Here is a 57,671-nt window from a genome sequence, read left to right as displayed (position 1 = left end):
AAGGCGTACATGAACGCCTGGATGAACGCTATGCCCACCAACGCACCCGGCCGCCGGCAAATGCCGCAATTCAACCTTACAGACCAGGAAATCGAAGATCTGGCATCGTTCCTCGAATGGACGTCCAAGATTGACGATAACGGCTGGCCACCCAACATCGAAGGTTAAGGAAAAAATATGAAATACGAGTCTCAGCGGGTCGCCATGCCCTACTTCATCTTTGCCTTAATTCTGTTTGCCGGCCAGATCGTTTTCGGTCTGATTCTGGGCCTGCAATACGTGGTGGGTGACTTTCTGTTCCCGGAAATCCCTTTCAACGTTGCACGCATGGTTCATACCAATCTGCTGATCGTCTGGCTGTTGTTCGGCTTTATGGGCGCAACCTATTATCTGGTACCGGAAGAAGCGCAAACCGAGCTATACAGCCCGCTGCTTGCGCGGATTCTGTTCTGGGTATTTGCCGTTGCCGGCACGCTGACCATTCTGGGTTACCTGTTTGTGGATTACGCCACTCTGGCGGACATCACCATGAACAAACTGTGGCCCACCATGGGCCGGGAGTTTCTGGAACAACCGACTATTACCAAAATGGGCTTGGCCCTGGTGTTCATCGGGTTTTTGTTCAATATTCTGATGACTGCCCTCAAAGGCCGCAAAACCGTGGTCAATATTATACTGATCACTGGGCTGATCGGCCTGACCGTGCTGTGGATGTTCTCCTTCTACAACCCCGAAAACCTGACCACCGACAAGTACTACTGGTGGTTCGTAATACACCTGTGGGTTGAAGGCGTGTGGGAACTGATCATGGGCGCCATCCTGGCCTTTGTGCTGATCAAAATCACTGGCGTAGACCGGGAAGTCATCGAGAAGTGGCTGTACGTCATCATTGCCATGGCGTTGATTACCGGCATCATCGGCACCGGTCACCACTTCTTCTGGATCGGGCCATCCGAATACTGGCTGTGGCTGGGCTCGGTGTTCGGCGCACTGGAACCGATTCCGTTCTTCATGATGGTGCTGTTTGCCTTCACTATGATCAACCGGCGCAAACGTAATCACCCCAATAAGGCCGCGACTCTGTGGGCTATGGGCACTGCTGTGATGGCTTTTCTGGGAGCAGGCGTGTGGGGCTTTCTGCATACGCTGGCACCGATAAACTACTACACCCACGGCAGTCAGATCACTGCGGCCCATGGCCATATGGCGTTCTACGGCGCCTATGTGATGATCGTGCTCACCATCATTTCCTACGCCATGCCAATCATGCGCGGCCGCCCTTACGGCAACAGCAACGAGGCCCAGGTGGTGGAAATGTGGGGGTTCTGGTTGATGACCATCTCCATGGTGTTCATCACCCTGTTCCTGACGGGTGCAGGCATCCTGCAAATCTGGCTGCAACGTATGCCAGAAAGCGGTGAAGCACTGTCGTTTATGGTCACCCAGGACAAGATCGCAGTGTTTTACTGGGCGCGCCTGATCGCTGGCTGCTTCTTTTCCGGCGGGTTGGTAGTGTACTTCTGCAGCTTCTTCATTAAGGGACAAGCGTCTTTTGACGACGAAGTTCGTGGCCCCGCACGTCAGGACGCGTAAGCCCGCCACCCTGAAACCCATAGGGTAAATCCATAGGGCCGGAACACGTTTCCGGCCCTGCTTATCCGGAACGCAATTGTGACCGTGCAGCACGCGAATCCCAAAGACACACTTCAGGACAAGCGGCTGATCACCCGTGCTGCTTTCTTCGGGTTGTTCCTGCTGGCACCGGTGCTGAATATCTTTCGCTATGACCTGACGGAGACCCGGTTTGTATTACTTGGTTTTCCGCTCTCGTTCAATCTGAATCTCGACTGGGTGGTGCAAAGTTCTCCTGTAGACGTCGCCAGCCAGATACTGCTGTGGTTCATTCTTCCCATTCTGGTGCTGGTTCCCCTTGTACTCTGGGTTGCCTGGAAGTGGGGACGAATATACTGCGGCTGGCTGTGCCCGCATTTCTCTGTAGTGGAAACAATCAACCAACTGATGACACGTATTACCGGCCGCCCGACACTCTGGGAAGCCCTTAAAAAAGGCCGCCGCGGCAAGGTCATACACTGGGCGGGCTTGTCACTAGTTTGCGGTCTGATTGGTTTTTCTTGGGCCCTCGCTCTGCTTTCTTACCTATTGCCACCCATTCCGTTATATACGGACTTGATCACTGGCAACCTGGCGTTTTACCCGAGCATTTTTCTCGCCGCAGCAACCACGGCTTTCACGCTGGACTTTCTGTTTGCCCGCCATCTTTTTTGCAAATACGGTTGCGTGTTCGGCGTCGTACAGAGTATTGCCTGGATGGCCCATGGCCGCGGGCAGCTAGTGACCTTTGACACCCGCCGCGCCGAGGCCTGCCGCGACTGCACAAAAGCCTGCGACGAGGCTTGCCCTATGCGCCTGCCTACTCGCAGCCATAAACGCGCAAAGTTTTCCTGCACCCAGTGCCTGCAATGCGTGAGCGCCTGCCGTGAGGTGCAAAAAAACAACCCAGAAGGCAGCCTGCTGCACTGGCAACCGGGCGAGCCCAGCCGGCAGACTGTTCTGATTCCCAGCCACCAGCTTGGCAGCAAACCCGCCAGACAGCGGGCTGAACAGCGTCTGAGATGAGAGAAACTTAAGATGGAAGAGTGGGTCGGCTACAAGTGGCACGAATACATTACCCGCCAGGCTCTGGGGGAATTCCCCGAGCACGCCGTGTATCTAAAAGACGAAGCTCGCAGCCTGGGCATTGTTTTCCGCGCCTTCGGCGGCGATCCGGCGCTAAGTCTGGTGACGGCAGAACCCAGGCACTTTCGCCTGCGCCGACGATTTTTGCACAAAATCGCCGGAACACACCGCAAATTTGAACTGGCCTGGCGGGATGAGCAAAATCTGCGCCTGCCGGAAAGAGTGGCTAAATTCCCTTCCAAACGCCTGAACCGGGAACTCTATATATGGCTGGCCGCACTCGCCGCTAACCCGGCTCCGGCTGATCGTGACTGGTTTACCGGCAATCAGGCGCTGGTTCAGGATGTGATCGCGCGTTGGCCGGGGCTGGAAGGTGTTTATCAACGCCTGGTAAAACAGGTTTTGCGCGGGCGCCCCGAACCAGAAAGCCTTTCGGCCGGGGAAGCCATCCGTGAACAGGCAATCCGCCAGGCGCTTATCCATCCGGGCAGTGTTCCTGCCCTGCCCGCTGCGGGAACCGATCCCTGGCCGGTCATTCTTTGGTTATACCCGGCTCTGGAACAGGAGAAAGCCAACGGACCGGTCACCGGCGATGAAGATACTCAATCCAGCCCCGGGGGGCGGACCAAAAAGAACAAGCGCCGCCAGGCAGAACGAGTGGACGCTTTTGATCGCGATCAGGGGCTGATGATTTTTCGTCTGGAAAGTCTGTTTTCCTGGACCGACTTCATTCCGGTTGACCGAGCCGGCGACGACACCAAGGAAGAAGATGCCGAGGCAGTTGCAGACGATATGGACATGATCTCTGTGTCCAATGACCGCAAGGAGACGTCGTCGTCTATCAAGTTTGACCTGGATCTGCCCTCGGAAGAACACGACGACCTGCGCCTTGGCCCGGGCATTCATTTGCCGGAGTGGGACTGGCGCAGCCAGAGCTACCGGGAAGCATTCTGCTGCGTGCAACCGATGCTGGCAAAAGATGCCGCGCCTGCGGAGCTTCCGGAAGCACTGCGCCGACCCGCCAAACTTCTGCAGCGCCAGTTCAGCGCGCTAAAACCCCTCAAACAGTGGCACAAACGTCAGCTGGACGGAGACGAGCTGGACCTGGACGCCTGCCTGGAAAGGGAGGTTCAGAACCGGCGCAGCCAGGGCGCAATCGATCAGAAGCTGTTCCGCCGCTGCCAACAAAGCCAGCGCGACCTTGCCTGCTTGGTGCTGGCGGATGTGTCGCTCTCAACCGAGACCTATATAAACAACCATCAGCGCGTCATCGACATTGCCCGGGACGGCTTGCAACTGCTCAGCGAAGCCTTACAGGCCAGCCGCGACCCCTTCGCGCTGTTTGCGTTTTCATCGCGACGGCGCGACCACGTGCGATTTCATCACCTGAAGGGTTTTGATGAAGCCTATACCAGCACCATTCGGGGCCGAATTCAGGCGCTGGAACCGGGCTTTTATACCCGCATGGGCGCCGCGATTCGTCAGGCTACCAAGCTTTTAGGGGCGCGCCACGAACAGCAGAAGGTCCTGTTGCTGCTGACCGATGGCAAGCCCAACGATTTGGATCTCTATGAAGGCCGCTACGGTGTAGAAGACACACGCATGGCGGTGCAGGAAGCCATCAAAGCTGGCCTGACACCGTTTTGCGTCACCATTGATGACGAGGCCAGCGAGTACCTGCCCTATGTCTTCGGCAGCAATAATTACGTGGTGATTCGCGACCCGGCACAGCTGCCGTTGCAGCTCCCCAAACTCTACCTGAACCTGACACAGTGATATGACAGGTCTGATTCTTGAGCCGGAGTTCGATCGCCATCAGCTTCCCGGCGACATCGCCGTGTGGATGTTCATTTTCGCCGAGCTGGCGGTATTTGGAGTCATGCTCATCGGTTTTGCCGTGGCCCGCAGCCTCGACCCAGCTACCTTCCACGCCGGCCGCGAGCTTTTGCACCCCTGGATCGGGCTGCTGAATACCTTCGCACTGATCAGCTCCAGCTATCTGGTCGCGACTGCGGTTCACCAATTTCGTGACAAGCTCTCCGGCGTGCAGTGGCGCCTGTGGCTTGCGGTTGCTGTCTCCTGCATTTACACCGTTGGCAAACTTTATGAATACGTGGATCTGTACAGCCAGGGCTATAACCTCGGCACAGATACCTTCTTCATGTTTTATTTCTTCCTGACCTTCTTCCACTTTATGCACGTGATACTGGGGCAGATTGTTTTGATGGTGCTTGCCGTAAAAATAGGCAACGGAGACTACGATGGCTCCGACATGAACGGCATCGAATCTGGCGCCTCCTATTGGCACATGGTGGATCTGGTATGGCTGGCACTGTTTCCGATGCTTTACGTACTGGCTTAGAGAGGGCTAATAATGCTGACGGTTTATTTTGCTTTGATGATTTGCACGGCCTTGCCGGTCATTGCGCTTAAAGCCGGTATAAGCCCTGAATTTCTGGCCTGGCTGGTTTTCGGGATGGTGATCGTGAAATCCTTGCTGCTGGTGGACCACTTCATGGAGATGAAAAAGGCACCGCGCGGATGGCGGTTGGCGGCCCAACTATGGGCGCCTATGGTGATTGTTGCAGTTGCCGGGTTTCATGCAATCACTTGAGTGATTTAACTCTCTCCAGCTCCTGAGTCAGAGCCACCGAGCCGGAAATAAAGGCCTCTTATCAGAGATGGCTTGCGCCAAAGAAACCATTCCCCAAAGCACAAAGCCAGTGTGCAACGCGATGGCCCACACCAGGGCAAAGGTCCCGAAATGCCCTACATCGGTGAAGAACGTCCAACTGATAGCAACGCCCGAACTGATCAAAGTGAAGCCGATTAGCGACATATAAAGAGCCGCTCGCGTGTGAGCACGGCGCAGTTCGTTAACCCCGGAACTTCCGACATACATCCAGAGCAAGATCACAAAACCGATAACCGGCATTGCCAATAAATTCAGCAGGTACCAGATAACCGGTACAACCGCTCCGCTAGCGGGTTTCGTCTGGGCGCCCGAATACTGCATATACCACCTCCATTAAAGAACTGACTGTTGCTTCGTCGTCTGAAAGCGGCTCAATCATGCCCGCGCGACAGGCGACCGCTGTTGGCAAACCGGCCCGTATCAGCAGAGCTGTGTGAATCAGCAACCGCGTGGATGCGGCTTCTTCCAGATCGTGGTCTTTTAGGTTACGCAGCGCTGTTGCCAGGCTAACCAGTTGCTTTGCCAGGTCGCGGTCACAACCGGATTCTTCCATCACGATGGCTTGTTCTATCTCCGCCGAAGGATAATCAAACCGCAGCGATACAAATCGTTGGCGGGTGCTTGGTTTCATGCCTTTCAACAGACTTTGATAACCCGGGTTATAGGACACAACCAGCATAAAACCCGGTGCTGCCGTCAGCAGCTCACCGGTGCGCTCAATCGGCAGCTCGCGGCGGTCGTCCGCCAGCGGGTGCAGTACAACCGTGGTGTCTTTGCGCGCTTCTACGACTTCATCCAAATAACAAATGCCGCCTTCACGAACGGCACGGGTCAGCGGGCCGTCCTGCCAGTAGGTGCCTTGCGGGCCAATCAGATGCCGCCCCACCAAGTCAGCTGCCGTCAGATCGTCGTGGCAGGCGACGGTATAAATCGGTCGGTTCAGTTGTTCGGCCATATAACGAACAAAGCGGGTTTTCCCGCAACCTGTTGGACCTTTGATCAGAACCGGCAGACCGTTATTCGCGGCGGCATGGAAGAGTTCAATTTCATTACCTACAGGGTGGTAAAACGTCATCTGCAGAAATCCTTAGTGACTGGCGCAATCTATAAAATTCATATTTAATACTGGTTTAAAAGCCCGCTCTTCACAACCTATTTTTGGTGATACCTAAGGTTAGGTAGGCTGTCTACTTGAATTAAAAACAACGACGATCAACAATCTACCCAGGAAAACAACGAATTCGCGCCAGCGCTTGCAACAAAGCCATTTCGAGTCGCACTTATGAACGGCGTCAAAGCCCTGCTGCCTTACGATTTTTCACCCCTGACCATCGCCAGTTATGCGCTAGTGTTGGCGCTTTATGGCGTGGCGCTTCTACGCATGCCCGATAGTGAGCGCCCGGGCCCCGGGCGCATTGTCACCTTCGTGGTCGGCGTGATGTTGTGTTACGCGGTGATGCAAACCGCTTTCGATTACTATTCCCAATACATGTTTTTTGTACATCGGGGTCAGCATCTGATTCTGCACCACCTGGGCCCGTTTCTGATCGCCCTGTCTAACCCGTTACCGGTAATGCGTTTCTGGGGCCGAAAAATCCCTCGCAGCACGCTGCCGTGGCTAGCGCCCGTGCGGCTGAGCTACCGCGTTTTACAACATCCGGTCGTAGCGCCAGTGTTGTTCGTGGGCCTGGTTTATTTCTGGCTGTCGCCCAGCATCCACTTCGACGCCATGCTAAGCCGCCAGCTGTACTGGGTCATGAACTGGAGCATGCTGTTAGATGGCCTGCTGTTCTGGTGGCTGATACTCGATCCCCGTTCCCCTTACATATCCAACGCTCTGGGCTACGGCAAACGAATGCTGCTGCTGGCGTTGGTGGCGGTTCCGCAAATGCTGCTAGGCGCCTGGATCGTGTTTTCACGGGGCATGGTGTACGACGTTTACGAGGTGTGCGGCCGCGCCTGGCCGCTGGCGCCAGAGACCGACCAGCTACTTGGCGGCTTGCTGACCTGGATTCCGCCGGCGATGATGAGCGTGCTGGGTATTCTGATTATTTTACGCCGGGCCATGTACGAAGATGGCCGTTACCCAAAACAGGCCACAGCGCTGACCCAACCATCAGGGCACATGAACACCTGAGAGAAACACTCGAGAGGAACATACCGTTATGCCGACTTTTATTTCAGGTACAAGAATCGCCGCTCTGATAGCGCTATTGCTCGCTACCTTCGCCCTGGTTGGCTGTGATCAGAGCGTCCGTGAATGGCACGGCAAAGACATCAGCAATTTAATGCCGCCTTTGGAATTCGAGCTTATAGACACCCAGGGCGAAGCAGTAAACGCCAGCGACTCTGAAGGCCAGGTGCGATTGGTGTTTTTTGGTTTCACCCATTGCCCGGACATTTGCCCCACCACGCTGGCAAGGCTATCCCAAGCCGTAGACAAGCTGCCGGAAAACGAGCGTGAACGGGTAACCATTATGTTTGTCAGCGTAGACCCGAACCGGGACACACCTGAACAGATTGCCGCCTACACCCAGTTCTACGGTGACCGGATTGCCGGCGTGACCGGCAGCGAGCCCCAGCTAAGGCAGCTGGTAAAGCGCTATCGCACCACCTTCGGTTACGACGAGCCGGATGAGAACAACAACTACAATGTGTCTCACAGCGCCGGTGTGTATGTGTTCGATACTCGTGGTAAGGCGCGGCTGTTGTTAAGGCCCGACCTGACCGTGGCGCAAATTCGTGATGACATTAGCGCGCTGGCCCAGGAGCGCCGATCCTGAAGCGGTTGTTAAAATCAACCCTGAAGCCGGGCCTGAAACAGATGATCAGCGGTTTTCTTCGGCCTCTTCATTGCCAGACGGTGTACTGCTGGCCCCGACGCTTTGGGCCACAGCTACAAACGGCATGACCAATACTGCGCAGGGCGCATTCACGGTAACGTATTCCACCGTAGCCCTGCGCAGCGGCCAGAGTCCCCCCGGGCCGCGGGACACCAATAGCAACAAATCGACCTCAGCCTGTGCCGCCAGCGCCACCAGCTTTTCCGAGGGTGTACCGCACATCACGTGTAAATGCGCAGCCTGGTTCATCGGCAGGTATTTGCGCGCCAGCAGGTTCAGTTTGTCCCGCACCACCTTCTCGCGGTCTTCCGGAGTATCGTCACTCACGTGAGGAAAAAATCCTGCCTCGCCCGGGCTGAACACGCTGGCCAGATGCAGCTCGCCGCCCTCAGCCAGCAAACGAACGCCTTCGGCCAACGTGCGCTTGGCTTCGTCGTCGTCTTCGGTGTCAATCGCCAACAATATTTTATGAAACATCGTGATGCTCCTGTTTAACGTCTTTGTTAGATGACACAGGCGCATAGGCACGGCCTTGCACCAGTTCATCAACCGAATAACCGCGGCTGTCTGCGCGCAACGCTCTGAACAGCGACACCGCCATAAAAATCAGCAAAATGCAGAACGGCAATCCCAGCGCCGTAATCACATTCTGCAACGCATCTAACCCCCCTGCCAGCAGTAGGCTTGCCGCCACCACGCCTTGGGCTGCAGCCCAGAATATGCGCTGGCGCACCAGCGATGGCTGATCGTCACGGCGGGTCAGCATGTCAATCACCAGCGACGCGGAATCTGACGAGGTGGTGAAAAAAATCACGATAATGATGATGCTCAGCGATGATGAAAACTGCGCAAAGGGCAAAGCTTGCAAAAAAGCAAAAATGGCGACGGCTGGGTTTTGCTCAACCTGCGCGGCCAACGCGACCTGGCCGTTCATCTCTACGTGGATGGCCGACAAACCAAACACCCCAAACCACACCAGGGTGAACACCGTGGGGGCGAGCAACACACCCGCAATAAATTCGCGGATGGTGCGGCCGCGGGAAATTCGCGCAATAAAGATGCCCACATAAGGCGCCCAGGAAATGGTCCAGGCCCAGTAAAACAGCGTCCAGTTGCGTTGCCAGTCGGTTTCGCTGAAGGTTTCGGTCCAGAACGCCAGCCATGGCAAAGCGTCTAAATAGTCACCTACGCTTTGCACCATGCCTTCGGCTATAAACACGGTTGGCCCCACCACCGCCACAAAAATCACCAGCGTGGCAGCTAGCACGATGTTCAGCTGCGACAGGCGACGTACGCCCTTATCCAGCCCCAAGGCCACCGACACCGCGGCAATACTGGCAATAACCGCAATTAACATCACCTGTACAGAACCGGATACCGGCACGCCCAGCAAATAATTCAAACCGCTGTTTAACTGCAACGTGCCCAGGCCTAACGACGTTGCTACCCCGAACAAAGTGCCCAGCACCGCAGTCACATCTACCGCCCAGCCCAAAGGCCCGTTTATTCGGTCACCTAAAACCGGATAGAACAGACTGCTGATGCGCATGGGTAAGTGATGGCGATAGGCAAAATAAGCGATGGCGAGGCCGGGCATGGCGAAAATCGTCCAGGTGTGAAGCCCGAAGTGGTACAAAGATAGGGCCATCGCATCGCGGGCGGCACGGTCACTGCCGGGGAGCACATCCGAAAATGGTGGGTTGGCAAAATGCGACACCGGCTCGGCCACGCCCCAGAACATTAAGATGGTGCCAATACCGGCGGCAAACAGCATGGTAAACCAGGTCAGGTTGGAGTAATCCGGCCGCGAGTCGTCTGCACCCAGGCGAATCGCGCCGAAGCGGCTAAACGCCAGACCCAGCAGAAACACCAGCAAAAAACTGACGGTGGCGATGTAAAACCAACCCAGATTGCGCGCAACCCAGGCCGTCAGACCGCCAAAAAAACCGGCTACTGCCTCATCAAAGGGAATAGCCAAAGCTACAAACAACACGGCAATACCTGCCGAGGTAAAAAACACCCCCGGAATGGTCTGCAATCCCAGCAGGCGCTGCAGCCGGTTTAGCACGATGTTTCTCCTTATGGCGTGTGCAAAGCTTTGCTAGCTACCATACCATGGACCAGTAGGTGAAAAGCTCCTGAGCTGCTTGTCCCTGAGGGCTCTTGACCTGTGTTGCCATCACCTCACGTCAATCGGTTTACCCACAACCGACAGAGCTTCTTTTTTATGCGCAATCACAATCAGGCGCACAGCCACAGTCATGGCCACAGCCACGCCGACCATTTCAACACTCACAATCGCGCCTTCGCCATAGCCGTTGCGCTGAATCTGGGGTTTGTGATTATCGAGGTGGTATTTGGCGCGCTGTCCGGGTCACTGGCCTTGTTGGCGGATGCCGGACACAACCTGAGTGACGTGCTGGGTTTGCTCATGGCCTGGATCGCCAGTTGGCTGGCCGGGCGTAAAACAACCGAACGCAACACCTATGGCTTGAAGAAAACCACCATTCTGGCGGCCCTGTTCAACGCCCTGTTTCTGATTGCTGCAGTGGGCGGTATAGCCTGGGAGGCCATACGCCGCTTTGGCGACCCGGCCGAAGTGGCTGGCATGACCGTCATCGTTGTGGCGGGCATTGGCGTGCTGATTAACGGTGTGACCATGCTGCTGTTTCTGAAGGGCCAGAAAGGCGACCTGAATATACGCGGCGCATTTCTGCACATGGCAGCAGATACCGTGGTATCTGTAGGCGTGGTGGTTGCGGGCGTGCTGATTATGGCGACCGGCGCAAACTGGATTGACCCGGTGGTCAGCCTGGTGATTGCCGCGGTGATCTTCATCGGCACCTGGCAACTGCTGAAGGATTCTATCAGCCTGGCCATAGACGCCGTTCCGCGGACTATAAACCCGGCCAACATTGCCGACGCGCTCAGCCGCTTACCCGGCGTGGAGTCTGTGCATCATTTGCATATATGGGCTTTAAGCACCACCGAAAACGCGCTGACCGTGCATCTGGTAAAACCCGACAGTCGCGACGATGACGATATTATCCAACAAGCCAACCGCATGTTGGCGCAGGATTTCAATATTGCTCACGTCACCATTCAATGGGAACGCAACCACAGCCGCTGCCCCAACAAGATTGATGACGATGTTGACGCCGGAGCCGGCACCTAAAACGCCAGCGCCACCATTAACGGAATGGTTATCAGGGCCACTACCGTAGACAACAGCACTGTACCGGCGGCCTGTTTTACCGATGTGTCCAGCATGGTGGCGATTACCACCGTATTGGCCGCAATCGGAGTGATGGAAATCAGGAAAATGGCTTTATGCACAGCATCTGAATAGATCCCCATATGGGTCGCATCCAGCCACCAGAAGGCACTGGCCAGCAACGGCCAGGATACAAACTTGCCGAAAAATGCCAGAGCAGTGAAACGCAGGTCGCCCGCCAGCCCACGAAAGCTGGATATGCTCATGCCGATGATCATCATGCCCAAAATACTGTAGGTGCCGCGCAAATTATCAAACAGCGGTTCGAACACCTGCGGGATTCCAACGTCCGACAGATTCAGCATTACCGCCAGCCCAAACGCATACACAGACGGCAACCGTGCCACCCGTTTGAGCGCGTCGGGCACGCTGTAACGGCCGCGGGCCGCCAGATAAAAGCCCACCGAGCTTTCGTACAGCGACGTGCCCAGCATGCACACAATATAGAGTGCCAGCCCGTCCTCGCCGAATAGCAGCAACGCCACCGGCACGCCAAAATAGCCGGCGTTGGGGCTGCCCACGCACAACGGCATAATCGCAGCGCTGCTATCGCCAATCCAGCGGCGGGCCAATGCCTGGTGGGTAATGCCCAGAAAACTGCAAAAACCGAACACCAGAAACGGCAACAAAATAATTTCGGTGGACAAGGGTGCCGCCATTACGCCGGAAAACACGATAGACGGCGTTACGATATACAACATGATGCCGGCAATGTGACGGCCACTGGCTTGTAAATAGCGCCCGGCCAGCCAACCCAGTACCACGGTGACGTAGAGCGGTGTCAATTTGAAGAAGAGCGCCAACGCCGCTGCCATGAAAACTCCATCCCGATTCTTGAAGCGGGCAAGTCTAGCACCGCATTCACCCCAAGACAGCTCGGAAAAGCTATACAGAGCTGAACTATTACCGGATTTTTGCGTATTTAAGACATCGTGATTAATACCAAACTGAAATTATCAAACGTTAACGATCAGAGTCATTTTAAATACACGTTTTCTGCTAGGCTGTTTGAGTAATTGCATAAATGAGGAGGAGGCAACGCCATGAACAGTATTTTTCTGCCGGATATGTCCTCACCGCCTTGCCTGTTGTCAGAGCAACATCCGGATATGGTTAAGATGCCGCACACGCCCCCCGAAACGATTTTGCTTAACAGCTTGAGCCGGGTTTTTGGTATCCGCCTGAGTGACAACAAGACGGCGCCAGAAAGCCTGCTTCTGAGTGATTTGGCCGGCTTATTCACCGTGCGCAGAATCGATGCTGAAACTGTGATGGAAAAACACGATCGCCCTTGGGCCAATGTTTATCTGATTCAGTATGGCGTGGTGCGTATGTTTCGCGAAACCGCAAGCGGTAAGGTAGCCATTCATCATTTTTTTTCGGAAGGCGATATTATTTGGCCGGTGTTCGGTCGCAGCCGCACCGTGCGAAATACCTTATGTCTGAACAGCAGTATTCCCGTCACCGCATGGGTGGCAGATTTCGCTGCATTCCGCTCGGAAGTGCAAAGCCACGGTGAGGGCCAATGGCCCAAATTTGCGCTGGCACTGACAGAAGAACTGGCCGAATTAGCCAGTATGCGCGAGTTTCGAAAACACACCATGCCCGCAAGCGAGCGCTATGCGCTGATGCAGGAAGAGTACCCGGAGCTCACAAAACGGGTGCCAGACAACCAGTTGGCTGCCTGGCTCGGGGTTGTACCCGCTACCTTCTCGCGCCTGAAAAGCGCGGCGTCAGGTCACCGTAAAAACAGCTAGAACACATCACCGCGGCTGGCTCAATCAGAAAGCCCACACCATAACCATCAACAACGCCCAAGCCAGAAATGACGCTGCCATCACCGTATAGGCAGCGGACATGGCTTCGACGTCTGTATCCGGGCTGTTGCTCAGTGCATTCAGCCCGTGGTAAATCAACGTGCACGACAATCCCATCGCGATAAATACCACCACCACGTTGAATGCCAAAGACGGCACCAGTAAAGCCAGCGAAGACAGCCAAAGGGGCACGGGCGCAATAGCTGCGACCAGATACGCGTCGGCGTAATTGATAGCCGTGTCTTTACCGGCGACGACAGAATGAATCAGCCAGCCCATTACGAAAAAGGTCAGCAGCTCGGCAAGAAACAGGATAGTGGTGATGAAGCGCCATTCTTTACCGGCAAAGCCGGCCATAAAATGTTCGTCGTAGTGGCTGCCGGCGTAATACAGCAGCACCGGTGGCAACAGGGATAAAGGCAGCACCAAGGCCCAGGCCAACAGTGGAATGGATAGCTGACGGCGCTGCAGTTCGTGCCAGGCGCCATTACTGTGGAAGGGTAATTGCAAAAGCATGGTCAGGTTCATGGCGAATCTCCGTGCGACAGCATCAAAGTATGATGCATCTGAGATCTATGTAGACCCGTAGACCGGCTGTCAGCAAGGCACTGAGATGACCTAGATCAAGTCGCCTACTCTGACACCCGTTTCTATAATTACCGATGAACCCTTAAACCACCTGCCGCACAGGCTTCCCGGAACGAAATGCTGCCGCATTTTCTGCCACCTGACCCACGATCCGCTGCCGCGCCTCCTGGCTACCCCAGGCAGTGTGTGGTGTCACAATCAGCCGTGGAATATCCTGCGCCAGTAACACGTTGCCATCCACCGGAGGCTCTTGGACCAGCACATCCGTTGCCGCTCCACCCAGGTGGCCCCGGCGCAGCGCAGCAGCCAAGGCCTGCTCGTCAATCAAACCGCCTCGGGCGGTGTTTACAATGAATGCGTGGGGCTTCATCTTCGCCAACTCCGCCTCGCCGATCAGGTGCCGGGTGTTTTCATTCAACGGGCAATGCAGCGTAATGGCATCGGCCTGCTGCAGTACCTCGTCCAAACTTAGCCGTCCTGCTTTTGGCAAACGACCCGGTAGATTGGCGGCAATCACCCGCATACCCAAAGCTTCGCCCAGGCGCGCTACCGCGCGGCCAATCTCACCGCTGCCCAGAACACCCAGGGTTTTTCCATCCAGCTCCACAATCGGAAAATCCAGAAAGCAGAAATGGCTAGACGTTTGCCAACGCCCCTCTCGAACCGCGCTCTGATAGTCCGGCAGACGTGTCGCCATCGCTAGCAGCAACATCAGCGTGTGCTGGGCAACGGTGGCGGTGCCATAGCCCTGGCAATTACACACCGTAACGCCGGCTTCTTCTGCGGCTTGCAAATCCACATTATTCAATCCCGTAGCCGCAACCAGAATCAGCTTCAGAGCCGGGCAAGCCTTCAACACATCGGCACTGAGAACCACTTTATTCACAATCGCCACTTGCGCGCCTTGCAGGCGCGGAATGATCTCGGCAGAAGATGTGTGCTCGTAGCAGTCTAGTTTTGAGAACACATTGCGCAACGGTTCCAGGTCAAGATCGTTCTGGTTCAAAGACGTGACATCAAGAAAAACAGCGTTAAATGCAGACATGGTTGAACACCTGAAAAGTTAGAGCGTGAATTATCGGCCGCGGAGCTTGGGGCTGCAACATTGCGCCTATCCTACTTACTAGTAGCAACCTGGCGGATATATCGACTACAACGGCTCAATTTTAGTAACCTTAGCACTTGCGACCAAACACTTTGTGGATGTTCTAATGCCAACCTTTCGCCCCCAGGCTTTCTGGCTGTTTTTCCCCGCCGCAGCGCTTCTGGCCGCTGCCGCGGTGCCGCTGTCGGTATGGGCGGTGCTAGGCGGCGGTGGCTGGCCTGCGGGGCTTCTGAATACCGGTCATGGCCACGAAATGATTTTTGGCTTTGCCCTGGCATTGATTGCCGGCTACACCTTGGGACGGCAATCGCCAGAGCGCCTGTATCTGTTATTTGCTTTGTGGCTGGCGGCAAGAATCAGCTGGTGGTTTATGCCAGGCACCCTGTTGGCCAATGCGCTCAGCCCGGCGTTTGCCCTGGCTTTGGCTGCCGTGGTGTTGCCGCGATTTCACGCCGCCAAAAAATGGCGCAACAAAATGGTAGGGCCACTTATCGGCATGCTGGCAATCATGGCGGTTGCATTCGGCCTGAGCCGCACCGCTATCTGGCAAAGTGAAGTCGCGGAGGTAGGCCCATTTCGCATCATGCACGCGGCGATTATTGGCCTGTTATTGCTGATGACGTTTATGGGCGGGCGCATATTGGCGCCTTCGGTGGCCAACACGCTGGATAAAAAAGGCGTCGCCTTGAGTGCTCGCCTGCAACCGCGGGTGGAAGGTACGTTAATTATTCTGTTGGCCGCAGCCTTACCTTTTTCCCTGATACCTCCGCTGCGGCACGCGGCCGGGGCCTTGTTGGTTGCAGCGGCCCTGATCACCGCCGTCAGACTCGCACGCTGGAAGCTCTGGCGCTGCCTGGAACGGCCCGATCTAATGGTGTTCGCAGTGGGTTACAGCTGGCTGGTGGTCGGCGGCCTACTCTCCGGTATTGCGCTATTGAGTGGGCGTCCGATGAGCGCCAGCCTACACCTGATTACCATTGGCGCGCTGGGTACACTGGCCGGCAGCGTAATGCTGAAGCTGGCCTGGCAGCGTGCTTGCCGCCAATTGCCGCCAGCGAACCGCACAGTACCATTAGCTATTGCTATCGCCGCAGCCACCTTACTGCGTTTTGTGGCTGGGACCGAACCCTTCAGTCATCCACAGATACTGTGGTGGTCGGCTGCGTTGTGGGCCGGCGTGTGGCTGCTGATGGTGTTTGAACTGCTGCGACTGGGCAAAATGGCCCGGCAACGATTGGCTACCTCTACTGCGTCAGCCTGACCCAGAAACTACCTAACGCTAGGTATTACTATTCCAAGTCTATGATTTATATATACAAAAAAATACACTCACAGGCGTAAAACGTCTTTTAAAAACTCCCTCCAGAGTACCGTTCCTCGTCCTTGATTTTTCTCAAGTCTGACTGCCCACCGCTCTCTGCACAATGGTGCCAAGTAGCCTGCTAGCGCTTTTGCGCGCCGGCAAGCCGGGTATCATAAGGAGCACAATTATGGGCAAACTCAACGGCGACATTGAACACTGGGATGTCGAAAACGAAACCTTCTGGGAACAGACTGGCAAGAGCGTTGCTTCGCGCAACCTGTGGATCTCTATCCCCAGCTTGCTGATGGGTTTTGCGGTATGGCTGATGTGGGGCATGATCACCACCCAGATGAAGAACCTGGGTTTCCCCTTTACCATCGACCAGCTCTTTACCCTGTCGGCCATTGCTGGCCTGGCCGGCGCGACGCTGCGCATCCCCGCCTCGTTCATGATCAAGATTGCGGGTGGCCGTAACACGGTATTTCTGACCACCGCACTGCTGATGATTCCGGCGGCCGGCACCGGGTTTGCCTTGATGGACCCGGATACGCCATTCATTGTGTTTCAGGCTCTGGCGCTGCTATCCGGTATTGGCGGCGGTAACTTCGCCTGCTCGATGAGCAACATCAGTACCTTCTACCCCAAAAGCAAGCAGGGCTACGGCCTGGGCATGAACGCCGGCCTGGGTAACTTTGGTGTAACCACCATGCAGGTGGTGATTCCGCTGGTAATGACCGTGGGCATTTTTGGCGCCCTGGCCGGTGACCCAATGGCGCTGCAGAACCCCAGCGGCACGCTGATTGGCCGCATTGAGGCCGGCACCGATACCTGGATTCAAAACGCCGGCTTTATCTGGCTGGTGTTTCTGGTTCCGCTGGCGTTTTTGGGCTGGTTTGGCATGAACAACCTGAAGGTGGTTACCCCAAACCCGGGCTCGCCTGTGTCTGCCTTTGGCAAAATTCTGGGCCTGTATGGCGTAGGTTTGGCCACCTCCGTGGCGGGCGTATGGGCGTTGAGCGTAATGAATATGTGGCTGGCACTGCCGCTGACCATTGTGCTGACCGTTGTGCTGCTGCGACTGATCCCGGGCGATATCAAGCCCAGCATCAAAAATCAATTCGCGATTTTCAGTAACAAGCACACATGGTCAATGACCGTTCTGTACATCCTGACTTTTGGCACCTTCATCGGCTTTTCTGCCGCATTGCCCCTGTCTATCAGCGTCATCTTCGGCAATATGATGGATGTGGCCGCAGACGGCACCGTTACTCGCATTGTGAATCCTGATGCACCAAGTGCACTTACCTGGGCGTGGATTGGCCCGCTGGTAGGCGCGTTAATTCGCCCGGTGGGCGGCTGGATTTCCGACAAGGTCGGAGGTTCTATTGTTACCCAGATCATCTCGGTGATTATGGTGATTGCATCCGTGGCCACCGGTTACGTGATGATGCTGGCCTACAACTCCACCGATCCCAACAGTCTGTTCGCGATCTTTATGATTCTGTTCGTGGTGATCTTCGCCTCCAGCGGCATCGGCAACGGCTCTACCTTCCGTAGCATCGGCTACATTTTCGACCAGCAGCAGAAAGGCCCGGTACTGGGTTGGACCAGCGCGATCGCCGCCTACGGTGCCTTCATTGCGCCCAAGCTACTGGGTCAGCAGATTCAGGCTGGCACCCCAGAGTACGCCATGTACGGCTTCGCAGTGTTCTATACCCTTTGCCTGGTGGTGAACTGGTGGTTCTACTTGCGCAAGGATGCTTATATCAAGAATCCTTAAATGTGATTGGTTTTAGCGAAAACAGATGTTGCCCCCACAGGTCGAAACGCTTATTTAACGATAAGGCAGACTTCCTGGACTGGGGGCAAACTTCTTTACTTTACCGAGTTAAAACTCCGTCTTCGGGGATATCAGGCCGATTTCTCCAAGTCACTCACATTCAATTGTCCAGGAACCGGGCTAGCCGCTGGCGCACGATCGACTCTGTTTCTGCCATGATGCGTTGAATCAGCTCATCACAGCTCGGAACATCGTGAATAAGCCCCGCAACCATACCGCAGCTCCATGCCGCTTCATCCATCTTGCCCTCCTGAAGAACCAAGCGACCTTTGGCTCCGGTCACCAAATGACGGATATCATCAATGGTTTCAGACTCGCCCTTTTCTTTTTCAATCCGCTCAATTTCCTGCACAGCGGCATTGTTCATGACCCTTTCCGTATTGCGCAGATTACGCATAATCAGGCGGGTTTGAAGCTCATCAGCTTCAACAATCGCTCGCTTGACGTTATCGTGGATTGGGGCTTCTTTGGTCGCCAAAAAGCGGGTGCCCATATTCATGCCTTCAGCCCCCAGAGCCATCGCAGCTACCAGGCTGCGCCCGTCGGCCATACCGCCGGAAGCGACAAACGGGATGATCAGTTCGTCGGCTGCCCGGGGTAGCAGGATAAAGTTCGGAATATCGTCCTCTCCAGGATGCCCGCCGCATTCAAAACCATCGACACTGACAGCATCACAGCCAATTTTTTCTGCTTTCAGTGAATGCCGCACAGAGGTACATTTGTGAATAACCTTAATCCCGGCAGCCTTTAGCTGAGGCATATACTGTTCTGGGCTACGCCCCGCTGTTTCAACGGCTGTTACACCACCTTGAATAATAGCGTCGATATACTCCAGATAAGGAGGAGCATTAAATGAGGGTAGAAAGGTCAGGTTTACGCCAAAAGGCATATCCGTCATCTGATGACAGCGAGCAATCTCCCGCGCTAGATCTTCCGGCGTAGGCTGCGTCAATCCGGTAATGATACCCAGGCCACCGGCATTGGAGACAGCCGAGGCCAGCTCGGCATAACCTACATGGTGCATACCACCCTGGATGATGGGGTAGCGGATGCCAAACAATTCCGTAATTCGGGTCTTCATAGCGGGTTTCCTCTTTTGTCGTTAGAGTGGATTTAAACTCCGGCCCGATGCTCTCTCTAGCGGCCATTTTTTCGACCTATCTTGACCGGCAGACCACCGTTTCTGCTTTTCCCCATTATCCCGTTCAGGTATCTAGAACTGATCTTCAAGAATCTCCAGCGCAGTGGTATCAACAGCTTTCAGCAGTTCTGCGGTGCTCAGTACACCGGATAGTTCGTAGCGGGCGAAGTACTCGCAGGTTTTTATTTTACCTTCGTAAAACGCAGCCGTTTGCTCACCGTGGCCAGCCAACCCGGCAATGGCTGCGAGCCCTTGTCGAAGCCAGAGCCAACCAACCACAACTTGACCAAAGGCATCGAGATAAAGCGTGGCATTCGCCAGAGCCTTCTCTTTTTCACCCTTGGTTTTCTCGCCGTTAATCACCTCTGTAGCGTCCGTTATTGCCTTCATCGCCTGTTCAAGACGATCAGCAGATTCTGCAAGCCGTGATTCCTGCCGGGCTGCAGCAATGGTTGCGTCGAGGCGCAACATCAGCTCCTTATAAAACCGGCCGCCAGCCATGGAAACCTTTCTGCCCAACAGATCAATGCCCTGAATGCCGTGAGTCCCTTCGTGGATTTGGTTCAGGCGGTTGTCCCGGTAAAATTGTTCTACAGGGTATTCCCGGGTGTAGCCATAACCACCGTGTACCTGAATCGCCAGGCTGTTGGCCTCCAGGCAATAGCGCGAAGGCCAGGATTTGATCACCGGAGTCAGTAAGTCGAGCAGGCCTGCAGCCAAGTTACGCTGATCATCGGTGGCGGCTAATTTTTTCTCATCCACCAGCATCGCACCCTGCAGGCATAAGGCCAACCCGCCTTCCACGTAAGATTTCTGGGCCAGCAGCATGCGGCGAATATCCGGGTGACGAATCAATGGCACCTGCGGTGCGCTTGGGTCTTTTTCCCCGATGGGCCTGCCCTGACGGCGCTCCCGAGCATATTCCAACGCGTGCAGATAACCGGTGTAGCCAAGCATGACAGAGCCTAAGCCAACACCAATACGGGCCTCATTCATCATATGGAACATCGCCGCCAGGCCGTTGTTGGCCTCGCCCACCAGGTAGCCGGCCGCACCGTCCTTTTCACCAAAGTTGAGCATGGTGGAGGTGGTGCCCCGGTACCCCATCTTGTGAATCAGACCCGCCAGCGCAACATCATTCCGCTCACCGAGGCTGCCGTCTTCATTAACCAGAATCTTCGGCACCAAAAACAGGGAAATGCCCTTAACACCCAAGGGCGCGCCCGGCAAACGAGCGAGCACCATGTGAATGATGTTCTCACTTAATTCGTGGTCGCCACCGGAGATGTAGATCTTGTTGCCGAACAGGCGATAGGTTCCGTCCGGCTGTGGCTCCGCGCGGGTACGCAGGTCTCCGAGAGAAGAGCCCGCTTGAGGTTCTGTCAGGCACATAGTGCCAAAGAACCGACCGGCCATCATCGGCTCAGCGAAACGGACCTGCTGTTCCGGCGAGCCCTGCACCATAATCAGATTAGCCGCAGCAATTGTCAGGCCGGCATAGCCTTGAGTGCCAACGTTAGCGCCTTTCAGCATACCCACACACATCTGAGCCACGGCCGCCGGCAACTGCATGCCACCACGGTGATAATCCTGGCCAGCCGCCATCAACCCGGTGTCTCTCAACACGCCCAACGCTTTTTTTACTTCCGGGCGCATCTTAACCCGGCCGTTTTCAAAGCGCGGCTCTTCCTCGTCAACCAGGCGCGCATGGGGAGCAAACTCCTCTGCGGCAACCTTTAACGCCAGCTCAAGCGCGGCCTGAAGGGTTTCACGGCTGTGATCAGAATAGCGAGTAAAGACGAGAAACTGCTCTACGTTATGAAGTTCGTAAAGCTGGAACGCCAAGTCCTGTGGGTTGATGATCTTTTGCTGCACGTTTTGACACCCTCGTAATGCTTATTGTTTTGACGGTTAGCTATCGGGTGCTGTTTGCCGTCAAACCACTTCAAACAAGCCTGCAGCACCCTGGCCACCACCAATGCACATGGTCACCACAACGTATTTGGCGCCGCGACGCTTGCCTTCAATCAAGGCATGGCCGACAAGGCGAGAACCCGTGACACCGTAAGGGTGACCGATAGAAATAGAGCCACCGTTAACATTCAGTTTTTCCATCGGAATACCTAAACGATCACGGCAGTACACAACCTGAGACGCGAATGCTTCGTTCAACTCCCAAAGGTCGATGTCATCCATGGTCAGGCCGTTACGCTCCAGCAGACGAGGAATGGCGAACACCGGGCCAATACCCATCTCGTCCGGCTCACACCCTGCTACTGCAAAACCACGGAAAATACCCATAGGCTCGATATTATTTTTCTCGGCATAGGTGCTGTTCATCACCGTGCACACAGACGCACCATCAGACAGCTGACTGGCATTACCTGCCGTGACAAAATTGCCCTCACCACGCACCGCTTTCAAACTCTGCAGACCTTCAAGCGTCGTGCTCGGGCGGTTGCACTCGTCGCGCGTAAGAGTGACGTCTTTCTTACTTACTTCGCCGGTTTCCTTGTCTTTAACCAGCATCGTCGCGTCGAACGGCACGATCTCATCGTCAAACCTGCCGGCTTCCTGCGCGGCAGCCGTTCGCTGCTGGGAGATCAGGGCGTATTCGTCCTGAGATTCACGACTGACGTTATAGCGCTGAGCTACGATATCAGCCGTTTCAATCATCGCCATGTACAGCTCAGGCTTATTCGTCATCAGCCATTCGTTGGTCGCATGAAAGCTATTGAACTTATCGTTCTGAACCAAAGAAATAGACTCCACACCGCCAGCCACCATCGCCGGCACCTTCTCCGAAACCACACGCTGCGCCGCAATAGCGATAGACTGAAGGCCAGAGCTGCAAAAACGGTTGATCGACAACCCTGCAGTCGTCACCGGCAAGCCGCCACGAATAGCCGCCAGGCGAGCCATATTTCTGCCCTGTGCGCCTTCTTGAAAACTTGCGCCGAGAATCACATCCTCAACGATAGCGGGGTCAATACCTGCACGCGCAACGGCGTGTTTGATCACATGCCCTGCAAGATCCACACTGTGGGTGTTGTTCAAAGCGCCCCGATAAGACTTGCCAAGAGCGGTACGTGCGGTAGAAACAATAACGGCGTCTGACATAAAAGTTACCTCGAAATAAAAATAGAGTGCCTGCCGGTTAAAGGTAGTTAGCAGACTTACAAGTCGCCGAATTTCTTTCCATCAGCAACCAACTGCTTGAGCAAATCAGCAGGTTTCCACTGTTCACCACCAACATCACCATGGTACTTCTCCACCGCCGCCAGAATCAGATCCAGACCAACCTGATCCGCCCAGAACATCGGGCCACCACGGTAAGCCGGGAAACCATAGCCGTAGATCCAGACCACATCTATATCCAGAGCGCGGTCAGCTACGCCCTCTTCCAGAATCTTGGCTGCCTCATTCACCATCACATACATGCAGCGCTCAAGAATTTCCTGATCCGTAATTTCACGTGAACTAATACCCTGTTCGTTACGGAAATCTTCAATGACCCGCTCCACTTCAGGGTCAGGAACAGGTGTGCGGCTGCCCTCTTCGTACGCGTACACACCTTTCATGGTTTTCTGGCCAAGACGATTCTGCTCGGCAAGCTTATCCATCCAGCTGGGCGCTACCTGCTCGCCGGCATTGCGAAGCTCTTCACGAATCCGATAACCGACATCGATACCCGCCAGATCAGACATCGCAAACTGCCCCATGGGATAGCCCAGATCGGTCAGCACCTTGTCGACCTGTTGCGGTGTAGCGCCTTCATTGACCAGAGTCATGGCTTCAGCACCACGCCTGTGCAGCATGCGGTTGCCAACAAAGCCGTGGCAATTGCCAACCAGCACACCCACCTTCTTTATCTTCTTGGCGACCGCCATCACCGTGGCTTTCACCTCATCAGAGGTTTTACTGCCGCGAACGTTCTCCAGCAGCTTCATCACGTTGGCCGGACTGAAGAAATGCATACCCACAACGTCTTCCGGGCGACGGGTGGCAGAGGCAATTTCGTCGATATCCAGAGTAGAGGTGTTCGACGCCAGAATAGTGCCGGGCTTACAAATACCGTCCAGCTTCGCGAAGATCTCTTTTTTGACCGCCATGTTTTCAAACACAGCCTCGATCACCAGATCCACGCTTTTGAAATCGTCATAACTCAGGCTACCGGTGATCAGCGCTGTCCGGTCTTCGACTTGCTGCTGGGTGAGGCGTCCCTTTTTCGCTGAGTTTTCGTAGTTCTTGCGGATAATGCCCAGCCCTTTATCCAGAGCTTCCTGCTTCATTTCCACAATGATGACGGGAATACCAACGTTGGCAAAGTTCATGGCAATACCACCGCCCATGGTACCCGCGCCAATAATACCGACGCTGTTTACATCGCGTACCGGCGTATCTTTTGACAGCCCTTTAACCTTAGAAACTTCGCGCTCGGCGAAGAACGAATGAATCTGGCCAGCACGCTGGGGTGAGTCCATGCATTCCGTAAACAGCTCGCGCTCACGCTTCATGCCCTCAGCAAACGGCAGGTCAAACGCCGCTTCAATCGCGTCTACACACTTGAATGGCGAAAACTGACCGCGAGCCTTTTTTTGCAGGACGGCGCGGAACTGGTCAAATACATCGCTGCCCTTATCGGCCGCAATCTTATCCTTTAGATCACGGACCCGACGCACAGGTTTGCCCTCATCCGCAATCTGCTGCGCATAAGCAAGGCCTGCGGCTTTAACATCCTTACCGTCATCAACGACATCCAAAATACCCAGTGCCAGGGCGTCTTTGGCTCCGACAAACTCACCAGACGTAATTATTTCAAGCGCTTTCTGCGCGCCGGTCAGGCGTGGCAAACGCTGAGTGCCGCCGGCTCCCGGCAACAGGCCAAGCTTGACCTCCGGTAGACCAATTTTTGCACTGTTCAATGCAATCCGATAATGGCAACCAAGAGCCATTTCCAGCCCGCCACCGAGCGCGGTGCCGTGAATAGCCGCAACAAGAGGCTTGTCACTGTTTTCATAGGTCTCGACTAGCTCGGGAAGGCCCGGCTTCTGCATAGGTTTGCCAAACTCACGGATGTCCGCACCCGCGATAAAGGTTCGGCCTTCACACACCAGCAACAGCACCTTGGCTTCGGAGTCTTCCTGGCCTTGCTCCAGCGCGGCGATCAAGCCTGAGCGCACCGCATGGCTGAGGGCATTAACTGGCGGATAGTTCACTGTAATAACGCCAATATTGCCTTCACGACTGTAAGTTACGACCTCAGACATACACCCTCCATCAATTTATATGGAATTTAGTTTTAACAAGCGAAACACAACTCCGATTTAATACGCATTTTCTCCGGGTTTCAACCACCATTTAAAATTGGACAAAAAAAACCGCAGAACAAATCCTGCGGTTTCAATGAAATGCCAATGAAGCTGGCTATTGCAGCTCCTCGGGACGAGCCTAAACGCCCAAAGACTCAATATCGCTTGCCAGCATTGCCAGTTGGTGAGCAATGGATTCTCGAAGTCTTTCGGCGGGTACCAAATAAGAAGGCGCAGCACAGGTCAATGCCATGATCGTGCCATCCTGCAAGTGAACAGGCACACCCGCAGAGTTAATATTGCGATCCCATTCGCCGATGGAAAGGCAGAAGCCATACTTTTTATAATCCTCCATGGCACGGTCTAACCCTTCCTTTTTCTGGGGCCAGGAATCGTGGCCGTACTTTACTTCCATGGCATCTTCAATAACCTTGCGCCCTTTATCCGATACGGCACAATAGTAGGCGCGACCAGCAGACGTTGTTGCCATCGGTAGCTTGAGGCCAATATCCATACGCAGTAAAGACGCTTCAGGAGGTAACCGGTTTTCGACATAAATCATGTGCAAACGATCACGGCAAGTAAGCCCGACCGACATATTAGTCTGACGCGCAAACTCGTCCAGGTAAGGTCTGGCTAACTGACGGACCTTTAAATTGGATACATAAGCATAACCCAGCGCCAGTACACCGGAACTGAGCTGATATTTTTCCAGCTGAGTATTGTAGCTAAGGTATCCCAGTTGGGTCAGAGTGTAAGTCATGCGGGATATCGTTGGCTTAGGCAGGCCTGTAAGACGTGCAATATCCTGATTGCCAAGAATCACAGAGCCTTGGCTAAAAGCACGCAACACGTCCAGACCCCGAGACAGCGCCTCGACGAACTTACGATCTTTCTCCGGCTTCACCGGTCCGTCGCCACCGGAAGCGGCTATTAGCTCCGGTAACGCAGCTTTTTCTTTTGACATAATTTCGCGTCCTCCAACAACGTCGCTCGCTGCAGTGTTCCGAGCTATAAATTCTATATATAAAGTGTCCGGTATGTTAAACGTTGATGAATGCGAGTACCACAAACTCAGATCAAAACTCGCATCAAAAATGAAACACTTGCCTTTCACGCAGCATCATAAACTCGGGAACTTGCCAGCTATGAAGAATAATGGTATGGCGTTCTACCTGACAAGATAAGCAACGCTCGAAAGCTTCGCTCACAGAATGGCTGGCAAAACGATAATCTCTAAAGCCAGAAGCGCCAGCAATAGGGGCACTACTATTAAGACAAAAACGCCATTCCAGCGAAATGCCACTACCCAGCGCGGCACCTGACCAAAGCGCGACAGCAGCATGACAGCTGGCCCAAACGGCGAAAGCATCATCGCCAGGGAAAAGCCGATAACCAAAGCGACAGATATCAGAAGCGGATCCATGCCTTCCGCAATGAGCTGCGGCAGAAGACCCGCTTGAACGCTAAGCACTGTAATCGGGATAATCCCAATGGCTGACAGCAGCGGCAGACTCAGCATACCGACGACAGCGAGTACCCACATTCCACCAGCGGAGGTTGCAAGACCACTTAAGGCATCCTCTGGAATAACGCTGGAAATGGACACCCCCAGAATCGCCGATGCGGCAAAAATTGCCATTTCATTATTCATGGATGAAACCTGAGTCACGCTCTCCTTGAGCACCACCCCGAACGATCGTTCCCGCCACATCATATAAAGAAGAGTAACAGCTGGCACAGCCATCATGGCGGCGACCGACACTTTGAAGTCGGTCAAGGCGACGATAACAGCCATGACGACAAATACGATTAAGACCAACCCAAGCAGCTGCAAAGAACCCGACGGCCATTGTTTCAGAGCCACACGCTCGCTACTGACCTGCCGAAATCGATGCTGCTCCAGCATCCAGCCAACCACAACCAGAACCACTGACGCCGCAAGGCCGTAAGGCAAAAGCATAGACCAGCTTAACTGGGGCAGCTCCCGGGTCAGTATGGCAACGGCGACACTGGTTGGCGCCACCAGAGGAACAAGAGCGAAACCGCGAAGCGTACTGATCAGAACACTGCGCAGCCACTGCAAGCGGGACTCACCGGAAATTCCACGCTCTCGCAGAGTCTCTGAAAGACTGCCACAGAGCAGGTTCATCATGCCAAAGCTCAGTACTGAGGCTATGCTACAGCTAACCAGGGCATACTTCGGATACAGCCAGACTGCACGACCACCCAAGAGGACATCGTGAATCCGACGCAGCACCTCAAAGCGCCTGACCAGACACTGCATCATCCCAAGGCTTCCCAGAAATGCGGCATAAAATGCAGCATCAGCAGAAGCTTTGATCAACCGGTCCGTGCCCAGTTCGCCACGGACGGAAAACCACGCAGCGACAGCCAGAGAAACCAGCAGCAGAGTGCGGGCGTACGTCTGAAGATAATCGCCCGCCCACAGAAAACAGACAATAAATAACACGCCCGAGATTGCACTGAGCTGAGTGCTGGACATACCTATAGCAATCAGCTCAATCAAAACCGCCAAAGGCAATAGCCAGCGACCTACAGCACTCATACCTGCTTTGTCCTTGTTAGAGTCACGCTGGCAGAGACGGCCTCTGCTTGCATTTCACACACACCCCGATTAGTCTTTTCGAGTCCAATACAAAACACAGTTTCGCTTGATGAAACTATACTAGCACAAATGACAAGACAGACCGGGATCTTTTACCCTCGAGGCCGCAGGCTGATCCGAGAACCTCGGCATGTCCCAGAGGAAGAACAATGAGTGCATTTATCTACGATGGTCTCAGAACTGCTTTTGGCCGCCATGCGGGCTCTCTTTCCCGGGTTCGGCCCGATGACTTGCTGGCAAGCGTTATCCGGGCACTGGTTGAGCGCAATGCGTTCGCCCCGGAAGCCTATGAAGACGTCATTGCAGGCTGTACCAACCAAGCCGGCGAAGATGCGCGCAACGTGGCACGTCACGCCGGGCTGCTGGCAGGCCTTCCAGTCGAGACAGGCGGACTGACCGTTAACCGGCTTTGTGGTTCCGGACTGGCGGCCATCATAGACGCTGCCAGGGCGGTTCGCTGCGACGAAGGTGAATTGTTTGTCGCCGGCGGCACAGAGAGCATGAGCCGCGCCCCTTTTGTGATCGCCAAGGGAGAGACTCCTTTCAGCAGGGATTTCCGTGCCTGCGACAGCACCATTGGCGCACGTTTCCCGAACCCGCTTATTGAGAGCGCTTTCGGCGCGGACACCATGCCTGAAACCGCCAATAACATTGCCCGCGATCTTGGCCTGAGCCGCGAGCTGACAGATCAGTTTGCTGCCCAGAGCCAAGCCCGTTATGAAGAGGCCCGCCGCAAAGGTTTCTTCAAAGACGAGATCTTGAGTATTGATGTGCCCAATGGCCGCAAAAATCCCCCGATTACAATCCGCGAAGACGAACACCCACGCCCCCAGTCAAACGCCGAGTTGCTCGCAGGGCTCCGCCCCTTAGTTGAAGGCGGCGTAGTGACGGCGGGCAATGCTTCCGGCATTAACGACGGTGCAGTTGCCCTGATCATCGGCTCCCGAGAAGCCGGCGAACGCGCTGGAATAAAGCCCCGCGCCCGCATTGTGTCAGCCGCCATTGCAGGTGTTTCGCCACGAGTAATGGGTCTGGGCCCGGTTCTGGCCTGCGAAAAAGCCCTGGCTCGCGCTGGCCTGACGCTTAACGATATGGATGTCATCGAGATTAATGAGGCGTTTGCAGCCCAGGTTCTCGGTTGTACTACTAAACTGGGTATAGACCCCACTGACTCCCGGCTGAACCCGAACGGAGGGGCCATTGCAATTGGCCACCCGCTTGGCGCATCCGGCGCAAGGATTGCACTTACCGCCACCCGTCAGCTGGAATGCAGCGGCGGGCGCTACGCCCTTATCAGCCTGTGCATTGGCGTTGGCCAAGGCATTGCAGCTGTAATTGAACGAGTTAACGACTGATTTTCACTGAGGAGAAACAACATGGCTTCCGCACCTTGGGATGACCTGCTGCAGTTTGACAAGCAACTGGATGAAACCGAACGTCAGGTTCGGGACAGCATCCGCAGTTTCTGTGACCAACGCCTGATGCCCGGAATCATTGAGGCCAACCGACACGAAAAATTCGATCGGTCCATATTCACCGATATGGGAGAGCTGGGCATGCTCGGTGCCACCTTGCCAGAAGAATACGGCGGTCCTGGTTTGAACCATGTGTGCTATGGCTTGATTGCCCGGGAAGTGGAGCGTGTAGACTCTGCCTACCGGTCGGCTTTGAGTGTTCAGTCTTCGCTGGTTATGTACCCGATTTACTCGTTCGGCCAGGAAGCACTAAAAAAACGCGTGCTACCGAAACTCGCCTCCGGTGAGCTGGTTGGCTGTTTCGGTCTGACCGAGCCCAACCATGGTTCTGACCCTAGCGGCATGGAAACCCGCGCTAAGAAAGTCGATGGGGGCTATCTGGTCAGTGGCTCCAAGACCTGGATTACCAACTCCCCCATTGCGGATGTCTTCGTGATTTGGGCCAAACTTGACGGTAAGGTCACCGGTTTTGTACTGGAGCGTGGCGCCAAGGGTCTGGACACCCCTAAAATTGAAGGTAAATTTTCCCTGCGCGCCTCCGAAACGGGTTCCATTTTTATGGACGACGTGTTCTGCCCTGACGAAAACAAACTTGATGTGGACGGTCTGAAAGGGCCGTTCAGCTGCCTCAACAAAGCCCGCTATGGCATAAGTTGGGGCTCTCTCGGTGCGGCGGAGTTCTGCTGGCATGCGGCCCGCAATTACACCTTGGAGCGCAAGCAGTTTGGTAAGCCATTAGCCGCGAACCAGCTTATCCAGAAAAAGCTGGTAGACATGCAAACTGACATTGCTCTTGGTCTGCAAGGTGCGTTGCAACTTGGCCGCCTGATGGACGCCGGTGAAGCGTCTCCGGATGCAATTTCCCTGATGAAGCGCAACAACTGCGGCAAGTCTCTGGACATAGCCCGAGTTGCCCGTGACATGCACGGCGGCAACGGTATTTCAGACGAATACCATGTCATTCGCCACGTGATGAACCTGGAAGCCGTTAATACCTATGAGGGTACTCACGATATCCACGCCCTGATCCTCGGCCGTGGGCAGACCGGCATCCCCGCTTTCGGTTAACACCGACGTTTCCGCTAAAACAGAAAAGGCAGGGCTATACGGCCCTGCCTTTTTTATATCCGCTTTATATAGAAGCTTCCTTTACACCAACACTGTCTCGACCCGGTTAGACCACCACACCAGCGCAAGAGCTGGCAAAATCAGCATCGCGCTGATCATCGTCAACTCCAGATTGGTGAAGGGTACCGGGCCGCCTCCGGGAATCGCCAACAGCATACCGCCGGCAATCAACGCCAGACGGATGGGCCACTGGAGCACCCGATAAAGCGAAAGGTTGCCAATGCCCAGCAGGTAACCCTGCATACCGCCCGCAATCAACGCCACACCCACAATGGCCTGAGGCAGCACCATCAGGATTTCATCCCAGGAGCCCTGGAGTATCAACGCCGGGTTCAACACGAACAGGAACGGAATAAAGTAAATCACGCTACCCAGCTTCATGGCCTGAAAGCCGGTTTCCATTGGCCGAGCACCCGCCACCGTGGCAGCAGCAAAGGCACCCAGTGCCACCGGTGGTGTGATGAAGCTCAGCATGCCCCAATACAGGATGAACAGGTGAACCGCCAACGGGTCCATACCACCGCCGTTAATCAACGCCGGAGCCAGGGCCACTGCCAGGAAAATATAGGCCGCCGTGACGGTCATTCCAATGCCCAGGATAAAACTGGTCGCTGCCCCCATAAATAGCAGTACAAGGGTATTGCCACCGGCCAGGAAAATCAGATCATTGGCGATGGTGCCAGACATGCCGGTTACCGACAGCGCTCCCACCAGCAGGCCCACGCCTGCCAGAATGGCAATCAGTTCCGCAAACAACTTACCGGCGCTGGAGAAAAAGCCTTTCACATCCTCCCAGCCCCAACGTTGGTATGGCAACACCTGATTGATCACCAACAGCAAGGCCGTGGCGTAGAAAGGCGCAATGGCTTCCCGCCGCAGGAAAAACAACAGCCAGATCAGCAGCACAAAGACAAAGATGAAGTACCAGCCTTCTTTTAAGGTCTGGCGCAGGGAAGGCAGCTCATTCGCTGGTAAACCTTTGAGTTCGTGGCGCGCAGCGTAAGCGTCAATTTGAATAAACAGACCCATGAAATACAGGAATGACGGAACCGCTGCCGCAAGCGCAATCGTACCGTAAGAAATATTCAGAAAGCTGGCCATAATAAACGCCGTCGCGCCCATCACAGGCGGCATCAGTACGCCACCCGTAGACGCACAGGCTTCGACACCGGCGGCGTAAGACCGCCCAAAACCCACCTTCCGCATTGCCGGGATAGACAGCACACCGGTGGTGAGCACGTTGGTAATCACGCTGCCGCTCATAGACCCCATCAGGCCGCTGGAGAATACCGCAACCTTGGCCGGGCCACCCCGAACATGACCAAGCAGGGCAAACGCCAGATTGATAAAGAACTTACCACCGCCGGTTTGTTGTAGCGCAACGCCGAACAACAAAAAGCCGATCACCAGGTTAGCGAACGCCTGCAGCGGAATACCCATGACGCTCTCACGGCTCATGGCATGGTAAATAGCAGTCTGGGAAGGTGATGACGGAAAGCCCTGAATCGGCCCCGGCACAACATCAGCGAAAATCGGATACAGACCTGCAGCCGCGACAATGAGACCGATCGGCCAGCCCCCGGCCCGGCGCGCCGCCTCGATCACCACGCCCCAAAAAAGGAAGCTCATTACAATGGCGTAGTCCGGCGCGTCGTACTCCCAGCCCCTGTCGAGAATCTGTTCCGCGTTAAACACGAAAAACCCGCACACCGAGACCGCAAACAAGAACAGCACGACGTCGTACCAGGGCACTTTTGTGCGCGAAGCGTTGCCGAAGGCTGGCCAAAGCACGAAAACCAGCGGCAGCATCAATGCTACCACTGTGTAGAAGAACTGGCTTTCCACCGACGTCACCGCAGTGAATAACCGAAGATTAAACAGGTAATCAATTGCCAGCAGGGTCAGCGCCAGAGTCGCCACTCGGGGCACCCAAAGCCAGAACCCAGATAACTGGCGGATACCGGATATTTCACCCGCATTAACAGGTTGTTTCTGAGGCAAGCTCATAAGATCAGAGGCTCCGGTGCGATGATGATAAAAACGGAAACCGCCGACGTATCGCTCCAAAGACAGCAGCGATGCGCCGGCGCAATGGGGCAGGTCCTAACGGAAAACCGCCTTCATGCCTTCTGCTTCAAGTGCTTTGGCTCGTGCTTCCATCCAGCCGCTACGGAACGCATCTCCGTCTTCCGGCGGGCTGGATTCCATGAATTTGTCCCAGGTGGTTTTCAGGAGTCCCTGACGTTTAACCAACCCATCCTGGTGCGCCTGCATGGCATCGGTCCAGTGTCCGATTTCCTTGTAATACTCAACAACCGCATCGTGATAAGGAATCACCCACTGCATGTTCTGATTTTCTAGCGAGTAACCAGCATTGCCAGGAGCAGCGTCCTTGTATTTGTCATGATCCTCGATCAGCACACGGACCAGATTTCTGGCGGTTTTATCGTCCAGGCTCTCACTGCCGACCAATATGGGATACGGGTAGGTGGCGCCGATCCATGGGCTGCCCTTACCATAGTTCTCACCGGCAGCAGACGTCACTTTGTGGGGCTGAAAATACGGCGCCACGGTCTGAAGCCGCTGCCAGCCTTCTTTATTCTCTGGGTCCAGTTCCGGCCACACGATACCCCTTGGGCTGGCGGACAGTTGCTGAGCGGGCGGTGCCACGCTCATGGTAAACGCGGCGTCAACCTGGTTGGCCACAATGCCTTCAAAAGAACGGCCGTAGCCTGGGAATTCGACCCGTTCAACGTCATCCCAAGTCAGGCCCCCAAACGCCAAAAAGGCTTCAGTGCCAATATTCAGGGCGTCATCACCACGGATGTAAGCCACCCGCTTGCCTTTCAAATCCGCCGGCGTGTTCACATTAATGTCACCTGCAACCGCGACACCCAGACCGAAACTGGCGGTAGAGGTGCTAATCAGGCGAATGGGCTGCGGCCCCCACTGCGGATCGGCAAACAGCAATACTCCTTCGGAGCCGTAGTAACTGGCAATGCCACAGGCACAGAGTGGCACCCGCCCCATACGTAGGGGCGTCATTCGGGACACGTCATTTTCACCGGGCAGAATGCGCACCGAGGTGCCGTATTCATTTTTTAGCAGGTTACCGATGGATACCATCTGGGTATAACCCGCTGACCCGGTACCGTAGGCCGTCATGGCCAATGTGGCGGGCAATTCAATATTCTCAGCGCTGTGAGCAAAAAATGGGGCGGCACTCAAAACACCAATGAGCAAACGTTTTGTGAAAATTGTTGTTTTTATCACTGAAAACCTCGCGTTATGATTGTTAATTAACGGCAACTACAGTTTCGCACTGCGGTATTGATACTTTTTACATTTCGCATCGCAATATTAGTTTCCGTAGAACGAATATAGGCAATGTCACTCAATACAACAACCTTATAAAACTAAATTCTGCCAAACGTCGTAGAAACGAGTGATTTAACCGAATTACAAGGAATTGACAGAAAAGGATAGATCATTCACTCTTACCTTATTCTGCTATGCGGTATGCGCTTTCGCTAGAACGAACAGAGAGGTTGTCCCATGAACATAAACTACACGCCGGAGGAGCTCGCCTTCCGGGATGACGTCCGGGCTTTTCTGGACCAGGCGCTACCGGCAGACATTGCCGCCAAAGTGAAGGGTTTCCGTCACCTGACTAAAGAAGATCACCAGCGCTGGCAGCAGATTCTCTGCAAACAGGGTTGGTACGCCACGCACTGGCCAGAAGAGTACGGCGGTGTGAAATGGACACCGGTTCAAAAGCATATCTGGGATGAAGAATCCTGCCTCTACGGTGTGCCCCGCTCTGTTCCGTTCGGCGTGAACATGGTGGCGCCCGTTATCATCAAGTTTGGCAACGAAGAGCAGAAGCAGACTTACCTGCCGCGCATCCTTAGCGGAGAAGACTGGTGGTGCCAGGGCTATTCCGAGCCCGGCGCAGGTTCCGACCTCGCATCGCTGAAAGCCCGCGCTGTGCGCGAGGGCGAGCACTACATTGTGAACGGCCAGAAAACCTGGACCACGCTTGGCCAGTACGCCAACATGATTTTTTGCCTGGTGCGCACCAATACCGAGGTGAAGGCACAGGAAGGCATTTCCTTCTTGCTGATCGACATGAACACGCCAGGTATCACCGTGCGCCCGATCATCACCCTTGACGGCGAGCACGAAGTGAACGAAGTCTTCTTTCAAGACGTGAAAGTGCCGGTTGAAAACCGGGTAGGAGAGGAAGACAAAGGCTGGACTTACGCCAAGTTCCTGCTGACTTATGAGCGCACCGGCCTGGCCGGCATCGGCTTGTCCAAAGCCGCGCTGTCTCACCTGAAGCACCTGGCATCTCGTTGCATCAAGAATGGCCGCCCGCTGATTGAAAACACGTCGTTCAGCCAGCGTATTGCCAGGGTTGAAATTGACCTGACTGCGGCGACCATCAGCAACTTGCGCATTATTGCTGCGGTTGAGGGGGGCGGCATGCCCGGGGCGGAAAGCTCCATGTTAAAGGTAAAGGGCACAGAAATTCGCCAAGCTATTAATGACCTTGCACGCAGAGCCATTGGGCCCTATGCCATTCCGTTTGCGGAAGAAGAACTGAACCTTGATTATGAAGGCGAGTTCCTGTCAGACGAAAATGCTGCACCCCTTTCAGCTCAGTACTTCAACAATCGTAAGCTCTCGATTTTCGGCGGATCCAACGAGATCCAGAAAAATATCGTGTCGAAAATGATTCTCGGGCTTTAAGGAGGCAACCATGGATTTCCGACTCAATGAAGAGCAGCAGATGCTGCAGGACACCGTGGCCCGTCTGGTGCGCGGTGAGTACAGTTTTGAAAAGCGCCTGGCATTCAGTGAAACCGAGGCAGGTTTCAGCGTGGATTTCTGGAAGCAGCTCAGCGAACTGGGGCTGACAGCGGTCCCATTTTCTGAGGAACTGGGCGGTTTCGGCGGTGGCGGTATAGAAGTACAGTCGGTTATGACCGAACTGGGCCGTGGCCTGTGCCTTGAGCCATACCTGCAATCGGTCGTTTTTGGCGGCGGCCTTATCAGCCAGGCCGGAAACGATAGCCAGAAAGACGTCTGGTTAAGCGGTATTGCCAGCGGCGAACTGCAAGCAGCCGTCGCACTTCAGGAGCCCCAGAGCTTTTACGACCTGAACGATGTGCAAACCCGCGCTGAGAAAAAAGACGGTGGTTTTGTACTTAATGGACGCAAGGCCGTTGTGATTGGTGGGCACTGTGCTGACCTCATTGTGGTATCCGCTCGCACCTCGGGCGGCACCCGCGACGCTAGCGGCATCAGCCTGTTTGTATTGAAGCCGGATACGGCAGGCATTGAGCGCCGCGTTTACCCAACTATTGACGGTTCGAAAGGCTGTGATATTACGCTGAACAATGTTCACGTGGGTGCTGACGCCCTGCTGGGCGAAGACGGCAAGGCCAGCGACGTAATAGAGTACCAGGCAGGTCGTGCCATTGCGGCGCTATGCGCGGAAGCAGTCGGTGTTATGGAAGTCGCCAACGAGCTTACTCTCGATTACCTCAAACAGCGTAAACAGTTTGGCGTACCCATTGGTAAGTTTCAGGTGCTGCAGCACCGCATGGTCGACATGATGTCTGAACTTGAGCAAGCTCGCTCGATGGCTATTCTGGCTGCCAGTGTGGCAGACGAAGAACAAAGCGATGAGCGCCGTCGCGCGCTTTCTGCCGCGAAAAACGTCATCGGCCGCAGCGGGCAGTTCATTTCAGAACAAGGCATACAATCCCACGGTGGTATTGGCATGACATGGGAATACAATTTTGCCCACTACGCCAAGCGATTGATCATGATCAACCACCAGCTCGGTGATGATGACTTCCACTTGGAACGCTATGCGTTTCTTTTACAGGCAAGCTAAACTCCTTAATGAGTAAGCCTGAGAGCTTGTTCTGATCAGCCAAGGGGCTTTTTCGGGGGTGGCTCGCTACCCCTTTTGTTGTGCAAAGTCAGGAATAAGGTGAACAATATGACAACAAACACCTCAAATACCGATGCTAATACGCTGAGAGCGGAAGAATGGCAGATTCGCAAGGAGTTAGCTGCGGCCTACCGCCTTGTCGCCCTGTTCGGGTGGGATGACCTGGTTTTTACCCACCTCTCCGCCCGAGTACCTGGCCCCGAGCATCACTTTCTTATTAACCCTTACGGCCTGCTGTTCCACGAGATCACAGCTTCCTCTCTGGTGAAAGTGGACAAAGACGGACAGGTTGTGGAATCCGGAGGTCTTAGCAGGGTGAATCCCGCCGGCTTTACCATACACAGTGCTGTGCACATGGGGCGCGACGATGCCGGTGCCGTCATGCACCTTCATGCCGCAGATGGTGTAGCGATTTCCGCCCACAGAGACGGCCTGCTGCCCTTGAGCCAGACAGCCATGCTCTGTTTAGCGCACCTGAGTTACCACGAGTATGAAGGTGTCGCTCTGAACCTGGATGAGCGTGAGCGCCTGATTCGGGATCTCGGCGATAAAGCCATGATGATGCTGCGCAATCACGGTGTTCTGACCGCTGGCAAAGACGTACCGGAAACCTTTACGTACCTGTACTTCCTGATGAAAGCCTGCGAGATACAGGTTAAAGCACAGAGTTGCGGCCCAGTGCATATGCCCTCCGAGCAGGCTATCCGAACTACTGCAGAACAGTCACAAGCCCTCGGTAGCGCAGCGGCGCTCACTTGGCCGGCGCTGCTGCGGCTTCTCGACAGCAAAAACCCCGGTTACGCGGTATAGAAGGGCTTAATATGGTGGAAATACAACTCGATGAGCTGGCCAGCCATAAAGGAAGCCTGTGCTGCTTCAGCCCCTGGCTTACCATCACCCAGAACATGATCGGCGCGTTTGCCGAGGCCACGGGTGACCACCAATGGATTCACGTGGATGTTGAGCGGGCGAAACGGGAGTCGCCTTGGAAGTGCCCGGTCGCTCATGGGTATTTGACAGTGTCCCTGATCTCCCGGCTCAACCCTCAAGCTCTGCGGATTACGGGCACCAAGGCCACTATAATTACGGGCTGAACAAACTGCGGTTTCCAGCGGCAGTGCCGGTGGGTTCGGATATTCGCACGAAAGTCGAACTGGTGGATGTCACATCGGTGGACGACAAAAGGATCTTGGCGACTTACAAGACCACCGTAGAAATAAATGGCCAGGACAAACCGGCCTGCGTAGTAGAAAACCTCGCTATGTACGTGGCCTGAGCAAGACTGAGTTATTCAGAGCCCGGCAAGCGGGCTCTGAATACTCGCTAAATACTGGCTAAATACTCGCTAAATGCTATTCTCGCCCTTCCAGCGCTGCGCGTATTTTCAGAGTAACCAGCACCGTATTCAGGTGAGGCACTGCAATGCCACGACGCTTGGCTAACGCCACCACGTTCCCCAACACGGCCTCCCGTTCAATCGGACGGCCGTTCAGATAGTCCAGCGCCATACTGTTTTTGTAGGCAGGCATTTTACGGGTGCTGTCGATGTTCTGATCGATCAACGCCTCATCCATTGGATAGCCCTCTGCCGCAGCTACCTTCATCACCTCGCGCATCATGGCCCGGATCAGCTCTTCGCCGCCCGCAGTATCCAGCATGGTTCGGGTATCTGCACCGTTGGCAACAACAGACAATGGGTTAAACGGGGCATTCCACAGGCATTTGCGCCAGCGTTCACTCACAACGCACTCAGTCAGGTCGCTCTTAATGCCACCTTCTATAAAAAGTTGGGACAAAGCCCGGCAGCTCTCATCAATACCGTCCGGATAACGCCCCATCACTAACTTGCCGTAGGCTTTGTGCTCAACGACGCCGGATTCTGTGCGGCTTGCGGCAATGAAGGCCAGGCAGCTTATAAGAGGGTTCTGCGGATAGGCATCGGCCAGCTCTTTTTCGATATCCAGGCCGTTTTCGATCAGAACCAGACGGGTCTTCTCATCCATCCAGGGCGCAACCAGTGCAACCCGGTCCACACCGGGCAGAATTTTCACGCACAGAATCAGAAAGTCTGGCGTTTCTTCCGGCAAGTCACCATCACGGTATACATGATCGGGCTCGTAGGACAGGTCGCCGAGCGGGCTTGTGATTCGAATACCCTGGGCTCTGACCGCATCATAGTCTGAGCGCAACACAGTGCTCACGGAACAACCGGCTTTCTTTAGAATGGCACCGTAGAAGCTACCAATAGCGCCGGCACCCACAATCAGAATACTGGGTTTGTTATTCATGATCCGCCCCTGCCCATTCTTCCTCCTGAAGCGCCCGCCACATCAGCTTGCCCGTGGGGGATTTTGGCAATGCACTCACAAATTCAACAATGGTGGGCACTTTATAGACCGCCATCTGTTCCTTGCACCAATCCGTAATGTCCTCAGCGCTGGTGCTGCCTTCTGCCTCAGGTATGAGCACGATACAGGCCTTCACCGTTTCCCCACGTTTAGGATCGGGGGCCGAGATAATACACAGCTCATGAATGGCAGGGTGTCTGTACATCATGGCTTCAACTTCCGAAGGCCACACCTTGAATCCGGATGCGTTAATCATTCGTTTAAGGCGATCGACCATGAAGAAGTAACCCTCTTCGTCATAGTACGCGAGATCGCCGGTGCGGAAGAAACGCTTGCCATCAATTTCGACGAACGCCGCATCGGTTTCGGCCGGCCGGTTCCAGTAGCCGATGGTCACCTGCGGACCACAGGAAACGATCTCACCGGTTTCACCCGGCCCTTTCTCTTCCAGGGTATCCACATCAATAATCCGGCTGTCCACATCAAACACCGGGATACCCAAACACTGTGCTTTGGGTTTCGCGTTGGGGTTGATGTGGGTTGCGGCCATGGTTTCTGACAAGCCATAGCCCTCAATGTAGTTGAGCCCCGTCAGCCTTTTCAGTTTTTCCGCAACGGCGCCGGGCATGGCGGCACCTCCGCCACCAATCATTTGAAGACTGGAGAGGTCGTATTTGCCAATATCCGGATTGGAAAGAAAGTCCACCGCCATGGTAACGATGTTGGCCCAGGCGGTGACCTTGTAGCGTTCAATGAGCCTTGATGCAGTGGTGCGATCCCAGCGCGTCATAATCACCGCCGTCGAGCCGGCGAAAATCGGCCCGTTCATGGAGCCGGTCATGCCGGTTACATGGAAAAATGGCAGGGTGGCCAGCTGCATGCTGTCGGAAGTGCTCAGGTTCCAGAACACACGGTGTACCGCCGTTGCCATCACCGAGCGATGGGTGTGCATACAGCCTTTTGGTGCACCGGTTGTACCAGAGCTATAAGGGATGACGGCCAGATCTTCCGGGCCTGCCGTATGTTCTTGAGGGCTAAGGCTCGCCGCCATAGCGCTTTCCCAGCTCACTACGCCCGGAGCATCGCCCGACCAGGCCGGGCTTGCGACTTCCGCCGGCAGATCCAGGTCGGTATCAGGATTAATGTATGTGTTGTAGGAAGCCACCACGATCTGTTCCAGATCGGTTTTTCCCAACAGCGGCGTAATGTATTCAGCCAGTTCCTGGCCTGCCAGGCATACCCGTGAGCCTGTATCCGCAATATAGTGTTCCAGCTCTGCGGCCCGGTTCATCGGGTTTATCGGAATCACCACGGCATCCGCCCGCAGAATCGCGTAGTAGGAGATCACATACTGCGGCGAATTCTGCATATACAGCAACACCCGAGCACCCTTTTTCACACCCTGCGCCTGCAGGTAACCTGCCATGGCCTCCACTTCCGCCAGCAGCCGGCGGTATGTGATGAACGCATCGTAGAAAATGATGGCTGTTTGGTCAGGATAGCGCAGGGCCGATATTTCCAGATTGGTAAAAACACTGGTTTTCGGCAGGGTCATGGTCTTGGGCAGATCTTTAGGCCAAACCGCATAGTGACGTGTGAACATGATTATTGTTGTCTCCAGGTGTACATCAGCCTGCCAGCATCGCGGACAGATCAAATTCTTTGGTATCCCCGGGCAAGGGGCCTTCATGTCGCAAGGGTGTAATGGCAACCGCCTTGTCTCTCAGCACGGCCACATCGGAGTCCGGTGCTACAATATGCTTGGAGCTGCGATCAAACCCCAGCCACCAATAAGGTAGGCTGCGGGAATCATGGCCTGCTTTCAGGCGAGCTTGCTGGATGGAACCGCTGGACTGCTTACACCAGCGCGCAGAAACGATATCTCCGGCCTCGCAGGCTGGAAAGTTCACGTTCCACGCCCGCCTTTCGCCCGGCTGCCATAGTTTGCGGATTACCGCCTCGCCAAATTGTTCGACGGGCGCCCAGTCGATACCCTCCCGGGACAGAAAGGCCTGGCTTAAGGCAATAGCGGGAATGTTCATATGATGAGCGCTGAGCGCCGCGCCAACCGTACCCGAGTACTGCACCGAGTCACTGATGTTGGCTCCGCAATTGACACCTGATAACACAAGATCCGGAGGTATTTCACTGAACCACTGGGCAAGGGAATAGAGCACACAATCTGCCGGAGTACCGGAAACCGCGTAGCGTTTATTCCCGGTTTCGTAGACCCGCAACGGGTGGTGTATTGAGATGCTCTGGCCCGCACCGCTACGGTCGTGCTGCGGAGCAACAACCCAGACCTCTTCTGCCAGGTTACGGGCAATCTTTTCCAGCCGCGCCAGCCCTGGCGCGTTAATGCCATCGTCGTTGGTAATGAGGATGCGCCGAACGATGGGTAATGTCATGTCAGCGCTCCCGCACTGGCGATTTTCCAGCCGGTTTCGGCCAGCAGGCTGGCGCGCTTACCCACGTCCAGGGCATCGGCATTGGCCGCATTACCGTCCAGCGCGCGCTTGTAGACGCCTTGGACGATAGAGGCTAATCGGAACAGCGAAAAGGCGAGATAGACGTGCCAGTCTGCAATACTTTCGCGACCTGTTTTGGCACAGTAACGAGCAATGGTTTCTTGCTCGTCCGGGATGCCCAGTGCTTCAAGGTCTTCTCCCTGCAGTCCCCGCAGGCCCGGCATGTCCGATGGCAGGTAATATGGCAGACAATAATAGGCCAGATCCGCCAGCGGGTGCCCAAGCGTAGAAAGCTCCCAATCCAGGACGGCGATCACCTCGGGCTTGTCCGGAGCAAGCATCAGGTTGCCGAAGCGATAGTCACCATGGGCAATAGCACACTCATCGGTTGAAGGCAGGTTTTCGGGCAGCCATGCCATAAGTTTGTCCATGGCAGGCATTTCGTCGGTTTTGGCCGCCAGGTACTGTTTACTCCAGCGCGAAACCTGGCGTGCCACATAGCCTTCCGGACGACCGAAGTCCCCTAGGCCTACTGCATTCAAATCCACAGAATGCAGTTCTGCCAAGGTGTCGATGGCGGAATGGTGGGCCGGCAATCTTTCTTTGCGATCCAGCGCTCGCAGGGCTGAGTGGCTGACGATGCGGCCTTTCAGAAAGTCCATCACGTAAAAGGGTGTACCAATAATGTCGCTGTCTTCGCAGAGCACCCGGGCTTTGGGCACCGGCAAGGAGGTGTTGTCTGAGAGCGCACGGATGACTTTGTACTCCCGCTCGACCATGTGGGCGGAAGGCAGGGTTTTTCCGGGTGGTTTTTTACGCAGGACGTAGCGGCCACTGTCGGTGTCCAGCAGGAATGTTGGGTTGGACTGGCCGCCCTGGAACTGTTTTACCTCAAGACGGTTACCAAAACCCGGCATAGCTTGCTGGAGCCAGGACAGGAGCCGGGCTTCATCGAATGTGTGGGCTGGAAGGACGTCTACCAACTCTGGGGTGATGCTCATTTTTTGTGTTGCCTTCAATTTTGGGTAGCCGCCTCTATTGGTGGTAGCGGTCTGCAAATGGGAGCGCTTTTCTTTCGGGAAAACAACTCGCTGCGCTCAAACATCTTTTCCCTGCAGAAAAACACCCCCATCCGCAGCCCTTGGCACGTTTCAGTAGTAGCTGCTTTAACAGATGGTTTCGCCGCCGTCGGCGACAATGGTCTGGCCGGTTATGTAGGCGCTGGCTTTGGTTGATAAAAATACGGCCAGGCCTGCGATATCTACCGGGTCGCCGATTCTTCTCAGTGGGGTTTTGTCTTCGGCGCGTTTAACGCGCACCGGATCTTCCCAGAGTGTACGGGCGAAGTCGGTTTTGATCAGGCCGGGGGCGATGCTGTTGACGCGGATGCCTTTCGGGCCCCATTCCACGGCCAGGTTTCGGGCCAGTGCGGCTTCTGCTGCTTTGGATACACCGTAGGTTCCAATGGTTGTGTTACCGCGGATTCCGGCGATGCTGGACAGCAACACAACGGCGCCCTCACCTTTCTCCGCCATCTGCGGCAGCACCATGTTGGTGAGCCAGAAGGTGCCTTTGACGTTGGTGTCCATGATTTTATCCCAGGCCTCGTCGGTCATTTCGGAGCTGGGGCCATAGACCGGGTTGGTGGCGGCGTTGCATACGAGCACGTCGATACTGCCCCAGGCCTCGTTGGTTTTGTTTACCAGGTTTTGAAGGTCGTCTTTTTTGCCGACGTGGCAGGGTATCGCTATGGCTTCATAGCCTTTGCCTTTCAGTTCATTCGCCACCTGCTCGCAGGCGTCGGCCTTGCGACTGGAGATAACAACTTTCGCGCCCAGACGGGCCATTTCTTCGGCGATTGACAGGCCAATGCCTTTAGTGGAACCCGTGATCAAGGCCACCTTACCGGTCATATCAAAAAGTGGGTTGCTCATAACTCGGTCCTTATTCTCAAAGATTGGGTGCGGGCCGGAAGTGCGCTCACCCGTGGCTTAGCCCTAATTAGCGATACTGACGCAGTTCAATCTTGGCAACAGAATCTAAATGAACCTCATCTGGGCCATCCGCCAGCCGCAATGACCGTACCTTGGCCCAGGCTGACGCGAGGAATGTGTCCTGGCTCACGCCGGCCCCGCCGTACACCTGAATGGCACGGTCGAGCACCTTCAGCGCCATGCTTGGCGCAATCACCTTGATCATGGCAATTTCCTGACGGGCTATCTTGTTACCAACGGTATCCATCATGTGAGCCGCTTTCAGAGTCAATAGCCGTGCCTGCTCGATCTCGATTCGGCTGCGGGCGATGTCCTTGCGGATAGAGTCGAAGCTGGATAGTGGCTTACCGAATGCCTCGCGCTCATTGGCACGCTTGCACATCAGCTCCAGCGCGCGCTCTGCAACGCCAATAGTGCGCATGCAGTGGTGAATGCGGCCCGGCCCGAGACGACCCTGAGCAATTTCGAAACCACGCCCCTCACCCAGTAATATATTGCTGACCGGAACCCGAACGTTATCGTAGTGAATCTCGGCGTGGCCGTGAGGCGCATGATCATAACCAAACACCGTTAGCGAGCGGATTAGCTTTACGCCAGGCGCATCTAACGGCACCAAAATCATCGACTGCTGCTGATGCTTGGGCGCGGTCGGATCGGTCTTGCCCATTACGATGGCAATTTTAGCGGTGGTAGTCATTGCACCTGACGACCACCATTTCTTGCCATTGATGACATACTCATCGCCCTCGCGACGGATCTCACAGGCGATATTAGTTGCATCGGAGGACGCTACATCCGGTTCTGTCATGGAAAAGCAGGAACGGATCTTACCCTCCAGCAAAGGCTTCAACCACTGCTCTTGCTGTTCGTCATTACCGTACCGGGCGATTGTTTCCATGTTGCCGGTATCCGGTGCAGAACAGTTGAACACCTCCGGGGCCATTTCAGAACGGCCCATGATTTCGCAAAGGTGGGCGTATTCAAAGTTGGTCAGGCCAGCCCCCAGATCGCTCTCCGGCAGGAACAGATTCCAGAGGCCTTCTGCTTTTGCCTTCGCCTTAAGCTCCTCTATGATCGGAACCGGTGCCCAACGGTTTTCTGCCTTTTCAATCTGTTCGTGGTGCGTGGACTCGTTGGGATAAATGTTCACATCCATGAACTCGTTCAACTGCACCTGCAGTTTTTTAACTTTGTCAGACAACTCGAACATGTCGGCTTCCTCTTTAGTATTGATTCTATGACCGGCCTTCGCAGCCAATCAGGTTTTTGTTCTATGCACTGAAAATCAGATAGGGACGCCTTCCGGCTTGTCACTGCCAGACCGGATCCGGAACGTGCCTTCGGCGATGGCAAGCAGATTGCCCTTATCGTCATGCACTTCGCCGGTGCTGTTAAAAATCCGGGTGCCACCGGCTCGTTTGCGCCCGGTCACACGAATAGTGCCGCTGGAGCACTGGCCGGTAAACGTTGTGGTCAAAGACAAGGTAATGGCTTTACGCATTCGCCCCGGGAAGGGGCAGTGTGTACCGGCCTGGGCCATCGCTATATCAACCAGCGACGTCAGTACGCCGCCGTGAATGACGCCACCAAGGTTTAGATGCTTTGGCTCTAGTTCCAGCTCAATAACCGCTTCGTTTTCCTCCCAGGAAGCCTGGCGGTAACCGAGCAGGTTATGAAAGCCCGGCAGCTCTGTACCATCGACACATGCGCTATCAACATAAGGGGATTCTTGCTTACTCATTACACTTTCATTCCTGGCAGGTTCAGAGAGGCGGTGTTGCCGCCATCCACAGGCAGCGCCTGACCGGTGATATAGCTGGCATCGTCACTGGCAAAAAACAGAATGGCCGCTGCGATCTCTTCCGGGTCGCCGTAGCGACGCAGTTCACAGCGAGCGCCCAACTTGTGAGCTTTTTCATGGGTGCGGGCGTAATCAAAAACCGCTCTTGTCATACCGGTCTCAACCAGGCCCGGGCAGACTGCGTTCACCCGGATATTGTGATCGCCAAGGTCACACGCAGCGGTCATAGTGAGGTTGATCACTCCAGCCTTCGAGGCGCTATAAGCATTGCCCCCTGCGCCCGAGCGAATACCGGCAATCGACGCTGTATTGACAATGGAACCGAGTTTGCGGGCCTGCATGTGCGGCGCGACATGCTTTATGAGGAGCATGGTGCCAATCAGATTCACCGACAGCACCTTGTCCCACTCGTCTCGCTCGTTTTCGATTACCGGTGGATGGCCTTTCCCTGTGCTGGCAATGCCAGCGATGTTGCACAGGATGTCAATTTTCCCGAACGCGTCCATAGCGTCGCTGACAAGTTCTTTCACCTGAGCCTCATCGGCAACGTCGACGAGGCGACGGAGGTACTCAGCCCCTTCCGGCATTAGATTCCCGGTCTCAGCCAAGCCCAATTCGGAAGTATCCGCCATGATCACTTGGGCACCCTCACAGGCCAGTCGCAAGGCGGTTGCCCGACCTATGCCACTGCCTGCTCCGGTAACAATAGCTGCCCGACCATCAAAACGCCCCATGTCGCTGTTCCTTGTATCTTTAGTTTTATTATTACACTAGAGATTTTGCTTTTGCATTAATTTGTCATGCCTTCTACTTTTGAGTCAATATAATCGGAAGTTAATTTCACTAGTCAAAACACAATAGCAGCATAAGGCACAAAAATGAAAAATAACCTGAGCGAAATGCCGGTGTACGCACCCATGACCCCGAACGAGCCCATGGAGGCCATTGGCCACCGGATACAGAGGTTTACAATCACCCGTGCAGACCACCCGGCATTGATCAGTAAACAAGGTACGGTGAGCTGGAGAGACCTGCTGGATCAGACTAACCGGATCGCCAACCGCCTGCGAGATGCGGGGCTTGAGCCGGGCGACTCAGTTGCAGCTCTGTCGGAGAACAGCGCTGACTATGTCGCTCTGTATCTTGGTGTGCTTACCGCCGGCGGCTGCATGGTGCCGCTTTCAGGTATGGCCAGCGCCGAAACGCTGAGTCTTATGCTGTCCGATTGCCGTGCAAAGTTCCTGTTTGTGTCGCAGAAAAACGGGGACCTCCTTCACAGCTTCCAGCCCGGGCTGCAGGGGTTACCGGACGACCGTATTGTTGCCCTGGATGAAGACGGCGAAGGGATTGGCCAGACGCTGAGAGACTGGCTAGGCGATGCCTCAGCCAGGGCCCGCCCAGCGGACGTATCGCTGGATGACGCCTTTAACATCATCTACAGCTCCGGCACCACCGGCACTCCGAAGGGCATTCTCCACGATTACCGATTCCGCCAGCGGCAGATGGAACGCATGAGCCTTTATGGGCTGGATTGCGATGCCATTAACCTGGTCTCAACGCCGCTGTACTCCAACACCACACTGGTCTCGGTGTTACCCATGCTGTTCCACGGCGGCACGCTGGTAATTATGGCAAAGTTCGACGCCCGGCGATTTCTGGAGCTGGCCGAAACACACCGTGTGACCCACGCCATGCTGGTACCAGTGCAGTACCAGAGGATTCTGGCTGACGCGGAATTTGACCGCTTTGATCTCTCTAGTTTCAAGTTGAAACTCTGCACCAGCGCGCCCCTAAGACCGGACGTGATAGCCGATGCAATGGCACGCTGGCCCGGCAACATACGAGAGGTTTACGGCCTCACAGAGGGCGGCATCTCTACCAGTCTCGACTGTGCCGCGCACCCAAACAAATGGAACTCGGTAGGCATACCAACGGAAGGTGCGGAAGTGCGCGTGATCGACGAAGATGGTCATGAACTTCCGAGAGGCGAGACCGGCGAGCTGGTGGGCCGCGCCATTTCGATGATGCGAGGCTACGTGAACCGGCCTGAACAGACCCGGGAAATGCTGTGGGAAAGCCCTGAGGGCGACGTGTTCTATCGCAGCGGAGATATGGGGCGAATCGACGAGGACGGATTTATACATATTCTCGATCGTCGCAAAGATATGATCATTTCTGGTGGATTCAACATTTACCCGGTCGATCTTGAGAAGGCGCTGCTGGCACACCCTGCTGTGGACGATGCAGCGGTTATCGGCATTCCCAGCGAACATTGGGGTGAAACACCTCTGGCCCTGGTGGTTCTCAAACCCGGGCACCAGGATTCCAGGCTTACGATACTCGAATGGGCTAACGGCCAGCTCGGCAAAAGCCAGCGCATCTCCGCTATCGAGCTTCGCGAGGAGCTCCCCCGCTCCACCATAGGTAAAGTTCTGAAGCGGGAGCTGCGCGAACCTTATTGGAATAAAATCGCGCGCTGATCCCGCTCAACGTAGGGCCAGTTTGTCCAGAGCGGCCCGGCAATCCTCCGACCGAAGCCGCTCGGAAAACACCTCACGCTCCCGCTCTAGCGCCTGTTCAATCTGCTCACGCCAGGGAGCGCGGATCAATCGCTTGCTGGCACGCAGGGCTTCACGGGGTTTTTTTGCCAAGCTCTTTGCAAGCGCCAACGCCTCGGACAACGCCTGCCCATCATCCACAATCCGGCTTACCAGCCCACATTCCCTGGCATCACTGCCACTGATCACCTCACCCAGGAGCAGCAGATCCGTGGCTTTGCGAATACCCAAATGCAGGGGCATGGTGACCGTAGAAGCGGCCTCCGGCACCAGCCCCAGATCGACAAACGCCGTCTTGAATTTCGCACTTTCTGCAGCCACCACGACATCCACGTGTAACAACAGAGTTGTGCCGATGCCGATTGCCATGCCTTCCACCGCAGCTATGACCGGCGTATCACAGTTCATCAACGCTTCAATAAACGCCAGCCCGGCGGAAGGCTTCGGGTTTGCACTCGTGGCACGAGCCCGGAAATCATCCAGGTCATTGCCCGCCGTGAACACACAACCTGCGCCGGAGATGACAATGGCGCTCACACCCTCATCTTCATTCGCACGGATTACGGCGTCACTCAGTTGCTGATACATTTCCCGGGTCAGGGCATTCTTCTTCTCCGGGCGGTTGATAACGAGCTGGAGTACGCCTTGAGACTGCTGACTTTCAATCATTGGACTATCCTTATTGAGAACATTCTGGTGCCTATCCATAAAACATCCTATTGCAAAAGCCCGATCTTGTGATAAGTTCAGAAAATAATAATTCACCCTGCAGTCGTTAGTTCTGCACAGTGAAACATTAAGCAACATCACAACAACAACGAATAATGAGGCACAGTCATGAATCTCCTCGCCAAGACACGCAAATCCCTGACCGTTTACGCGTCCGCCCTTACCCTCGGAATTTCAGCTGCCCTGAGCGCCGCGCCCGCCGCCGCCCAGGAAACGTTCACATGGAAAGTGCAGTCCCACTGGCCGGGCGCCAGCAGCTCTTACACAGACAGCCTGGTAAGGCTGCAACGAGTTTTGGACGAGCGCACAGACGGGCGTTTGAAACTCAAGCTTTATGAAGCCGGCGCGCTCTTCAAGGCCCAAGACACGTTCAACGCTGTGAGCCGTGGCATTCTGGAAATGGGCACAATCTCTCCAGCTTATGCCCAAGACAAAGTCTCTCTTGCGGGCATTGCCTCCGGCTTGCCATTTGCATTCCGTAACGTATGGGAAGCTGAATACTTCCATCAGGGTATGGGTTTTGAGCAGATGCTTCGTGACGAAGCGGCAGAGCACGACGTTTACTGGGCGACCGATAAGGTGTATCCCACTGAAATGGTGATCAAAGAGCCTATCAATAGCTGGGACGATTTTACCGGTCTGAAGATCCGCTCCTCCGGTGTTCTGCAAAAGTTCCTGACCGAAGCGGGTGCTGCAGCATCTTATATTCCAGGCAGCGAACTATACTCGGCACTGGACTCCGGCATCGTTGACGGTGCCCATTGGGGTGCAGCCCAGGGTGCCTCCAGCATGGCTCTGTATGAAGTGGCCAAGTACCACGTTCAACCGGCCCTGAACATCGCGGGCACTGATGTCATCATTGTCAGCATGAAGGCACTGAACAAGTTGCCGGAAGACATGCAGAAGATCGTCAAGGATGCGCTCGATGAGCAATTCTGGGTTCGTACTAACGAATACCTTTATAAGGAGCGCATCACCCTGGCCAAGGTCATCGCCGAACAGGGCGTGCAGGTGAACGTTCTGCCGGATGAAGTTCAGGACAAACTGGTAAAAGCCGCACAGGCAATGTGGGACGAGGAAGGCGAGCGTAGCGACAACGCCAAGAAGGCGCTGGATATGCTGAAGGGCTACCTGGCCGAACTCGGCTACCTCTAAGCCGCACGATTAACTAAGTGACACAGGCCGGAGTCTTTGACGTCCGGCCTTTTTATCCCTGAAAAACCCAACATCCTCCTGGAGAATGCAATGAGTGTGCTGACCGCATTCATAAGAGGGGTTACCCGTCTTAATGATTTTGTCGGACGCTGGGTAGCCCTGCTCGTTTTCGCCATGTTCGCGTTCCTGCTGCTGGAAGTGGGCTTCCGTTATCTGCTTGACGCACCCACAGTCTGGACCAACGAGCTTACTCAAATGCTGTTCGGCGTTTACGCGGTGATGTCCGGAGGCTACATCATGGCTCATCGGGGCCACGTCAATGTCGATCTTCTGCACTCGCAGCTATCGCCTCGCAAGCGGGCGTTTATGGACATCGTCACCTCATTGATATTTTTCATTTTTACTCTTGCCCTGCTGTGGTTTGGTATTGATATGGCCAGCGAATCCATAGCCGGCTGGGAGACTTCTTACTCAGCCTGGAATCCGCCGGTCTGGCCGGCCAAGCTTGCCATTCCTGTCGGAACAGGACTGCTGGTACTGCAGGGCTTGGCAAAACTCCTTGAAGACATTGCCATTGCATTCAACCTGGATTACTACCGCCCGGATCACAGCGCTTCTGAAGGAGAGCAGTCGTGAGTATTGAAATCCTGACCCTGCTGTTCTTTGGTTCGCTGTTATTCTTCCTGCTGCTGGGTTTGCCGCTGGCTTTTGTTCTCGGTGGCGTTTCGGTGATCTTCCTCTATTTCACCTGGGGATTTGATTCCTTCTATATGGTGGCCTCGCAGATCTGGGGCACCATGGGCAGCTTTACCCTGGTTGCGATTCCCCTGTTTGTTTTCATGGCCATGGTGCTGGAGCGAACCGGTGTGGCAAAGGACCTGTACCGGATGATGCATCTGTGGTTTGGCGGCCTTCGCGGCGGCCTGGCTATAGGAACCCTGGTTATCTGCGCCATATTTGCTGCCATGGTGGGCATCAGTGGCGCAGCGGTGGTTGCCATGGGCACCATTGCACTGCCCTCCATGCTGGAACGGGGCTATGACCGCAAAATGGCGCTGGGTGTCATCAATACAGGTGGTGGCTGGGGCATTCTGATACCGCCCAGCATTCTGATGATTCTCTACGCACTGATTACCGGGGTATCTGTAGGCCAGATGTTTGCTGCTGGCATCATGCCTGGTGTTCTGCTGATGGTAATGACCGTCACTTACATTCTCATACGCTCTACCCTCCAGCCGCATCTGGCACCGGCCCTGCCTCCAGAGGAACGTGGCACCTGGCCTGAGAAGCTCCGTGCATTAAGATCTGTACTGCTGCCCATGGGCGTTGTTTTCATGGTTTTAGGCTCCATCATCGGTGGCGTTACCACGCCAACGGAAGCAGCCGCCATGGGTGTTCTTGGTTCGCTGATTTCGGCGGCCGTCTATCGCCAGTTTAAGTGGAGCATCCTGCAGGAAGCCGCTATCCGTACCTTCAAACTTACGGGCATGATCATGTGGATCCTGTTTGCCGCTCACGCGTTTAGCGCGGCATACCAAAGCATGGGAGCTCAAGAGCTGATAGAAGGCATGATGCAGCACATTCCCGGCGGTCCGTGGGGCATCATCATTGCAATGATGGTGATCATATTTTTCCTCGCCATGGTGCTCGATCCGGTTGGCATCATGCTGATCACTCTGCCGGTGTTCATGCCCATCGTGAAATCCCTTGGCTTCGATCCGATCTGGTTCGGCATATTGTTCGTGATCAACATGGAAATCGGCTATAAGACTCCGCCCTTCGGATTTAACCTGTTCTATCTGAAAGGTGTCGTACCGCCAGGCATTACCATGAAGGACATCTACACCTCCGTTGTTCCGTTCGTAATCATCGAAATCATAGCCATTGGCATCATTATGGTCTTTCCGAAAATCGCTACCTGGCTTCCAAACGTGTTCTTCTGATCCGCTCAATCATGAGCTCAACATCACGTTCTGACTGTGTCTGGACGTGATGTTCATAAACACCGACGTTATAAAAAAATTAAAACGGCTAAAAAACAACACCGCGTACTCATTATTTCGGAACTTCCTATGAATGCAATCAGCAAGCCTGCGATGTCTCTGGTAGATGCAATTTTTCAGCGGCGCTCCGTCCGTGGTTTTTTGCCAAAAACGGTTCCTGAAGAAACCATGCGCAACGTGTTCGAACAGGCACAGCAAGCACCGTCAAACTGCAACACTCAACCGTGGTATGTCGTGGTTGCTTCGGGCGATCTACGTAACTCATTGCGAGATCAGTTTATCGGTCGCGCAATGGCGGGGGCACCCTCTGAACCTGATTTTAGCTACGTCAGCAAATTTGAGGGCGTTTATCGCGGCAGGCAAGTTGACTGCGCCGCAGCACTGTACGGAGAAATGGAAATTGCCCGCGACGACAAAGCCGGACGCAGCCGAGCGGCTCTGCGCAACTTCGAGTTCTTTGATGCGCCACATGTAGCCTTTCTTTGCATGGATCGCTCTTTTGGTGCCACCATCGCAGTCGATGTCGGCATTTATGCCCAAACCCTGATGCTGGCAATGACTGCACAAGGCATCAGTTCCTGTGCTATGGGTAGTTTGCGATCCCACCCTGACCTGGTTCGTGATGCATTTGGACTGGAGGAAAACATCGGCGTGGTGTTTGGTATCTGTTTTGGTTACGGCGACTCAGAGGTCAAGGCAAACAACACGCGCACTACCCGCGTCCCTCTCGATGAGACGGTGGTATTCAAGAACCGCTAATCTTAAACACTGAGCAGAGAGAAGCTTGCCAAGCCCTCTCTGTTCGCTATTGTCAAACACCCCTTCCGGGTTACTATTCTGGGCATCCTTTACCGCTTCTCTCTCCAACAACAGGATCAGCCCCAGCGTGAGCGAGTTACTGGCCAACCTCGACATCCACCCTCTACGGGAAGATCTTTACAGCGAACTGCACTCTCGCCCGTTTCAGATACTTCCCTCACCTGCACGGCTCAGCCACATTGCCGTGCTGACAACTCCGGAGCAACGCCAGCAGCAGTTCCAACACCTGCAAACCCTGCATCAATTGCTTGGCCATACCCCACCCCAGCAAGACGTGAGCTGTTTCGAGCAAACCTTTGGCCATCTTCGGGTGAGGCGGGAAATGCACATGGAGTTTGCGTCATACACTTTTGTGAATCTCGCCTCCAGCCAGTCTGAACCCTTTACTGAAAACGGCATTAGCCTGCTACCCGAGGGCTGGCTCGAAGAATTATGCGGCACGGTGATAGCCGCATTTCATCTAGACATACAACCGGGAAGCCCCAACCAGATTCGGGAGAATCCAGACTACGTGCGCACGCATTTCGACGGACTGCGACTGGTAGGCAGCAGTCCGCAAGAGGGGGCAGCGAAAGTCTGGAGTACATTCAGGCTGCACGGTGACGGTTTCGGGCGATTTATGGTGATAAATCACCAGATGTCCGACAGCCAACTGGGGCGACTTACCCAGCGCCTGATGGAAATAGAAACCTATCGTTTGATGACACTGATGGCATTGCCCGTCGCCCGCGAGATAGCACCTTCATTAAACGATATGGATCAGCAGCTTGCCGTAATTACCCAAGCGCTGGCGGACAATCATGACGTGAACGAACGGGCGCTGCTAACCCAGCTGACCCACATCGCCGCCTGCATTGAAGCCTTTCGTGCCCGCGCCACCTTTCGCTTTTCAGCCACCCGGGCTTATCACCAGCTGGTGATGACACGGCTAGACGAACTGAAAGAAGATGAACTGTCAGGGCACCTTACTCTGACCGAGTTTCTGACCCGACGCCTGACCCCGGCGGTAAAAACCTGCGAAGCTGTCGGCGAACGGCTGGAAGACCTGTCACGGCGGGTAGACCGTGCCTCGGACATGATGCGAATGCGAGTAGAGCTGGCCATTCAGAGCCAGAACCAGCAGCTACTAAGCTCCATGGACCGGCGGTCCAGAATTCAACTGATGATGCAAAACACCGTTGAAGGTTTTTCAGTGGTGGCCATTACTTACTACTTGATCGGGCTGCTTAAACTGGCACTGGATTCCGTTTACGACGCCGGTATTATTTTTAACAAGTCTCTGACTCTGGGCATCGCCATACCGGCTACTCTGACTTTGGTCTATCTCGGCGTGCGTCTTGTTCACCATCACTTTATTCGAATGGCGAAACACCAATGAAGAACGACGCTTACGCATCCTGGCTTGAAAAGCTTCTACCCATCGTGCACCACGCCGGCAACGCCATCATGGACATTTACGCCGGCGATATTGACGTGCGTACGAAGAGCGATGCATCGCCAGTAACAGAAGCCGACGAGCTGGCCGAAGCTCTCATTTTGCCGGCGCTGCAGGCACTGGACAGAAGAATTCCTATTGTCGCGGAAGAGCAGGCTGCCGCCGGCAATACACCAAAAACCGGCGACCGTTTTTGGCTGGTAGACCCCCTGGACGGCACAAAAGAATTCATCAACCGCAACGGCGAGTTCACCGTTAACATTGCGCTGATTGAGAACGGCGTGCCGGTACTGGGCGTGGTTCTGGCGCCGGCTCTGAAGCGGCTGTTCGCCGGTGGCCGCGGGCTAGGTGCTTTTATAGAGGAAAACGGCGAGCGCAAGGCCATTCAGTGCCGCCCGGTGCCAGCGGCCGGGTTAACCGTTGTCGCCAGCCGCTCCCATGGCGACGAGGCCGCTCTGGCGCGCTTTTTAGCCGGTGCCAAGGTGGCCAGCCAGACCAGTGCGGGCTCTTCACTAAAGCTGTGCCTGCTGGCCGCCGGTGAAGCGGATGTGTATCCGCGACTGGGGCCCACTATGGAATGGGACATTGCTGCCGGTGACGCTGTGCTGCGTGCAGCCGGTGGCCGACTGATTACCCTGGACAACAAGCCCATGGTGTACGGCAAGCCAAACTTTGCCAACCCGCACTTTTCAGCCTGGGGCTTACGGGCTGGGGACAGATCCTAGACGGAAACCGGGGACAGATTTAAAATCTGTCCCCTACCCTTGGCCCTACCCCCCCAAAAAACCCCGCTGGAATCGCTTCCTGCGGGGTTTTTCTTTGCGCCAGACTAACTTAGCCAAGGGACGCCGTGCGAATACGATCCTCTTCCTCGATCTGCAAGTCTACTGACGACACTGCGTATTCATCGGCGAAACCCGATTCCGGCTCTTTCAGCCACATAAAGCACAGGACCCAGCTTACAAACGCACCAGCGGCGATAATGTAGAAGAACTGGGAGGGCGTCACAAAAGTGAAGATTGTCAAATAGACCACCGCACCTACGTTGCCATAAGCTCCGGCCATACCGGAAATCTGCCCGGTCAAACGGCGTTTTATGGACGGGATAATACCAAAGGTAGCACCCTCTGCACCCTGCACAAAAAACGAGGTAAACACCGTCACACCCACGGCAATAATCAGCGGCCAGCTGGGATTCAGCATGCCCATGAGCGCAAAGCCCACCGCAATACCAAACATATAGCTGAGCATGACAAAGCGGCGGTTACCCATGCGGTCCGACACCAGGCCACCCATAGGCCGGGCAACCAGGTTCACAAAGGCGAAAGAGGCAGCCACCATTCCGGCGGCGGCAGCGCCCAAGCTCCAGGTTTCCTCAAAGAACATCGGTAGCATGGACACAACCGCCAGTTCCGCACCAAAGTTGGCAAAGTAGGTGCTGTTCAATGCGGCAACGCTGTTAAACGGGTACTTGTCGTCTTCCGGTACGCCCTTCTTCAGGATAGGAACATTAACCCGCAGAATCTGCGCAATCTGGTAGCAAACGATCGAACAGATCACCACGTAGGCCACGACTGCACCCGTCACGCTCAGATAACCCATGTTCTGAATACGCCACACCAGAATAGCCAGTACGCCAATCAACGGAATGGTCCATAGAATCAGCTTGACCATGTCGCCCCAGGTACTGACTTCCAACGCACTGGCTTTACGGGGCTTGCGATGCACGGTTCCAACGGGGCCATCGGTAACCGCAAACCAGTAGTACACGCCATACAGCGCCATCACGATGGCACTCTGGGCAATGGCCCAGCGCCAGCCATCATCACCGCCGTACATTTGCAGGGCAATGGTCGGCAGTGTTAGCGCAGCAGCGGCCGAGCCAAAGTTGCCCCAACCGGCGTAGAAGCCCTCGGCAAAGCCGATATCGCGGGGCTTGAACCACATGGCGGTCATGTGAATACCCACCACGAAGCTGGCGCCAATGGAGCTGAGCACCAGGCGACTAACCAGCAATTGAGTCATGGTATTACCGAAGGCGAAGGTCAGCGCCGGTATCGACATCAGCACCATCAGAATCGAAAACACCCGGCGCGGGCCAAAGCGGTCCAGTGCCATACCCACAATAATTCGTGCGGGTATGGTCAACGCCACGTTACAGATGGCAAACAGGCGCAAATCATCGGCGGTCAGCCAGTTCACGCTTTTCAGCATGCTTGACGCCAGCGGCGCCATGTTGAACCACACGTAAAATGTGATAAAGAACGCAATCCAGGTCAGGTGCAGCGCTTTGATCTCTGGATTTTTAAAACCGAATATAGCTGCGACTTTCATTTAAGCCTCCGGGGGCTTCTAGTTCTTTCAGTTCTGTCGGTTACTACAGCGCCAGCGGCGATCAGCAGCTAGGCAGAATAAGCAGTGGGCATTGCACACGGCGCGCCAGAAACGAACTGACCTTACCGAATGTCATGTAGTCCAGCTCATCCACGAAATAAGTCAGTGAACGGGCAATAAAACCGCCGTCCGGCTCTTCACTGTGGCGGGCAATCACCAACATGTTTGGCTGCACTTTATTTTCAGCTGCGTACAGCAACATCTTGCGTGCGTCTCCCTCCAGCAACAGGGAGTTGGCATTGATGCCTTCCTGAACGCACATTTCCAGAGCTTCTTGCAGGGCCTTTTTTAAACTTGCCAGTTCTTCCTGAAACAAGTCCTCGTTGCTTGCGGTTATGTCTCGCGGGTTCTCGGCCACGGCAACCAGGCTGAGGGTAGGTTTGAGCGAGTGAAACATGGTGATGGTTTGTGCCAACGCCAGTTTGGCGTTGCGCGAGCCATCGTAGGCGATCATTATTTTCATAGGGGGTTTCCCGGCGAATTCATCGGCACCGTTACAGGCGTTGCGGTGGTCTATGAGTGCATTAGCCCACACTTAACAGCCACTTATAATTGATGCATATCAACGTTCATGGCGCCTACCCCACCAGAGAAATCAAGACTCTATCCCCTTCCACCTGTTGCCACGAAAAAGCCTACCCCATAGCTCCCCAGCAGGAGGTACCTCTGATGCTCCGGCCCGAATATTCATGGTTTTGGTAACATCTGCAGATGCCAAAAAAACTGTATACATGAGGCCCTAGCGTGCAAAAAAATCGTTTTCAATCGCATCATCAAGCGCAGGAAATACCGCTTGAGCCGGAGCCCGCACCAAAAACATCGGCAACCCTTTTGGGTGCCTTGGCGCTGCTGCTTTGCGGGATCAGCGGATTAGTATTGGAAAACCGATTACACCTGCAGGCAAACACCCTCAGCCTGGTGTTGGCGCTGACTGTTTTGGCAGGCTCTGGGTTACGTTTGGCGTTCGAAATAAACGCTGACCGGCGGGCAATGCCCGCGAATGTCATAGGCGCAACAGTGGTTAGGCACGGTGCCGGAACACTTTGCATTCAGCAAAGCCGTCTGATGTGGCGTTTTGCAGTGTCTTACAGCGGTGTGTCTGCCAGCTTTATTGTTCTTGCCTTGTGGCTACCGCATTATCTGGCGGGGCTGTATCAGCTTGATGTTGGTCACGCAGCGCTTACCGGTTTGCTTTGGGTAATACCCGCAGCGCTATTTCATGCCCAAGCCATAAAGCTGGCACGGCGATTCGGCGCGCGGCGAATGATGTACCACAGTCTGACCGGCATATTGATCGTGTCGTTTATGCTCAGCTACCCTCCAACCCATTATCAAATTCATGGCATCAACCGCGAGATTCCCTTTACCTTAAGCCTCGGCCTGCCACTTTTTTCAACGCTGATGATTGCATTGGGCTTATTTCTTGCTCTTGGCCAAGCGGCATTATCTAGCCAAATAACACGGTACTATTCCCAGCACTATTCCCAGCACTATCCCCACAAAGTAAACACGGCGGCCGCCATACTCACGATGGCCGGAGCCATTCTTGCCGCCCCGATGCTACTGGCATTCGCCGCCATCAGTGATATAACCGGCATCTGGCAAACTAACTTCATGCTGATGTTTGCGCTGGCATTGTTCACGTTGCTGCGCATGCACCTGACCATTCGCAGTGCCGAGCACAAAGAGTGGGCCAACGCGGCAGAATCCGCCGACCTTCCGGAGTTATTCAGCGGCCGTTAAAAACCCGAACAGCGTTAGGAGAAGAGTATCGGTTTGGCAGTCGCCAAGTGGAATATCGCGGCTATCTGCAACAGGGCAAGCGCCGCTGCCACGATGCGTACGCGCTTATCGACACTGACTTTAAGGGCAAACAGACCGGCTACGATATAACCCACCAGCAGAATTATCTTGGCGGTTAACCAGTCGTGGACTAACGGCATCCACGGCGTTACAAACACCAGGCTGATAGCGCTGACCAGCAGCACCGTGTCATTAGCGTGGGGAATCCAGCGCAAAGGCGTTTGCCGCCAACCGGGGCGGCCCACTGCATCCATCAGCAGGCGCAGTGCAAAAAGCGTCACCGTCAGATACGCGGTGAGCATGTGTATGCTTTTTAAAGTCATGTACACGGGCAGGGTTCCTTAATTTCGAT

At 54.9% G+C, this 57,671-nt stretch carries 54 protein-coding genes (1 of these 54 only partly in view); 27 read left to right on the top strand and 27 right to left on the bottom strand.

The window, feature by feature from the left end; all coding sequences use genetic code 11:
- The 6 genes from MELB17_RS07135 to MELB17_RS07110 all read left to right on the top strand — a co-directional run.
- On the top strand, positions 1-168 hold the final stretch of the coding sequence (locus MELB17_RS07135; protein ID WP_007349502.1) for a c-type cytochrome. Its footprint begins 282 nt before the window's first position; the window shows 168 of its 450 coding nt (coding positions 283-450); its start codon lies beyond the left edge, outside the window; its stop codon occupies positions 166-168.
- A gap of 9 nt (positions 169-177) precedes the next feature.
- A complete protein-coding gene (locus MELB17_RS07130; RefSeq protein WP_007349501.1) occupies positions 178-1,593 on the top strand; it encodes a cbb3-type cytochrome c oxidase subunit I in 1,416 nt (471 codons plus the stop codon).
- Positions 1,594-1,671: 78 nt separating this feature from the next.
- Complete coding sequence (locus MELB17_RS07125) at positions 1,672-2,637, top strand: 4Fe-4S binding protein (protein WP_007349500.1); 966 nt, start codon at positions 1,672-1,674, stop codon at positions 2,635-2,637.
- Between the two features lie 12 nt (positions 2,638-2,649).
- A complete protein-coding gene (locus MELB17_RS07120; protein WP_007349499.1) occupies positions 2,650-4,473 on the top strand; it encodes a nitric oxide reductase activation protein NorD in 1,824 nt (607 codons plus the stop codon).
- A 1-nt stretch (position 4,474) separates the two neighbouring features.
- A complete protein-coding gene (locus MELB17_RS07115) occupies positions 4,475-5,059 on the top strand; it encodes a cytochrome c oxidase subunit 3 (protein ID WP_007349498.1) in 585 nt (194 codons plus the stop codon).
- 12 nt (positions 5,060-5,071) lie between these two features.
- The gene (locus MELB17_RS07110; protein WP_007349497.1) at positions 5,072-5,311 is read left to right on the top strand and encodes a cytochrome C oxidase subunit IV family protein; all 240 of its coding nucleotides are present in this window, start codon (positions 5,072-5,074) and stop codon (positions 5,309-5,311) included.
- 27 nt (positions 5,312-5,338) lie between these two features.
- Here MELB17_RS07110 and MELB17_RS07105 read toward each other — a convergent pair whose 3' ends face one another.
- Together MELB17_RS07105 and MELB17_RS07100 are read right to left on the bottom strand one after the other, a co-directional pair.
- On the bottom strand, positions 5,339-5,713 hold the full coding sequence (locus tag MELB17_RS07105; protein ID WP_007349496.1) for a hypothetical protein: 375 nt from the start codon (positions 5,711-5,713) through the stop codon (positions 5,339-5,341).
- Entirely contained in the window at positions 5,679-6,467 is a 789-nt protein-coding gene (locus tag MELB17_RS07100; RefSeq protein ID WP_007349495.1) for a CbbQ/NirQ/NorQ/GpvN family protein, read from the bottom strand. The genes MELB17_RS07105 and MELB17_RS07100 overlap by 35 nt, the downstream gene beginning before the upstream one ends.
- 207 nt (positions 6,468-6,674) lie before the next feature.
- Between MELB17_RS07100 and MELB17_RS07095 the strand changes: the two genes are divergently transcribed.
- Together MELB17_RS07095 and MELB17_RS07090 are read left to right on the top strand one after the other, a co-directional pair.
- The gene (locus MELB17_RS07095; RefSeq protein ID WP_007349494.1) at positions 6,675-7,529 is read left to right on the top strand and encodes a cytochrome c oxidase assembly protein; all 855 of its coding nucleotides are present in this window, start codon (positions 6,675-6,677) and stop codon (positions 7,527-7,529) included.
- A gap of 28 nt (positions 7,530-7,557) precedes the next feature.
- Complete coding sequence (locus MELB17_RS07090; protein WP_007349493.1) at positions 7,558-8,175, top strand: SCO family protein; 618 nt, start codon at positions 7,558-7,560, stop codon at positions 8,173-8,175.
- Positions 8,176-8,220: 45 nt separating this feature from the next.
- Here MELB17_RS07090 and MELB17_RS07085 read toward each other — a convergent pair whose 3' ends face one another.
- Complete coding sequence (locus tag MELB17_RS07085; RefSeq protein ID WP_007349492.1) at positions 8,221-8,712, bottom strand: universal stress protein; 492 nt, start codon at positions 8,710-8,712, stop codon at positions 8,221-8,223.
- Entirely contained in the window at positions 8,702-10,303 is a 1,602-nt protein-coding gene (locus MELB17_RS07080) for a BCCT family transporter (RefSeq protein ID WP_007349491.1), read from the bottom strand. Before MELB17_RS07080 ends, MELB17_RS07085 begins: the two co-directional genes overlap by 11 nt.
- A gap of 159 nt (positions 10,304-10,462) precedes the next feature.
- Between MELB17_RS07080 and MELB17_RS07075 the strand changes: the two genes are divergently transcribed.
- On the top strand, positions 10,463-11,410 hold the full coding sequence (locus MELB17_RS07075) for a cation diffusion facilitator family transporter (protein WP_007349489.1): 948 nt from the start codon (positions 10,463-10,465) through the stop codon (positions 11,408-11,410).
- Here MELB17_RS07075 and MELB17_RS07070 read toward each other — a convergent pair.
- Entirely contained in the window at positions 11,407-12,324 is a 918-nt protein-coding gene (locus MELB17_RS07070) for an AEC family transporter (protein WP_007349488.1), read from the bottom strand. The two genes, MELB17_RS07075 and MELB17_RS07070, sit on opposite strands and share 4 nt — an antisense overlap.
- A gap of 228 nt (positions 12,325-12,552) precedes the next feature.
- On the opposite strand from MELB17_RS07070, the gene MELB17_RS07065 reads away from it, so the two are divergent.
- Positions 12,553-13,266 (top strand): Crp/Fnr family transcriptional regulator, encoded by a 714-nt coding sequence (locus MELB17_RS07065; RefSeq protein ID WP_007349487.1) that lies wholly within the window; start codon positions 12,553-12,555, stop codon positions 13,264-13,266.
- A gap of 24 nt (positions 13,267-13,290) precedes the next feature.
- On the opposite strand, the gene MELB17_RS07060 is transcribed toward MELB17_RS07065, so the two are convergent.
- Positions 13,291-13,854 carry a Yip1 family protein gene (locus tag MELB17_RS07060; protein ID WP_007349486.1) on the bottom strand — a complete coding sequence of 188 codons (564 nt, stop codon included), beginning with the start codon at positions 13,852-13,854 and terminating at the stop codon, positions 13,291-13,293.
- 142 nt (positions 13,855-13,996) lie between these two features.
- Positions 13,997-14,959: a 2-hydroxyacid dehydrogenase gene (locus MELB17_RS07055; RefSeq protein ID WP_007349485.1), complete on the bottom strand. Its 963-nt coding sequence runs from the start codon at positions 14,957-14,959 to the stop codon at positions 13,997-13,999.
- Positions 14,960-15,125: 166 nt separating this feature from the next.
- On the opposite strand from MELB17_RS07055, the gene MELB17_RS07050 reads away from it, so the two are divergent.
- Both MELB17_RS07050 and MELB17_RS07045 read left to right on the top strand, forming a co-directional pair.
- Positions 15,126-16,280: an NnrS family protein gene (locus tag MELB17_RS07050; protein ID WP_007349484.1), complete on the top strand. Its 1,155-nt coding sequence runs from the start codon at positions 15,126-15,128 to the stop codon at positions 16,278-16,280.
- A 229-nt stretch (positions 16,281-16,509) separates the two neighbouring features.
- Positions 16,510-18,102 (top strand): hypothetical protein, encoded by a 1,593-nt coding sequence (locus tag MELB17_RS07045; RefSeq protein ID WP_007349483.1) that lies wholly within the window; start codon positions 16,510-16,512, stop codon positions 18,100-18,102.
- Positions 18,103-18,262: 160 nt separating this feature from the next.
- Here the strand turns inward: MELB17_RS07045 and MELB17_RS07040 are convergent, their stop codons facing one another.
- The 6 genes from MELB17_RS07040 to MELB17_RS07015 form a co-directional block, all read right to left on the bottom strand.
- On the bottom strand, positions 18,263-19,243 hold the full coding sequence (locus tag MELB17_RS07040) for an NAD(P)H-dependent flavin oxidoreductase (protein ID WP_007349482.1): 981 nt from the start codon (positions 19,241-19,243) through the stop codon (positions 18,263-18,265).
- Positions 19,244-19,375: 132 nt separating this feature from the next.
- Positions 19,376-21,178, bottom strand: coding sequence for an acyl-CoA dehydrogenase (locus MELB17_RS07035; protein ID WP_007349481.1), 1,803 nt, complete (start codon positions 21,176-21,178; stop codon positions 19,376-19,378).
- 60 nt (positions 21,179-21,238) lie between these two features.
- On the bottom strand, positions 21,239-22,423 hold the full coding sequence (locus MELB17_RS07030; RefSeq protein WP_007349480.1) for an acetyl-CoA C-acyltransferase: 1,185 nt from the start codon (positions 22,421-22,423) through the stop codon (positions 21,239-21,241).
- A 56-nt stretch (positions 22,424-22,479) separates the two neighbouring features.
- On the bottom strand, positions 22,480-24,573 hold the full coding sequence (locus MELB17_RS07025) for a 3-hydroxyacyl-CoA dehydrogenase NAD-binding domain-containing protein (protein ID WP_007349479.1): 2,094 nt from the start codon (positions 24,571-24,573) through the stop codon (positions 22,480-22,482).
- A 181-nt stretch (positions 24,574-24,754) separates the two neighbouring features.
- The gene (locus MELB17_RS07020; RefSeq protein ID WP_007349478.1) at positions 24,755-25,582 is read right to left on the bottom strand and encodes an IclR family transcriptional regulator; all 828 of its coding nucleotides are present in this window, start codon (positions 25,580-25,582) and stop codon (positions 24,755-24,757) included.
- A gap of 240 nt (positions 25,583-25,822) precedes the next feature.
- A complete protein-coding gene (locus MELB17_RS07015) occupies positions 25,823-27,184 on the bottom strand; it encodes a hypothetical protein (RefSeq protein ID WP_007349477.1) in 1,362 nt (453 codons plus the stop codon).
- A gap of 209 nt (positions 27,185-27,393) precedes the next feature.
- Between MELB17_RS07015 and MELB17_RS07010 the strand changes: the two genes are divergently transcribed.
- Both MELB17_RS07010 and MELB17_RS07005 read left to right on the top strand, forming a co-directional pair.
- The gene (locus MELB17_RS07010) at positions 27,394-28,599 is read left to right on the top strand and encodes a 3-oxoadipyl-CoA thiolase (protein WP_007349476.1); all 1,206 of its coding nucleotides are present in this window, start codon (positions 27,394-27,396) and stop codon (positions 28,597-28,599) included.
- Between the two features lie 21 nt (positions 28,600-28,620).
- Entirely contained in the window at positions 28,621-29,787 is a 1,167-nt protein-coding gene (locus tag MELB17_RS07005; RefSeq protein WP_007349475.1) for an acyl-CoA dehydrogenase, read from the top strand.
- Between the two features lie 81 nt (positions 29,788-29,868).
- Here the strand turns inward: MELB17_RS07005 and MELB17_RS07000 are convergent, their stop codons facing one another.
- Both MELB17_RS07000 and MELB17_RS06995 read right to left on the bottom strand, forming a co-directional pair.
- Positions 29,869-31,854, bottom strand: a complete 1,986-nt coding sequence (locus tag MELB17_RS07000; protein ID WP_007349474.1) for a TRAP transporter permease — start codon at positions 31,852-31,854, stop codon at positions 29,869-29,871.
- Between the two features lie 96 nt (positions 31,855-31,950).
- Positions 31,951-33,120 carry a TAXI family TRAP transporter solute-binding subunit gene (locus MELB17_RS06995; RefSeq protein WP_007349473.1) on the bottom strand — a complete coding sequence of 390 codons (1,170 nt, stop codon included), beginning with the start codon at positions 33,118-33,120 and terminating at the stop codon, positions 31,951-31,953.
- Positions 33,121-33,402: 282 nt separating this feature from the next.
- On the opposite strand from MELB17_RS06995, the gene MELB17_RS06990 reads away from it, so the two are divergent.
- The 5 genes from MELB17_RS06990 (at position 33,403) to MELB17_RS26080 (ending at position 37,088) form a co-directional block, all read left to right on the top strand.
- On the top strand, positions 33,403-34,599 hold the full coding sequence (locus tag MELB17_RS06990) for an acyl-CoA dehydrogenase family protein (protein WP_007349472.1): 1,197 nt from the start codon (positions 33,403-33,405) through the stop codon (positions 34,597-34,599).
- A 10-nt stretch (positions 34,600-34,609) separates the two neighbouring features.
- Positions 34,610-35,752, top strand: coding sequence for an acyl-CoA dehydrogenase family protein (locus MELB17_RS06985; protein ID WP_007349471.1), 1,143 nt, complete (start codon positions 34,610-34,612; stop codon positions 35,750-35,752).
- Positions 35,753-35,860: 108 nt separating this feature from the next.
- Positions 35,861-36,622 (top strand): class II aldolase/adducin family protein, encoded by a 762-nt coding sequence (locus MELB17_RS06980; RefSeq protein WP_007349470.1) that lies wholly within the window; start codon positions 35,861-35,863, stop codon positions 36,620-36,622.
- Between the two features lie 11 nt (positions 36,623-36,633).
- Entirely contained in the window at positions 36,634-36,906 is a 273-nt protein-coding gene (locus tag MELB17_RS26085; protein WP_007349469.1) for a MaoC/PaaZ C-terminal domain-containing protein, read from the top strand.
- A 29-nt stretch (positions 36,907-36,935) separates the two neighbouring features.
- On the top strand, positions 36,936-37,088 hold the full coding sequence (locus MELB17_RS26080) for a hypothetical protein (protein ID WP_007349468.1): 153 nt from the start codon (positions 36,936-36,938) through the stop codon (positions 37,086-37,088).
- A gap of 76 nt (positions 37,089-37,164) precedes the next feature.
- Here MELB17_RS26080 and MELB17_RS06970 read toward each other — a convergent pair whose 3' ends face one another.
- From MELB17_RS06970 to MELB17_RS06935, 8 genes are all read right to left on the bottom strand, one after another.
- A complete protein-coding gene (locus MELB17_RS06970) occupies positions 37,165-38,100 on the bottom strand; it encodes a ketopantoate reductase family protein (RefSeq protein WP_007349467.1) in 936 nt (311 codons plus the stop codon).
- Positions 38,093-39,763, bottom strand: a complete 1,671-nt coding sequence (locus MELB17_RS06965; RefSeq protein WP_007349466.1) for a long-chain fatty acid--CoA ligase — start codon at positions 39,761-39,763, stop codon at positions 38,093-38,095. Before MELB17_RS06965 ends, MELB17_RS06970 begins: the two co-directional genes overlap by 8 nt.
- Positions 39,764-39,788: 25 nt before the next feature.
- Entirely contained in the window at positions 39,789-40,568 is a 780-nt protein-coding gene (surE, locus tag MELB17_RS06960) for a 5'/3'-nucleotidase SurE (RefSeq protein WP_007349465.1), read from the bottom strand.
- The gene (locus tag MELB17_RS06955; RefSeq protein WP_007349464.1) at positions 40,565-41,629 is read right to left on the bottom strand and encodes a phosphotransferase; all 1,065 of its coding nucleotides are present in this window, start codon (positions 41,627-41,629) and stop codon (positions 40,565-40,567) included. Before MELB17_RS06955 ends, surE begins: the two co-directional genes overlap by 4 nt.
- Before the next feature lie 165 nt (positions 41,630-41,794).
- On the bottom strand, positions 41,795-42,562 hold the full coding sequence (locus MELB17_RS06950) for an SDR family NAD(P)-dependent oxidoreductase (RefSeq protein WP_007349463.1): 768 nt from the start codon (positions 42,560-42,562) through the stop codon (positions 41,795-41,797).
- Positions 42,563-42,629: 67 nt separating this feature from the next.
- Positions 42,630-43,832 carry an acyl-CoA dehydrogenase family protein gene (locus MELB17_RS06945; RefSeq protein ID WP_007349462.1) on the bottom strand — a complete coding sequence of 401 codons (1,203 nt, stop codon included), beginning with the start codon at positions 43,830-43,832 and terminating at the stop codon, positions 42,630-42,632.
- 75 nt (positions 43,833-43,907) lie between these two features.
- Positions 43,908-44,363: a PaaI family thioesterase gene (locus tag MELB17_RS06940; protein ID WP_007349461.1), complete on the bottom strand. Its 456-nt coding sequence runs from the start codon at positions 44,361-44,363 to the stop codon at positions 43,908-43,910.
- Positions 44,363-45,157: an SDR family NAD(P)-dependent oxidoreductase gene (locus MELB17_RS06935; protein WP_007349460.1), complete on the bottom strand. Its 795-nt coding sequence runs from the start codon at positions 45,155-45,157 to the stop codon at positions 44,363-44,365. The genes MELB17_RS06940 and MELB17_RS06935 overlap by 1 nt, the downstream gene beginning before the upstream one ends.
- A gap of 144 nt (positions 45,158-45,301) precedes the next feature.
- Here MELB17_RS06935 and MELB17_RS06930 point away from each other — a divergent pair, with 144 nt between their 5' ends.
- Positions 45,302-46,903, top strand: coding sequence for a class I adenylate-forming enzyme family protein (locus MELB17_RS06930; protein ID WP_007349459.1), 1,602 nt, complete (start codon positions 45,302-45,304; stop codon positions 46,901-46,903).
- 6 nt (positions 46,904-46,909) lie between these two features.
- Here MELB17_RS06930 and MELB17_RS06925 read toward each other — a convergent pair whose 3' ends face one another.
- Positions 46,910-47,650, bottom strand: coding sequence for an enoyl-CoA hydratase/isomerase family protein (locus MELB17_RS06925; protein ID WP_007349458.1), 741 nt, complete (start codon positions 47,648-47,650; stop codon positions 46,910-46,912).
- Between the two features lie 168 nt (positions 47,651-47,818).
- Here MELB17_RS06925 and dctP point away from each other — a divergent pair, with 168 nt between their 5' ends.
- The 6 genes from dctP (at position 47,819) to cysQ (ending at position 53,847) form a co-directional block, all read left to right on the top strand.
- A complete protein-coding gene (dctP, locus tag MELB17_RS06920) occupies positions 47,819-48,865 on the top strand; it encodes a TRAP transporter substrate-binding protein DctP (RefSeq protein ID WP_007349457.1) in 1,047 nt (348 codons plus the stop codon).
- A gap of 90 nt (positions 48,866-48,955) precedes the next feature.
- Entirely contained in the window at positions 48,956-49,501 is a 546-nt protein-coding gene (locus MELB17_RS06915) for a TRAP transporter small permease subunit (RefSeq protein WP_007349456.1), read from the top strand.
- Positions 49,498-50,808 (top strand): TRAP transporter large permease, encoded by a 1,311-nt coding sequence (locus MELB17_RS06910; RefSeq protein ID WP_007349455.1) that lies wholly within the window; start codon positions 49,498-49,500, stop codon positions 50,806-50,808. The genes MELB17_RS06915 and MELB17_RS06910 overlap by 4 nt, the downstream gene beginning before the upstream one ends.
- Before the next feature lie 129 nt (positions 50,809-50,937).
- Complete coding sequence (locus MELB17_RS06905) at positions 50,938-51,627, top strand: nitroreductase (RefSeq protein WP_036183877.1); 690 nt, start codon at positions 50,938-50,940, stop codon at positions 51,625-51,627.
- Positions 51,628-51,754: 127 nt separating this feature from the next.
- Positions 51,755-53,065, top strand: a complete 1,311-nt coding sequence (locus MELB17_RS06900; protein ID WP_007349453.1) for a DUF3422 family protein — start codon at positions 51,755-51,757, stop codon at positions 53,063-53,065.
- Complete coding sequence (gene cysQ, locus MELB17_RS06895; RefSeq protein ID WP_007349452.1) at positions 53,062-53,847, top strand: 3'(2'),5'-bisphosphate nucleotidase CysQ; 786 nt, start codon at positions 53,062-53,064, stop codon at positions 53,845-53,847. The genes MELB17_RS06900 and cysQ overlap by 4 nt, the downstream gene beginning before the upstream one ends.
- 109 nt (positions 53,848-53,956) lie before the next feature.
- Here cysQ and MELB17_RS06890 read toward each other — a convergent pair whose 3' ends face one another.
- Both MELB17_RS06890 and MELB17_RS06885 read right to left on the bottom strand, forming a co-directional pair.
- Positions 53,957-55,456, bottom strand: coding sequence for an MFS transporter (locus MELB17_RS06890; RefSeq protein WP_007349451.1), 1,500 nt, complete (start codon positions 55,454-55,456; stop codon positions 53,957-53,959).
- Between the two features lie 61 nt (positions 55,457-55,517).
- On the bottom strand, positions 55,518-55,979 hold the full coding sequence (locus MELB17_RS06885; RefSeq protein ID WP_007349450.1) for a universal stress protein: 462 nt from the start codon (positions 55,977-55,979) through the stop codon (positions 55,518-55,520).
- A 281-nt stretch (positions 55,980-56,260) separates the two neighbouring features.
- On the opposite strand from MELB17_RS06885, the gene MELB17_RS06880 reads away from it, so the two are divergent.
- Complete coding sequence (locus MELB17_RS06880; RefSeq protein ID WP_007349449.1) at positions 56,261-57,259, top strand: hypothetical protein; 999 nt, start codon at positions 56,261-56,263, stop codon at positions 57,257-57,259.
- 14 nt (positions 57,260-57,273) lie between these two features.
- Here the strand turns inward: MELB17_RS06880 and MELB17_RS06875 are convergent, their stop codons facing one another.
- Entirely contained in the window at positions 57,274-57,642 is a 369-nt protein-coding gene (locus MELB17_RS06875; protein ID WP_198136457.1) for a SirB2 family protein, read from the bottom strand.
- Between the last annotated feature and the right edge of the window lie 29 nt (positions 57,643-57,671).

Source organism: Marinobacter sp. ELB17, from assembly GCF_000169375.1.
Classification (GTDB): domain Bacteria; phylum Pseudomonadota; class Gammaproteobacteria; order Pseudomonadales; family Oleiphilaceae; genus Marinobacter.
The sequence above is the reverse complement of the archived record's forward strand: the minus strand, read 5'-3'. Positions and strand labels throughout refer to the sequence as shown.

Excerpts from the sequence above, each read along its gene's own strand:
- MELB17_RS06935 (WP_007349460.1), bottom strand. The coding sequence starts at position 45,157 with ATGGGGCGTTTTGATGGTCGGGCAGCTATTGTTACCGGAGCAGGCAGT.
- MELB17_RS07050 (WP_007349484.1), top strand. The coding sequence starts at position 15,126 with ATGCCAACCTTTCGCCCCCAGGCTTTCTGGCTGTTTTTCCCCGCCGCA.
- MELB17_RS07020 (WP_007349478.1), bottom strand. The coding sequence starts at position 25,582 with ATGTCAAAAGAAAAAGCTGCGTTACCGGAGCTAATAGCCGCTTCCGGT.
- MELB17_RS06905 (WP_036183877.1), top strand. The coding sequence starts at position 50,938 with ATGAATGCAATCAGCAAGCCTGCGATGTCTCTGGTAGATGCAATTTTT.
- MELB17_RS07005 (WP_007349475.1), top strand. The coding sequence starts at position 28,621 with ATGGCTTCCGCACCTTGGGATGACCTGCTGCAGTTTGACAAGCAACTG.
- MELB17_RS06925 (WP_007349458.1), bottom strand. The coding sequence starts at position 47,650 with ATGATTGAAAGTCAGCAGTCTCAAGGCGTACTCCAGCTCGTTATCAAC.
- MELB17_RS06970 (WP_007349467.1), bottom strand. The coding sequence starts at position 38,100 with ATGAATAACAAACCCAGTATTCTGATTGTGGGTGCCGGCGCTATTGGT.
- MELB17_RS06950 (WP_007349463.1), bottom strand. The coding sequence starts at position 42,562 with ATGAGCAACCCACTTTTTGATATGACCGGTAAGGTGGCCTTGATCACG.
- MELB17_RS07075 (WP_007349489.1), top strand. The coding sequence starts at position 10,463 with ATGCGCAATCACAATCAGGCGCACAGCCACAGTCATGGCCACAGCCAC.
- MELB17_RS07085 (WP_007349492.1), bottom strand. The coding sequence starts at position 8,712 with ATGTTTCATAAAATATTGTTGGCGATTGACACCGAAGACGACGACGAA.
- MELB17_RS07045 (WP_007349483.1), top strand. The coding sequence starts at position 16,510 with ATGGGCAAACTCAACGGCGACATTGAACACTGGGATGTCGAAAACGAA.
- MELB17_RS07105 (WP_007349496.1), bottom strand. The coding sequence starts at position 5,713 with ATGCAGTATTCGGGCGCCCAGACGAAACCCGCTAGCGGAGCGGTTGTA.
- MELB17_RS07100 (WP_007349495.1), bottom strand. The coding sequence starts at position 6,467 with ATGACGTTTTACCACCCTGTAGGTAATGAAATTGAACTCTTCCATGCC.
- MELB17_RS06990 (WP_007349472.1), top strand. The coding sequence starts at position 33,403 with ATGAACATAAACTACACGCCGGAGGAGCTCGCCTTCCGGGATGACGTC.
- dctP (WP_007349457.1), top strand. The coding sequence starts at position 47,819 with ATGAATCTCCTCGCCAAGACACGCAAATCCCTGACCGTTTACGCGTCC.
- MELB17_RS06930 (WP_007349459.1), top strand. The coding sequence starts at position 45,302 with ATGAAAAATAACCTGAGCGAAATGCCGGTGTACGCACCCATGACCCCG.
- MELB17_RS06890 (WP_007349451.1), bottom strand. The coding sequence starts at position 55,456 with ATGAAAGTCGCAGCTATATTCGGTTTTAAAAATCCAGAGATCAAAGCG.
- MELB17_RS07000 (WP_007349474.1), bottom strand. The coding sequence starts at position 31,854 with ATGAGCTTGCCTCAGAAACAACCTGTTAATGCGGGTGAAATATCCGGT.
- MELB17_RS06965 (WP_007349466.1), bottom strand. The coding sequence starts at position 39,763 with ATGTTCACACGTCACTATGCGGTTTGGCCTAAAGATCTGCCCAAGACC.
- MELB17_RS06980 (WP_007349470.1), top strand. The coding sequence starts at position 35,861 with ATGACAACAAACACCTCAAATACCGATGCTAATACGCTGAGAGCGGAA.
- MELB17_RS06940 (WP_007349461.1), bottom strand. The coding sequence starts at position 44,363 with ATGAGTAAGCAAGAATCCCCTTATGTTGATAGCGCATGTGTCGATGGT.
- MELB17_RS07030 (WP_007349480.1), bottom strand. The coding sequence starts at position 22,423 with ATGTCAGACGCCGTTATTGTTTCTACCGCACGTACCGCTCTTGGCAAG.
- MELB17_RS06915 (WP_007349456.1), top strand. The coding sequence starts at position 48,956 with ATGAGTGTGCTGACCGCATTCATAAGAGGGGTTACCCGTCTTAATGAT.
- MELB17_RS07115 (WP_007349498.1), top strand. The coding sequence starts at position 4,475 with ATGACAGGTCTGATTCTTGAGCCGGAGTTCGATCGCCATCAGCTTCCC.
- MELB17_RS26085 (WP_007349469.1), top strand. The coding sequence starts at position 36,634 with ATGGTGGAAATACAACTCGATGAGCTGGCCAGCCATAAAGGAAGCCTG.
- MELB17_RS06945 (WP_007349462.1), bottom strand. The coding sequence starts at position 43,832 with ATGTTCGAGTTGTCTGACAAAGTTAAAAAACTGCAGGTGCAGTTGAAC.
- MELB17_RS07040 (WP_007349482.1), bottom strand. The coding sequence starts at position 19,243 with ATGAAGACCCGAATTACGGAATTGTTTGGCATCCGCTACCCCATCATC.
- cysQ (WP_007349452.1), top strand. The coding sequence starts at position 53,062 with ATGAAGAACGACGCTTACGCATCCTGGCTTGAAAAGCTTCTACCCATC.
- MELB17_RS07015 (WP_007349477.1), bottom strand. The coding sequence starts at position 27,184 with ATGAGTGCTGTAGGTCGCTGGCTATTGCCTTTGGCGGTTTTGATTGAG.
- MELB17_RS07055 (WP_007349485.1), bottom strand. The coding sequence starts at position 14,959 with ATGTCTGCATTTAACGCTGTTTTTCTTGATGTCACGTCTTTGAACCAG.
- MELB17_RS07090 (WP_007349493.1), top strand. The coding sequence starts at position 7,558 with ATGCCGACTTTTATTTCAGGTACAAGAATCGCCGCTCTGATAGCGCTA.
- MELB17_RS06885 (WP_007349450.1), bottom strand. The coding sequence starts at position 55,979 with ATGAAAATAATGATCGCCTACGATGGCTCGCGCAACGCCAAACTGGCG.
- MELB17_RS07130 (WP_007349501.1), top strand. The coding sequence starts at position 178 with ATGAAATACGAGTCTCAGCGGGTCGCCATGCCCTACTTCATCTTTGCC.
- MELB17_RS07010 (WP_007349476.1), top strand. The coding sequence starts at position 27,394 with ATGAGTGCATTTATCTACGATGGTCTCAGAACTGCTTTTGGCCGCCAT.
- MELB17_RS07070 (WP_007349488.1), bottom strand. The coding sequence starts at position 12,324 with ATGGCAGCGGCGTTGGCGCTCTTCTTCAAATTGACACCGCTCTACGTC.
- MELB17_RS07025 (WP_007349479.1), bottom strand. The coding sequence starts at position 24,573 with ATGTCTGAGGTCGTAACTTACAGTCGTGAAGGCAATATTGGCGTTATT.
- MELB17_RS07095 (WP_007349494.1), top strand. The coding sequence starts at position 6,675 with ATGAACGGCGTCAAAGCCCTGCTGCCTTACGATTTTTCACCCCTGACC.
- MELB17_RS07120 (WP_007349499.1), top strand. The coding sequence starts at position 2,650 with ATGGAAGAGTGGGTCGGCTACAAGTGGCACGAATACATTACCCGCCAG.
- MELB17_RS06985 (WP_007349471.1), top strand. The coding sequence starts at position 34,610 with ATGGATTTCCGACTCAATGAAGAGCAGCAGATGCTGCAGGACACCGTG.
- surE (WP_007349465.1), bottom strand. The coding sequence starts at position 40,568 with ATGACATTACCCATCGTTCGGCGCATCCTCATTACCAACGACGATGGC.
- MELB17_RS06955 (WP_007349464.1), bottom strand. The coding sequence starts at position 41,629 with ATGAGCATCACCCCAGAGTTGGTAGACGTCCTTCCAGCCCACACATTC.
- MELB17_RS07110 (WP_007349497.1), top strand. The coding sequence starts at position 5,072 with ATGCTGACGGTTTATTTTGCTTTGATGATTTGCACGGCCTTGCCGGTC.
- MELB17_RS07060 (WP_007349486.1), bottom strand. The coding sequence starts at position 13,854 with ATGAACCTGACCATGCTTTTGCAATTACCCTTCCACAGTAATGGCGCC.
- MELB17_RS07065 (WP_007349487.1), top strand. The coding sequence starts at position 12,553 with ATGAACAGTATTTTTCTGCCGGATATGTCCTCACCGCCTTGCCTGTTG.
- MELB17_RS06875 (WP_198136457.1), bottom strand. The coding sequence starts at position 57,642 with ATGACTTTAAAAAGCATACACATGCTCACCGCGTATCTGACGGTGACG.